We start from the raw sequence: 57,671 nt of genomic DNA on the forward strand, positions 1-57,671 counted from the left end.
GGATTCACCGCAGGCAGCCCACAAGAAGCCCTCGACTGCGCCTGCGACCTCTACCTCGGACACTGACCCCCGAAGAACTTGTAGGCATGACCACTTAGGTTCCACAAAGCTTCGGCGGATCTGCTCGAGCCGTTCGATGGTCACCTCGCCCCGGGACACGGTGCGGTGGTTCGTGGCGTTGCCTAGATTGTCGCGGCCTACCTGGGTGCCGATCGTTGCGTCGCGGCCGATGAAGTTGGTGGCGTAGATCGTCACATGTCGTGCCCCGGTGGGGATGCCGCGCATCGAACCGACCGCGTCGTGCATGCTTTCGGCCGCCGTGCGGGTGTCGTCCAGCGGGTCGTCGTCGGTGGTCTGCTCGGGCGGTTGTGTCTGTTCGTCCTGCTTGTCCTTCTCGTTCCGCTCGGCGGCGTCGGTGTTCTGGCCGCTGGTGGTAGCGGATTCCGGGGTGTCGGAGCCGGATGGCTGGGCGTTGGAATCTCCGGCTTCCTTGCCGTCAGTGCGATCACCCCGGGGTGTTTCGGGATCGGCGCCGCTCATGATCGCCCGGGATGGTTGTCGCGGCCCACCTGAGTGCCGATGATCGCATTACCGCCGATGAAGTTCGTGGCACGGATGATGGCCTCATCCGGGCCTGAGGTGGTTGTTCCCGATCCGTGGGTGGAGCCGTCCACGGATCCTGTTGGGGCGGAATCCGATTGCGGGAGCGGCGGCTGGGAGTATCCCGGTACGCGCACCCAGATCGGCTGGGTGCCTGCCTTCGAATGCATTGTGACACTGCCATATTCATCCGGCGTAACCGTGTCCCGGTAACTGTGCCGGACCAGGCCGCGGAAAACCACGTCCGAGACCACCACGACCGCGTCCGCGCGAGGTGCGCGCTCGAGTGTCTTCTTGACCGCTTCCTCGGCGTTCATCCGGAACGTCGCGGTCAGCGCGTCGCTGGACCAACCCTTGTCGTCCCTGCCGACATAACCTTCGTGAACCGCGATGCGCACCCGCAGCCAGTTCATCGGGCCCGCCGCACTGTTGTGTTCGCGCACGCCGGTCAGCATTGCGCCGACGACCTGATCGAGGACGTCCAGAACCGGAATGCCGAGTATCAGCATGGCTCCGTCACCGCGATCCTCCTGAGCCACAAGGGCTACGGGATGTGGTAGCGCACTCTCGATGATGCGGTAGAGCGTTGCGCGCATGGCCTCGCCCTGCACATTGGTCAAGGATTCGGAGTTCTCGACATCCACGACGAGAAAGGACCGATGAGTGGGCTCGGGCATGACTTCTCCTGATTTGTGTGACGTCCCCGTGGATCTGGCGGTTCCTCAGGTCTATCGGCGGGGGTCGCGCGTGTCTGCGTCCGAATACACATTCGGCAGACCTTCGGCGACCTCGGCGAGTAGGTCGGGCCGCAGCAGTTCCACGCGACGGCGAGCTGTTCGGATCGCGCCGATCTCACGCAGGTGCTTGAAGGCCTTGGCCACCGCTTCGCGGGATGCGTTGGCCGCGTTGGCTAATTCGGTCTGAGTCAGTGGCAGGGCGATGACCACCCGATCCGCCTCGGGGCGCCCGTATCGCCGGGCGTATTCGAGCAGCAGCCGGGCCAGCCGCTCGGTGACGGTGTATGCGCCGTAGTCCAGGCGCTGCACGTCGGCCTCGCGCAGCCGGGTCACCACGGTGCGCAACAGCTCGAACGTCAGTGCGCCGTCGCTGATCAGCAATGCGCGAAAAGCACTGCCCTGCACGGTAGTTGAGATAACCGGTGAGATCGCGGTGATGGTCGCCGAGCGTGCACCCGCATCGATCGAGGAGAGCTCTCCGAGCAACTCGCCGGGGCCGCGGATGCCCAGGACGACCTGTTTTCCGCTCGGTGCGGCCGAGCTCACTTTCACCCTGCCCGACTCGATCACCAGAACGTGATCGGACATATCGCCTTCGTGTAGCAATATCGCACCGATCGGCCAGCGTTGCCGCACACCGGCTTCCAGCAGCTTCATGCTGTCGAACCGAGGTAGAGTGTCAAAATGCAGTGTTGTTCCCCCTCGTGAACCACCGTGCTTCGCGGTGGTGACTTCGCGACAGACTAATCGATCGGTCAGCGCGTGTCCCCCGACTGATTTGAGGTGAGGAGAATTGCGGGTGTGGGCGGTGAAGCTGTTCGCGCGAATCTGCTGCGACGAGGGTTTGTACCCGAATATGTTTCGCTCGCATGGAATGTCGTGACCATCGTCGTCGACTGGCATCCACATCGCGCCATCGGCCGGGCGGGAGACCATCGGGCGAGTTGCGGTGCCCCTTGTGGTCGCGATAGCCGGGGGGACAGAACTGATGGCAACAGCGCACCGCAACCGCTGCTCCGGCGTCGAAGACCGCTGGTACAAGTCGATCACGGTCGAGGATCAGGACGGCAGGAAGTCATCGAAGCGGGTGCCATCTCACGTACAGGTCGAGCTGCTTGCTCGCAGCGTTGCCGAGAATCCCACCGTTATCAGGTTTTTGGCCTATACCGGCCTGCGATGGGGCGAGATGGCCGCGTTGAAGGTGTCCAGCTCCGACATGCTCTGCGAATTCGTCAGGTCGGACGTAGCCACGTGCCAGGCAATCCGGACGGATCAGCTGGTCGGAGTTTTCCGATGATCTCGTGATCTCGCCGAGGGATCTCAGGCACACGGCGGCATCGCTGGCGATCAGCGCCGGCGCCAACCCGAAGGCCGTGCAGACGATGCTCGGTCACAAGTCCGCGGCGATGACCCTGGATACATACGCCGACCTCTTCCCCGATGACCTCGAGGCGGTCGCGGATCGACTCGACGCCGCCGCCCGGTCCGCAATCGAAGCCGCCGCGGACGAACTGCGGACGGGCATTGAAGACCGCTCGATCGATTAGTCTCGGAACGCCAAACGGGCCCTGACCTTTTCCCAGGTCAGGGCCCGTTTGGCTATTGAGTTGACCTTGGGGGAGGCTACTACAACACAAAACACCAGGTAGAAACCCTGGAATCGTTGCTACGGAAGCTTCCCGACCCCGCAACGCCCAACATGCCGTCCGCCGACCGGCCCAAACCCCGACGGGCACGTCAACTCACCGCCGATCAAATTCAGGAACTGATCACGGGATACAAGAGTGGGGCGACGGTGTACCAACTCGGTATCCGGTTCGGCGTCGAGCGACGGACAGTCAGCCAGATCCTTCATCGTCACAACGTGCCGATGCGCCGCCGCGCTCTCTCGCCTGAACAGGTCGACGAGGCCATTCACCTCTACGACCTGGGCTGGTCCCTCGCCCGAATCGGCCGACACCTCGGTGTCGACGGCACCACTGTGTTGAACAGACTTCGTGAGCGTGGTGTCACTACCCGAGATGCACAAGGAAGGCCGCGGGCCGCCGAGTCCAAAGGCCTAAAGATCGCCCGCACAGCGGGATAGAGGATGTTCAGGTCCCTGGTTTGGGCGTCCTACAGGGCAACGTCCAAGAAGCTGTAGCGCGGAGGATCGGCTTGGATCGGTCTTGCGTAGTATCAGTACGCACCATGCACTTTATGCCTCGAAGAGCTGGCGCTGAGGGCTCCTCCAGAGAAGATTAAGCAGGTTGAGCATATGTTTACAGGTCCTTCGCGGAGAGTAGATGCGACAGAGCGTCAGTCTAGCTGACATGTGACATCTGGCATCGAGAGCTTTGCACTGCCAGTCTGGTCCCATCAGTAGGACGCCGTATCGACGTTTCGAGGGACCATGCCTAACTCCAAACGACCCATCCCAAGCCGACCTGAACGTCCGTCCACCGTTCTCGGGCTCGTCGGCACCGTCATCGACGCCGTTATCGACGGTCGACTGGATTGGGCTAGGACTGCCCGGCTGCTGATCATCGTTGCAGCAGTGATCACGGTCGCTGCAGGGGTGCCGGTTGTGATGCAGCTGTGGTTGGCCCGGTGAACCCTGTGGTAGCCGGGCAGCTCGGCATGCAGATGACGGCGGACGAGCTGGCCAGGGCAATCGGCGTCGACCCCGCATCGATCAGTAATTGGCGTCGGCGGAACGTCAGATTCCCCGATGGCCGAGTCACTGGCGGTGCCCGCACTTATTCGGTGGATGAGTTGCTTGACTGCCTTGACACGCGCGAGATTCCGAAGCGTCAACGCCGGGCTTCTGACGGACCGAACGGCACCTATGGCGCCCGTCTGAGGCAGTTCCTGTCGGCAACGGCGTCCGAGGTCGTGTTGCGTGATGTTGCCGAATTGTCACCGGCGGCGATGAGTCAGTTGGACGCGTTGTTTCGCAAGTATTTTCAACCGATTGGTCTACAGAGATCGGATGTACTCGACGCCGCGCTTCTGCTGACCTTTACCTGGATTACCGCACCCGATGAGTGGGAGACGATCAAGTCGGCGGGTGGGCGCCTCGACACGATTGTAACCAAGATCGATCAGGTGTTGCGTCGGTTCGGGTTCGACAACGCTGCGGATGCGGTACTCCGGCCATTGGGCTCGGCCAACAGCGATTCGTTGAAGCGGCTGGTCGGCCAGTGTGGTCGCCTCGGTGTCACAGGATTCGAAGCGATCTTGACCACCTTCGCTGGAGACTTCGGAAGGACGCCCGAAACCTATCGGACACCACACGAGGTCTCCGAGCTCATGGGAGCATGTGCGGTGCCGGCGGCGGGGCCGTTGAAGTCGGTGGCCGATCTGCACAACCGGCATGGAGAGCTCATGCTCGCGGTGCCGACCGCGGGCAATGAGCAGCCGCCAGTGGTGCACGCGACCGGCAACGATCCGGTCGCGGCGCGGCGAACCCGCATGCATCTGATCGTGCGTGGTCGGCTTGGGACAGCAGAGGTGATGCCAGGTGCGCCATGGCACCGTCATCGGACCCAGGTGTTCGACGCTGTCGTGACCAACCCGCCATTCAATGGGTCCTTGGGGGCCGACGCGGCGCAGATCCACTGGGAGTACGGGGTACCGCACAACAGCAATATGGCCTGGGTGCAGGCGGCACTGGCCGCAACCTCTGCGCACGGACGGGCAGTAGTACTGCTGCCAGTCTCTGAGGCCGACAGCCGAGGCCGAGGCAAGGGCAAAGACCCCCGCAGGAAACTGGTCGACAGCGGCGCGTTGCGGGCGATCGTTCGGTTGTCGGGCGATCTCTTCCCGGTTACTTCCGTCGACACCACCGTGTGGGTACTAGAGCATCCGCGTACCAACCGCGTCGACCCTGCGATCACCTTTATCGACGCGACTCAGCTCAAACATAAGGAAAGCGGAGGGGTTCGACCGCGCCTGATCGGCATATCGGCTATTGCCGACATGATTCGGACGCCCGGCAGTCTCGTGCCAGGTGAGATTCGAGAGTTGACCGCTGAAGACGGGAGCATCAAAGCGACCGGCCAGGCAGTAGCGGTCCCGGCGAGTGAGGTTGCGGCGCGCGGATATCTGCTCACACCACACACCTACCTCGGGCCGGTTACCGAGAGGGGCGATGCACATCGACAGCGGATCCAGCGTGATGACGACGCTGTGGCGGATGCTTGGCGGCGGGTGATCGAGTTACCGCCCAGCTCCATGACGACTGCGCGTAGGGAACTCAACTCCACGGGCATGCCACCGGGTTGGAAGGCAGTGCGCCTGGGCGAGCTATGCGACATCAAGGTTGGGCCGTCCAACCTTAAGAAGTCCTCCATTACCGTCGGTGACGACGGTGTCGTTCCGGTAATCAGGCCACGCAATCTCGATACGCGTCGGATCGATACTGAAGGCATGGATCGAACCACACGCGCAGTAGCGGATCAGTTCGCCATCTGGCAAGTGCAGGTAGGTGACCTACTGCTCGTTCGAGTCGGCCAGGTACAGAAGGCGACTATCGTGGGCCCGGAGCATCACGGCTGTTTGATCGACTCCAACCTCATCCGACTGCGAACGAAGCCGGACACCATCGCACCTCGGTTTCTGCTGGAATTTCTGCTGCGCGATACAAGCGTCGACCATATTCGAGCCACCGCGACGGTCAACGTGGCTCCCGCGATAAGCGGGAGCAAGCTCGCCGACTTCGTTATCGCGCTACCGCCGCTCGCGGAACAGGTCGCGATAGTGGAGGTCCTGGCCGAACAAGAGGACCGGGCAAATGCACTCCGTGAGGCGGTGCTGGCGGAGGAGAAGCTGCGGGCTTCCCTGGCCGAGGGGCTGATGACAGGGTCGGTTGGGTTGGTGGATTAAGTGCTGAGATCCGTTGGGCCGGTGTGCGCGCACGTGAGGCCGGGATTGTGCGCACCGAGAGTAGGCTCTAAGTATCCGCCGCTGAGCACGTTGTGATAGTCAATCCGACGATCCACTTGATTTCGGTTCGGCGAGACACTCGGCGCCAGGCATCGGCCTCTGGTTGGCCCAGGCGTCGGTAGGGCTTGAGATCCGCAGTCAGGGGACGGTGGGTTCACCGCGGCGGTGGCGCTAGGTTTACACGGAAACCTTGATGAGCTCTGGCTGCTCGACATCGCAGCTCTGGACGAGCAGTCAACCAACGCCGCACGTTCATGCTCCGGGTGGCTCGTTCCTGCGCCCCGCTCGCACCGAGGATCTCGGTGCCTACATCTGCCACAGTTACCATTATGGCTCTGTCGGTTGAGATGAAGATTATCGCCGTTAACTGTCCTGTTGATATGTTACACCAAATATGGTATCACCCAACCATTTCTTGAATGAGGGGTTGTCGCTGAACTGCTTGAAAAGCTCGGTGTGATCGGAAAGCAGATCGATCATTACCCGTTGTAGCGCAGCGTCATGTTCAATCCGAGCGGTCTTCTTGTCATTGTTCTTCATCGCGTTCCGGTACGCGGCATCCGCCGCAACTTTAGCCGGGATCTCCTCGGCGATGACTTCGCGGATCTTGTCCTCATCTCTCCAATCGACGTTCCCGAATTGGTCGTTGAATGCCTTTATTATGTTGCTTAGCTGATCCAATTCCAGCTCCGCTTTGTGACCGCCACCGTTGGTAGGCACAGGAGCGATTTCAACATCCTGATCGGCAAGTCTGATATTCAAACTATTCTTCACTTCCACGCGGTAGCTGTCCATGTCAATAGCCTCCAGGATCCCCTGGGAGAGATCTTCCTCTCTGGGCGCCGGGAGCTTTGGTATCAGGAAGTTCAGGAAGATTGACAGTTTCTCCCAGTCGATATTCGAGTACGGCAGGATGGCAGCCAAGAATCCATAAGTGCGCACAAAAGCCTTGGCCTTTCCCTTGAAATTCACCTGACCGTCCTCGTCTAGATCAGTATTGTAGCCCGTCACGCAGGCGTCGAGGATCGGATCGAGTTTATCGCGGTCAGCACCATTCAAATATCGCCGGACTAGCTCGTCAACTTGCTCAACCGAGTAGACCTGATAGCTATCCAGGTCGAGTTTCAGGTCATGCAGTTTGTTCGGATCGGTCTCGCCACCGAGGATGGTGGTGCGGTAATATGGTTCGAAAGATTTCCTTATAGTTTCAGAATTATTATAGAAATCAAGCACAAAAGTGTCGTACTTCTGAGGATGGGCACGATTCAGCCGCGAGAGCGTTTGCACCGCTTTGATGCTCGAGAGCGCCTTATCCACGTACATGGTGTGTAGCAGTGGCTCATCATAGCCGGTCTGATATTTATCGGCAACGATAAGAAACCGGTAAGGGTCCTGCTGTATCCGGTCTAGAATTTGGCTACTCGGGAACCCATTCAAAATTGCTTCGTTGACCTTTTTGCCGCCATACTCGCAATCTTCAGCGAAAGCAACGATGGGTACGTAAGGACTTTTTCGCTCTTTGAGATATTCTTTGAATGCGTAGAAATACTGAATCGCTCGCTCGACGCCATTCGTGACGACCATAGCGCGTGCTCTACCGCCGATCTTGTGATGTCCAATCGCCAGTGCATGGAAGTTATCTACCATGATTTCAGCTTTTTCGCGGATGGCGTGATCGTGGGATTCCACATAGCGGTGCAATTTCTTCGGTGCCTTCTTGGCATCGAAGAGCGGATCATCCTCGACCGTCTTGGCTAGGTGGTAGTAGCTCTCTACAGGAGTATAGTTTTGGAGAACATTTAGAATGAAGCCCTCTTGAATGGCTTGCTTCATAGTGTAGCTATGAAATGGATGGTGCTCCATCGTCCCATCGGGCCGCAGGCTCGGTTCGCCGAAAATCTCTAGGGTCTTGTTCTTTGGGGTCGCGGTGAAGGCGAAATAGCTGGCATTAGTCACCATCTTTCGGCCCTCAATGATCCTGTTGATCTTGTCCTCGACCGTCTCTTCATCGTCGCCGTCAGTCGCGGTCTCCTCAAGAGCACGATTCATCGCGGCCGTGGCCTTTCCGCCCTGGCTTGAGTGCGCCTCGTCGATGATTATGGCGAACTTGCTCTTCCGATGTTCATCGCCGATCTCGTCGAGGATAAACGGAAACTTCTGTACTGTCGTGATGATAATCTTTTTCCCGGCCTTGAGGAACCGACGCAGGTCGCCCGCGCGTTCTGCATGCCCGACTGTCGCAGAGACTTGGGCGAACTGCTTGATAGTGTCGCGGATCTGCTTGTCGAGCACCCGCCGGTCGGTGACCACGATGATGGAATCGAATGGCGCCTTCCCGTCATGCTCCAGGCCGACGAGTTGGTGAGCCAGCCAGGCAATCGAGTTGCTCTTGCCGCTGCCTGCCGAATGCTGGATCAGATAGCGTCTGCCGAATCCACTATCCCGCACACTCGCCAGAAGCATCCGTACGACCTTCAACTGATGGTATCGGGGGAAGATCTGCTTTTGCTTCTTCTTGCCGGTCTTCTCGTCTTTTTCGTCCACCACCTGGGCATAGTTCTCCAGGATGTCGGTAAGGCCCTCTTTGGTCAGAGTTTCCTTCCAGAGGTAGTCGGTGGCCAGTCCCACCGGGTTAGGCGGATTTCCAGCACCGTCGTTGTAGCCCTTGTTGAATGGGAGGAACCACGACTGCTTGCCCTTCAAGTGCGTACAGAAACGCACGTCGTGATCATCCACAGCAAAGTGAACGACACAGCGGCCGAACTGGAATAGCAACTCCTTCGGATCGCGGTCGCGCTGATACTGCTGAACGGCATCAAGAACCGTCTGCTTGGTCAGCTTGTTCTTGAGCTCAAAGGTGGCTATGGGCAGACCATTGATAAACACGGCGAGGTCGAGAGCCAGCGCTGCCTCGCTGCGGCTGTATCGAAGCTGGCGGGTCACGCTGAAAATATTGGCTGCGAACTGCTCGGATGCCTTTGCGTTGCCGGGTGTCGGCGTGCCATAAAAGAAGTCCACATGCGCAGGGCCGTGCTTGATCCCTCCCCGCAACACATCGACTACGCCGCGCTTGGCAATCTCGCCCTGAAGGCGGTGCAAGAACTGAGTACGCTTAGGGCCGTCATCATCGATACCGAGGCCTCCAACCGTATCGGGCTGCGTTGCAATCAAAAATTCCAGCAGCTTAATTAGGTCGACAGCATGTTCTCGATCGTAATCACGCGGATCGCCCTCAGCGTATCCTGCATTTTCCACAAGAGAGGCCGCAATGATATATTCCAGACCCTTCTCACTGGTATCAGTCGTCCTCATCTACGCCCACTTCGTCTTCGATCATATCCATTTCAGCAACCTCCTCGTCCAGTGCCAGTAGCATCTCCTCGGTTATTTCTGGAACATCGATATGGCGCACGTCAACCTGACCGGTGACTACGTCGGAGATCATTCTGGCGCGACGTTCCTGAATGAAAGAAATCTGCCTTGCGACGTTATTCCTGAACTTGAACTCCAGTTTCAGTACGCTGGCAATCTTTCGCTGGAGGTCTAGTGGGGGAACAGGTATCTTCTCTTTAGTCAAAGTTCTCGGATTAAGTGGCCGATTCCTGCCCGCGGCTCCACGGGAGTGGAGATTCAAGAGCAAATCGCCGTCTTTAGTCGTGAAGAACGAATATAAATAAGCAGCTTCGGCCGACTCCGGATCGCAGGTAAAAATGGGGTAACGGTGCGAGGCTATGCAGCCACCGTCTTCTTGCTGAGCAATCGCAACGGCGCCCTCCCATGCAAATTGCCCACTAAAGACTAAATCTCCCGGCTCGATCCAAAAGAAGGTCGAATCTCCCAGATCACGCCCCACTGCAGGCTGCTTGTGGAATATCCCCCTACCCCTGTTGAACATGCCGATCGGTGTGTAAGTGACGCCATCTTCACGACCGATTGGACGTTCCACTTGACTGGCAACCCTGGCGAGCCTGATCCATTTAGTGTCTTTACATTCCATCGCTTCATAGGTCAGGACAGACCGCAGTTCTTTCAGGAGCTCGATCTGCTTCTTCTTGTTGCGAATGAACTTGGAAACAAGCGCGTCCTGCATCCTTAGGAAGCCTGATATAGCTTCTTGCTCATTCAATGGAGGACATATAACCGGCATGCTTAGGAACTTGTCCGGATAAAGCCTCAGGCGGGAAGACTGGATGCCAGTTGACCGGCAGATGTACTCTGACCGGTATCCTTCCGTTCGCAAAAGATGATCCAAATAGTAAGAGTCATAGTCCCGTCTTGTTCTCGGCCTGTAGACTCCATATGCAGGGCTGACGATTCCGTGATGGCCCGAGACGCCCAAGGCGGACATCCATGCCCATAGCGTGTTGATGACCAAATCGCCTGGTTGGCAAATTTTCTGGCCGATATTCGACTCGGCCTTGAACATCGTTACGTTCTTTTGGCTGCGTGGTGTGACTCCGGTCAGGTGGGACACGGACAGCATTTCCTCATCCCCATTTAGCGACCGCTCGTCGACTTCTTCAAAATAGTACTTTGCCCGTTTCTCAAACCAATGTCCGGGAATTTTGCCGACCGAGCTCACTCCAGCGCTCTTGTACGTTGGATACGGCGCAAGCTTCATCGCTCCGCCTCTCCCACGAACTGCTCCAGGAGCCCTTCGGTTTCCTGCTCCAGGGCATGGATGTCTGCTGCGATTTCCTCCAGTGTGCGCATAGGCGCGGGCTGGTAGAAGTGCCGATTAAAGGAGATCTCGTAACCTATCAACGTCTTGCCTGAATCGATCCATGCATCTGAGGTGTAGGGAAGCACTTCCCGCCGAAAGAACTCGTCGATGCCGCCGTCTTCCAGTAGAGGGATCTGCTCATTGTCTCTGAGGGTAATGTCCGGCTCGTACTCCACAGTGCACGACTTGCCGTTTATCTCGGCCGCGAACAAGCCGTAGATTGGGTCAGGAGCAACCTTGTCTTGTTTATGAATCTTCCTGAGCACCGGGGAGGCCCCCTCTATGGTGTCGCAGAGTTCGCTTTGCAGCAGCTTCCTGCGCTTGGCGGTCAGCTTGACACCGTGCAGCTCGGCATCGGCGTCGCAGGAAGACATGAATGCGTTGAAGTCGAGGTGCGGGCCAGTCCCCAAGCGCTCGGCCACTCGCAGGACGAGCTTAGTAAGCGGCTCCTCTTTGGCTCTAGCGCATGAGCTTTCGAACCGCTCCAGCCGGGCCGAACTGAGGTCGACAGCAAGCCTCAGTGGGCGGTCTACCGTCACCTTCCAGTAACCGAAAGCCTTGTTGGAGAATACCTTAGAATTATCAGTTTCGGCCGGGTTCACCATCAGATCACAGATGGCGCGGATGTGCTCCTCGGACAGTTCACAGTTCTTCTTGCCAAGGTTACGACGCAATGGGGCGAACCATTTAGTGGCGTCGATGAGCTGGACCTTACCGCAGCGCTCGGCGCTCTTGCGATTGGTCAGCACCCAGATGTAGCTGGCGATGCCAGTGTTATAGAACATGTTTTCTGGCAGGGCAATGATGGCCTCCAGCCAGTCATTTTCAATGATCCAGCGGCGGATATTGCTCTCACCTTGGCCAGCATCGCCAGTGAACAGTGAAGAACCGTTGTGGACCTCAGTAATACGACTGCCAAGGCGAGTGGCATTTTTCAACTTGGAAACCTTGTTTGCCAAGAACATGAGCTGCCCGTCCGAGGAACGGGTAGCCATCGTATATTCCGAGTCGTCAGCGTGCTGGGTTACAAAACGCGGGTCTTTGAGGTCGCCCTTGCCACCCAGACGCTCCAGGTCGGTCTTCCAGCTCTTGCCGTAGGGCGGATTGGAGAGCATGAAATCGAACTCATGCGACGGGAAAGCATCGCTGGATAGCGTGGAGCCATACCTGATGTTCTCAGCCTCTGCTCCTTCACCTTTCAGCAGCAGATCAGCCTTAGCAATCGCGTAAGTTTCCGGCTGCACCTCTTGGCCAAACAGATGGATGGAAACATCTTTTCCGTGGTCTTTTGCCAACTTCGCCAGGCGTTCCTCTGCCACAGTGAGCATGCCGCCGGTGCCGCAGGCGCCGTCATAGACGAGGTAAGTGCCCGATTCGATCTTGTCGGCAATGGGCAGGAAAATCAAATCGGCCATGAGTTTCACGACGTCGCGAGGCGTAAAATGCTCACCGGCCTCTTCGTTGTTATCCTCATTGAAGCGGCGAATAAGCTCTTCAAAAACAGTGCCCATCGAATGGTTGTCCAGTGCCGCGATCAGCTCTGTTCCATCTACGTCCTGAACCGGTTTGGGGCTAAGATTCACACGGGAATCAAGAAACTTCTCAATCAAGTTTCCGAGAATGTCGGCCTCGACCAGTGTCGGGACCTGGTTGCGGAACTTGAACTTGTCGAGAATTTCCTGAACATTGGGAGAGAAACCATCCAGATAATCTTGGAAGTCTGCTTTTAATTGGTGCTGCTTTGCTCGATTTTTCAGATCCCGAAGAGTAAAAGCGGAAACATTGTAGAAAGCTTCTCTGGACGTCTGACAAAGTGCAGCGTGTTGATTGGCGATCCCGGCCTCATCGAGCTGATTTTTCATGCTGAGCACTTTTTCCTTCGTTGGCTCCAGCACTGCATCAAGACGACGGATTACGGTCATAGGCAGGATTACGTCACGGTACTTGCCACGCACATAGACATCGCGCAGCACGTCGTCGGCGATGCCCCAGATAAAATTCACGATCCTGTTGTGGATCAGATGGTTCACAGTGGCCCTTCTCTATAGGTGCGCCCTGTAGCGGGCAATGGCAACGGGGCTTGGCGTGCTCGGCGTTCCGAGAGTCTTCCGATCTCTGAGATGCGCGTTGGGTGACGCATTGGAGAATGCTGCGACTACCCGTCGTGCGCCGCCCACAGACCCCAGATTTTCGCAGAAGACGAGCGATACCTGCACATCCTGCCGCATGAGGCGAGTGAGGTAGAGGGTGTACCCCAGCTACAAGCGTCCAGATCGAGGCCATGCGGGGCGACGGCAGCGCTAGCACCGCGCGTGCGATCTGTCGAGGCAGTCACTCGACTCGCCTGGCAACGTCCCTGCGACACCTCAGTATCCTCTGTGAGCAACAGAGCTGGCTCAAAACGGTAACTCTGACAGCTACAGTCATGGAGGCGACTCTATCCGCGGCAACCGACACGTTTCGGCTGTCACGCGTGAGGGCCTCCCCCGATTCAGCCGCAGCGGTGCAAGGCCGTACCAGAACTGCAGCCCTTCCTGACCGGCCTGCACCAAGACCACGCCGCCGGTCTCACCCCGCCCTACTGCAGCGGCTCAATCGAACGCTTGAACATGAAACCAAGCTGATCATCGGCGGTGATGTATCTGCGGGTGTCGTCGATGAGTCAAGTCGGCCGGGATTATGACTCGCAGGGGATCTCGATTGCTGCGCAGCGCACCGACTGTCGCCGACGGGCTGAGCAACTCGGCCTGACGATTGTTGAGGAGTATGTTGAGCCGGGGCGGTCGGCGCTGGAGATGTCGAAGCGCGGCGCGTTCCAGCGGATGCTCGCCCGCATCCGCGGCACCGGCGATGTTGATCATGTGATCGTGTACAAGCTGTCCAGGTTCGCTCGTAACCGGGTTGATGATGCTATGGCCATGGCCGACCTGCGCCATCGTGGTGTTACGTTGATCTCGGCCACCGAGTCCGTCGACGACTCTCCGGTCGGTCAGCTCATGCACGGCATCCTCGCTTCGTTCAACGAGTGCCAGTCTCGTGAGTCCGGTGCCGACATCGCTTTCAAGATGGGGCAGAAGGCTCGTAACGGTGGCACTCTATCGGCCGCGCACAACTCGGCTACCTCAACCACATCGACCGCACCGACGGCCGGGATATCCGCACTATCGTCGTCGACCCCGAGCGCGCACCTCTGGTCCGGCTCGGTTTCGAACTGTTCGCCGCCGGCAACCTCACCCTGGACCAGCTCTCCGAGCGCCTCTATCTGCGAGGTCTGCGAACCCGCCCCACCGTTCGACATCCGGCCCAACGGGTTTCGATCAGCAAGCTGTCTCGGATGTTGCGTGACCGCTACTACCTCGGCTACGTCACCTACCGAGGTGAAGAGCTGCCTGGCCGACACGAACCGATCGTGAAGGAGGGCCTGTTCGCCTGTGTCCAGGCAGTTCTCGATGCTCGGGCCGCCGGTTCCTGGCGGCGAGTGCATCACCACCACCTCAAAGGTCTTCTGTACTGCAGCTATTGCCATCAGGCAGGTGGGATCGGGCGGATGATCATCCAGCACACCGTTACTCGTCGCGACGACGAGTACACGTACTTCTTCTGCCGCAATCGACAGCAACGCACCTGCCCGGCTCCGTACGTGAATGTCCTGACCGCCGAACAGGCTGTCGAACGCTATTACGCCACCGTCAGTCGACGGCGGATTGTCGGCTGCCAGGGTGATGGGACCACTTCGTAGCTGGTTTGCCAGGGGGCTTGGGACCACCCTGTTTGCCAGCCGATGGGACCACTTGTGCTGGGGTTTGCCAGTGGATGGGACCACCTTCTGGTTGTTTGCCACGTGATGGGACCACCCCCGGCGCGGCGGCGGGGTTTCCGGTTGCTCGGCCGCTGTATTGGCGGACATGAGCTACCGGGAGGTTTCTGTGATCGAGATCAGGGAGATCCTGCGGCTGTGGTTGGAGGGTCGAGGGTTACGGGAGGTGGCCCGATGTCGGGCGCCGACCGAAAAACGTGTCGGCGCTACGTGAGCCGGGCGCAAGCGCACGGGGTGGACCGTGACGGGGGTGTGGGCCAGCTGACCGATGAGCTGGTGTCGGTGGTGATCGCCGGTGCCCGCCGCGAACCGCCCAGCCCGAAGAGCGAAGTGTGGCAGACGCTGGCCGCGCATCGGGAGCAGATCCAGGCGTGGCTGGATCAGGGCCTGACGTTGACGAAAGTGCACGTCCTGCTGACTCGCCGGGGTGTGGTGGTGTCGTATCGGACGCTGAACCGTTACGCGGGAACAGAATTGGGGTTCGGCAGGCGACGGGCGACGGTGCGGGTGGCCGATTGCGAGCCCGGTGCGGAGGTGCAGGTCGATTTCGGCCGGCTCGGCATGCTCACCGATGCCGAGGATCGTCGGCGGGTGACGCACGGGCTGATCTTCACCGCGGTGTATTCGCGGCACATGTTCGTCTATCCGACCTTCCGCCAGACCCTCGCCGACGTGATCGCCGGGTTCGAGGCCGCCTGGGTGTTCTTCGACGGTGTGTTCGCTGTGGTCGTCCCGGACAACATGAAGGCCATCGTCGATTCCGCCCATGCGACCGACCCCAGGTTGAACGACTCGTTCCGTGAATACGCCGAGTCCCGCGGCTTCGTCGTGGACCCGGCTCGCGTCCGCCGTCCCCAGGACAAACCCCGCGTCGAGCGCTGTGTTCCTTATGCGAGAGCGAATTTCTTTGCCGGAGAACACTTCCGGGATATCGACGACTGCCGGGCGCGGGCGCAGCGGTGGTGCGCCGAGGTCGCGGGGATGAGAATACATGGCACTACCCGGTTGCGCCCGGCCGAGGTGTTCGCCCTCGACGAGGCGCCGAAGCTGAAACCGTTGCCCGACACCATGTTCGACATCCCGGCCTGGACTCATCCGAAGGTGGCTCCGGATCGGCATGTTCAGATCGCCAAGGCGCTCTACAGCATTCCCGGTGATCTGGTCGGGCAGCGGCTGACTGCCCGCGTCGACGCGACCACGGTGAAACTCTACTTCCGCGGTGAACTGATCAAAGTCCATGCCCGCGTCGAGCCCGGCCGCCGCCAGACCGATCCGGCAGATCTGCCGAGCGAGTTGAGTGCGTATGCGATGCGGGATTTGAATGCGTTGCAGCGCAAGGCAGAATCCCACGGTCCTCATGTCGGCGCCTACGCGGCGGCGGTACTCGAGCATCGGCTGCCCTGGACGAAGATGCGGCAGGTCTACCGGCTGCTCGGGCTGGTCCGCCGCCACGGCGCCGCTGCGGTCGACGATGCCTGCCGTCGCTCCCTGGAGGTCGAGGTCGTCGATGTCGGTGTCATCGAGCGTATGCTCACCCGCAGTCCTTCCGGCCAGCAACTGTCGTTGCTGCCGCCCGCGCCTACGGCGTCTCGGTTCGTGCGCGCGACAACCGATTTCGCGGTCCGGAGGCCGTCATGAGCCCGGCGCGGCGCCCTGCCGCCGAACCGGCGGTGAAACCGATCGAGGTCTCCCCGGAGTTGAAGGCATTGATGCGGCGGCTCAAGCTGGGCCAGCTGCTCGACACCCTGCCCGAGCGGCTGGCATTGGCGCGGTCGAACCGGTTGCCGCACCACGACTTCCTGGAGATGCTGCTGGCCGACGAGGTCACCCGCCGTGACCGCCAGTCCGCGCAACGCCGCGCCACGGCGGCGCATCTGGACCCGCAGATGCAGCTCCAGGGCTGGGACACCACCGCGGCGGTCACCTTCGACCAGGAGCTCTGGGCCGAGCTGACCTCGCTGCGGTTCCTCGCCGACGCCTACAACATTCTCGTGATGGGTCCCGTGGGGGTTGGAAAGACTTTCCTGGCCAACGCATTAGGACACATCGCGGTCCGCCGTCATCATTCGGTGCACACCGAACGCGCCGACAAACTGTTCAAGCGGCTACGCGGGGCGCGGCTGGACGGCAGCTACGAAGACGAGATGCGGAAACTGCACCGGGTCGAATTGTTGATTCTCGATGACCTGGCGCTCCACCGGCTCGAGGCCACCGAGACCAGTGATTTCTATGAGTTGGTCGTCGAGCGCCACCGCCAGGCATCCACTGTGATCACCAGCAACCGCGAACCACCGGAGATCCTGACCATGATGGCCGACCCGCTGCTGGCGCAGTCGGCGATGGACCGGCTGCAATCAGCCGCCTACGAACTCGTCGTCGAGGGCGAGTCCTACCGACAACGGCAGAAACCACGACCCGGCAAACCACCCCGTCCCACCGACACGGATTGACCGGTGGTCCGGTCGTGGGTCACCATCAGGGCCCGCGACCGGACCCCAATCCGGTCCCAAGCTCCAGGCAAACCGGTGGTCCATAGACCCCGGCAGGCGACAGGCGGATTGCCGATGTTCTGACCGGCCTGGCCATGAGCGATCTCAGCAGCGACGCTGGCGGTGATGTCTGCGACCCGATCCGGGTGTATCAGCGCTGCACCATCGACCAGCGTCGGCTACTCAACCGAGCGCTCTTCTCTCGGCTCTACCTCGCTGATGACCGCATCACCGGCCATGAACTGTGACCGACGTGCCACTGAGGCAACACCAGCCCCAACAGTCACACAACCTTACGGGAGTCGAACACGGAAACCGTCCCTGACCAGCCGCAACGTACTAACCGCCAGTGCGCAGTGAGAGGCTGCTCGATGATGGAAAGCGTAGATCAAGCCGCAAAAATAGAACTTCTGGTGGAGCTAAGGGGAATCGAACCCCTGACCTTCTCGATGCGAACGAGACGCGCTACCAACTGCGCTATAGCCCCGTGTGGATCGTTGCCGAACCACGCTGAGGAACTTTAGCAGGTGGGGGTGGGGGATGCCGAATCGGCTGGTCGGGGGGATTTGGGTGTGGGTCTGGTTCTGGGTGAGGGGTTGCGGATACAGTGGTGTATCGAAAGCTCGGAGTGGTCTGGAGGTCCAGGTGGCCGGATACGATCTCGTGGTTCGCGGGGGAGTCGTCTATGACGGGACGGGGGCGGCGCCGGTTCGGGCGGATGTGGGGATCGTCGGTGGGCGGGTGGCCGCCATCGGGATCGATCTGCCCGATGGTGTGCGCACGATCGATGCCGCGGGGAAGTGGGTGCTGCCGGGGTTGATCGATGTGCACACCCATTACGACGCCGAGGTGTTGTTCGCGCCGGGGCTGGGGGAATCGGCCCGGCATGGGGTGACCTCGGTGGTGATCGGTAACTGTTCGCTGTCGACGGTCTATGCCGAGGCCGAGGATTGCGCGGATATGTTCGCCCGGGTGGAGGCGCTGCCGTGGGATGTGGTGCATGCCGCGGTCAAGGAGCATCGGAACTGGGGCGATCCGAAAGGCTATGCGGCGGCACTGGAATCGAAACCGCTCGGGGTGAATGTCGCCGCGTTCGTGGGGCATTCGGATATTCGCGTAGCCGCCATGGGGCTGGCGCGGGCCTCGGATCGCCGGGCGCAACCGACCCGCGGCGAGCTGCGGCAGATGGTTCAGATGCTCACCGACGCACTGGATGCCGGATTCGTCGGGCTGTCCACGATCCGCAGCTCGTTCTCGAAGCTCGAGGGTAAGCGCTATCCGGGTCGTCAGCTGCCCTCCACCTACGCCTCCTGGTCGGAGTACCGGCCGCTCAACGACGTGCTGCGGCAGCGGGATCGGATCCATCAGAGCACTCCGAATCTGACCAGCCGGCTCGAGATGGCGAACTTCTTCCTGCAGAGCGTCGCCCGCCGGCACGGCAAACCGCTCAAGACCACGCTGATCTCCGCGGCTGACATCAAGGCCGATCGGACCGTGGTGCGGTTGGCGACAACCGTTGCGGCACTGGTTAATCGGGTGCTCGGTGCCGAATTCCGCTGGCAGCATCTGCCGGTGCCGTTCGAGGTGTACGCCGACGGTATCGATCTGGTGGTGTTCGAGGAGTTCGGCTCCGGCGTCGCGGCGCTGAATATCCGAGATCTGTTGCGCCGCCACGAGTTTCTGAACGATCCCGGATTCCGGCGGGCGTTCCGCAAGGATATGGCCAAGAAGTTCGGTTCGCGGGTCTGGCATCGCGATCTGAACGAGGCCCGGATCGTCGCCTGCCCCGATGCGGCGGTCGTGGGCCGGTCGTTCGGTGATATCGCCTCGGAGCGCGGCATTCTCGCGCCCGACGCGCTGCTGGATCTGGTCGTCGAGCACGGCGCTGCGCTGCGCTGGCGGACCACGATCGCCAACGACCGAGACGCCGAACTGAATCGGCTGGCCCGTTCGCCGCAGGTGCAGATCGGCTTCGCCGACTCCGGTGCGCATCTACGCAATATGGCCTTCTACAACATGGGGATTCGCTTCCTCGAGCGCGTGCATCGGGACGGCTTCATGTCCGTCGAGCGGGCCGTCCATCGGCTCACCGGCGAACTCGCGCAGTGGTACGGCCTGGACACCGGCCGCATCGCCCCGGGCGCGCGGGCCGATCTCGCGATCGTCGATCCGGCCGGATTCGACGGCTCCGGCGCGGACTACCACGAGGAGCCCATGCCGGGCGGCGTGGGCGTGCGACGGATGGTCAACCGCAACGATCGGGCCGTGGCGGCGACGGTGGTCAACGGCACGCTGGTCTACGAGAACGGCGCATTCGCCGACGGTTTCGGCACCTCGTTGCACGCCGGCGCCTTCCTGCGTGCCGTCGGCTGAGAACTACAGCCCGACAGCGGATTTCGCCCGTGCGAGCACATCCTCGAGCCTCGCGGGGGTGAGCCGCCCGGTGAACGTGTTGTGCTGGCTGATTTCTCGAAAGGTGCTGGTTCCCGCAGGCTCGGGTGCGCTACAGACCGGCAGCTTCCTTGGCGTCTGTCAGCACGGCTTCGAGCATTGCGGGGGTGAGTCTTTTCGTAAACGTATTTTGCTGGCTGACGTGATAGCAGCCGAACAGTTCGAGTGGTCGCCGGTCCGGGCGTTGCGGTGGGAGTGAAAGGTGTACGCCGTGGCCGAATTTCGGGCGGGGCCTGGGGATCGACCAGCCCGTCTGCGCCAGGATCGGTAGCAGCGTCTGCCAGCCGAAGGCGCCCAGGACCAGGACGGCGCGCACGGTCGGGGCGAGCAGTCCGAGCTCGGTGATCAGCCAGTCGCGGCAGGTGTCGCGCTCGGTGGGGGTGGGTTTGTTGTCCGGCGGGGCGCAGTGCACCGGTGCGGAGATGCGGGTGCCGAGCAGTCGCAGGCCGTCGTCGCGGTCGATCGCGAACGGCTGATTGGTCAGGCCGACGGCGTGCATCGCCGCGAACAGGAAGTCACCGCTGCGATCCCCGGTGAACATGCGCCCGGTTCGATTGCCGCCGTGGGCCGCCGGGGCCAGGCCGACCAGCAGCAGCTTGGCGTCCGCCGGGCCGAGGCCGGGAACCGGTCGGCCCCAATATGTCTCATCGCGAAAGGATGCGCGCTTCTCGCGCGCGACCTGCTCCCGCCAGGCGACCAGGCGCGGGCATGCCCGGCAGTCGACCAGATCGGCGTCCATCTCGGCCAGGGTGCGATATCCACCGGGCGATGTCGGATCCGGATGCGCGGTCATATCCGCGAGTCTGCCCCTCGCACGCCGGAAGAGTCATGGATCGATAGGTGATACGCATCGATTGCCCGGGATTTGCAATCTTGCGTTCGCAGGACTGCCTGACGGTTCGAGTGAAGCCGGTCATAGTACGCCCCCGTGGGGCGGCCATGTCACCGATCTCTCACAGAGTGGGTTGATAGCATGACCTTCCTGGCAGGCCGGTACGGGGTCGATTTCGAGAGAGTTTCTTCCATGCAGTTTGAGATCGTCGAGCGAGACGAGACGTGGGTGGCCGGTTTGCCGGTGCGAAGCCCGAAACGCGCGCTCGGGGAACTGCGCGATCACGACCTGGAGGCCGCGTGGGCCTCGGTCCTGCATCAAGAGCTCGGCGGGGCGCTGGCCTCTGCCTATACGGACTACTCACCGGAGCTCAACACGTTCAATACGCAAATCGTCGGCTACGAGTGCCGCTCCTTCGCCGGGGTCACTCGCGGCCATATCGTCGCGCGGTTGCCCAAGGGCACCTACGCCCGGTTCTCCTCGGTCGGTAACTTCCCGCAGATCATGACGGATCTGTGGACCCAGATCGCCTACGCCGAGGAACACAACCAGATAAAACGCACGCATACCGGCGATTTCGAATGCTATCCGCACGCCTACAAGATCGATCTCTACCTGGCGGTCGATCCCCGATGACCTACTCGATCGTGGTCCGCGACGAGGCGATCTACAGCGGCCTGGTGGTGCCGCGGATGCGTCCCAGTTTCAAGGTCAGCAACAGCGAGCTGATCGAATTCCTGCGCGATCGGCTGCGCGACCGCGACGGCGCCGAACGCCCGCTGTACACGGTGTACGTGCCGGATCCGGCCGGCAACTACAACGTGCTGGTGAGCTACGACTATCCGGCCGTCGACGCGGTTCCATTGGGGGACGTGCTGATTCGGGTTCCCAAGGGTATCTACGCGCGTTTCGAACCCAACGGTGATTATCACGATCCGGTCGAGGACGTCTGGGCTCAGGTCGACGACGCGACCGCGTCGGCCGAGATCACCCGCGCTTACCGCGAAGAGATCGAAATCTGGCGTGGAACCGACCGCGTGGAGCTGTTCATCTCGATCCTCGTCTAGATAGCTATTGGATAACCGTGCAAGTACCAACCGGTCTTCCGGTTATCGCGGCGCGCCGACACCATGGACGTGACCTGGGGATATTTCGAACCTCACGCCCGGGTTTCGGAAGATTTGCCGGACGTCTGGTCAATTCCGGCAGGATGACGGATACTGCCCTAGGCGACCACATCCGGACACGGCCCCAGCCCGGCCGCGCCGGAAGGGGTTCGGTTAGTCGCGCGACACCGCGCAGCAACGGAGTAGGAACTGTATGACTGTCGAAGCGGTCGCGGTCGGCCCGTCAGTATCCCCCGTGGCGGGGACACTGCGCTTCCGAGATGCGCAATCCGGGTGCACCTTTCATGTCAGCAGCCCGGGGGCGCGGCCGGATCTGTGGGACGAATACCTTGCCGGAGCGTTGCGCATGTATCGCCACTACCGAGTCGAGCGGGCGCTCGAATACGACCGGGTCCGTGCGGGAGGGTTGACGTCGCTGTTCGGGATCGCACAGGACGAGTCGGGGCGATTCGTCGCGGGTGTGCAGGCTCGCGGTCCGTATCTGAACGTCGACGAGGTGCACGCGCTCCAGGAATGGCGAGGGTTTTGCGGGCGGTCCCTGATACGCGATATGGCCGCGGAGAGACTGCTCGCGGGCGTGGTCGAAATGAAGGGCGCCTGGGTGGAGCTGGGATCACCCGCGCGGTCGGAATTGAGCAACACCATTTCCCGCTGTGCGGTGCACTTCCCGATGCTTCTGGGTGCTCGCTATGGATTCGCCACCGTGGGTACCTTCGCCGCAGGGCGACATATCACCACCGGTGGCGTGGTGGTAGCGGATGTGCTGCCAGTGCCGTATCCAGACGATCGCTACCGCACAGTACCCATTTGGTGGGACACCCGGACCTGCGCAAGATTCGCCACCCCCCAACAGGATTCGCTGATCCGGTCGGAGTGGCTGATGTTGACCATCGAAGCCGAACCGTGGCCCGCGGGCCTGGATTTCGCAGTGGAGGCGCAGCTCCGATATGTCAGGTGAGACCGAGTCGGACGTCGCTTACCGACCTGTGATCCTCGCCGAGGTCGATGCCGGCGGACGACAGCGCCTGTGCGAACTGCGTGCGGATCCAGGAATCGAATGCATTGATCTTCGGCCTGCGATACGCCGGGAATTCGACGAGCTGCCCGAAAGGCCGTTCCCGCCGGAAGCCCCGGAACAGGATCGGTGGGTCTACTTCCCCTGGCGTGGAACGCTGGTGGCCCTGCCTGGAGAGCGCACCTTTCGCGCCGTCCGACTGGATCGCAACCGCAACAAGCTCACTCGTGCCGAACAGGACCGCCTCGGCGAGCTGACCGTCGGCGTCGTGGGGCAGGGGGTGGGGCATGCCGTTGCCTACACCCTCGCCCTGGAAGGGATCTGCGGCCGGCTTCGGCTCGCCGACGGCGATCGCATCGCATTGTCCAATCTCAATCGAATTCCGGCGACGATCTTCGATATCGGCGTGAACAAGGCCGTGGTCACCGCTCGCCGGATCGCCGAGATCGACCCGTTTCTGCCCGTGGAGATCGTCGACGGCGTCGGCGAGGACACCCTGGACGCGTTCCTCGACGGGTTGTCGATCGTGATCGAGGAGTGCGATTCGTTCGATATGAAACTGGCGATCAGAGAGGCCGCCCGTCGGCACGGTCTACCGCTGATCATGGAGACCAGCGATCGCGGTCTGCTCGATATCGAGCGATACGATCTGGAGCCCTCCCGGCTGCCGTTCCACGGCCTACTGGGAGATGTGGACACGGCCCGGCTGGCCGGCCTCACGGCACGGGAGAAGACACCGCACGTCCTGCGCATTCTCGAGCCGGGCGCCCTGTCGGCGCGGATGCTGGCCAGCATGGTGGAGTTGGGCGAATCCGTCGCGAGCTGGCCCCAGCTCGGAAGTGAGGTGCTGCTGGGCGGCGCCAGCGTGGCGGCCGCCGTGCGCCGGTTCGGGCTCGGTCAGAAGTTGCTCTCGGGGCGCGTCCGGGTGGACCTCGAACAGGCCCTGGACCTGCTCGCCGAACCGACGCCGCAGCAGCCCTCGGCCTGGGACGAGGTGGCGGACGAGCGGCCCGAGCCGGGCGGGGCGGTGTCGGCCGTGCTCGCCTGTGCGGGGCGGGCTCCCTCGGGTGGCAATGCCCAGCCCTGGGTGTTGCGCTCGAATCGGGAAGGGATCAGCATCGATCTGATGCCGGAACGGTCGTCAGCGATGGACATCGGTTACCGGGCGAGCGCGGTCGCCGTGGGTGCCGCGCTGTATAACGCCCGTACCGCCGCCGCCGCGCTAGGGCTGCTCGGTGAGTGTCGGCTCAGCGAGCGGGGACCCGCGCCCCTGTCGGCGATCATGTATCTCGGCGATGGCAGCGATCCGGATCTTGCTGCCGACCACCCTATGGCACTGCGCCGAGAAACCAACCGGCACAAGGGAACCGGCGATCCGATCCCCGAGTCGGTTATCGCCGACCTGAGGGCGGCGGCACGAGCGGAGGGTGCCGCGCTGTGCATGGTGACCCAGCCCGACGGCCTCGGCGAGGTCGCGGATGTGCTCGCGGCGTCCGATCGGGTGCGATATCTGACGCCGGCACTGCATCGGGAGATGATCGCCGAACTGCGCGGCCCCGACGACGATCTCCGCACCGGTCTCGACCTGCGCAGTCTGGAGCTGTCGGCGGACGAGTCGGCGGCGCTGGAGGTGGCCCGGCGGACGGATGTGATGGCGGAGTTGCGCGCGGGTGACGCCGGTCGGCCCCTCGGCTCGTATATCCGGGAGCGGGTCCGATCCAGTTCGGCGGTGGTCGCGGTGACCTTCTCCGCACGGTGTGTGGAGCTGTCCGATTATGCGCGGGCGGGTGCGGCGGCAGAGCGCGTCTGGCTCGCCGCGCAGCGGCACGGCCTCGCGGTCCAACCGATCTCTCCGGTCTTCTTATATGCGCGACGCCCCAGCGAACTCATCGCGATTTCACCCGCGTTCACAGATACACTGACCTCACTTCAACGCCGGTTCCTGAACCTGCTGGGAGTGTCTGAACAGGAGGCCGTGGCATTGGTACTTCGGATGAGCTATGCGCCGGATGTCACCGTCGGTAGCAGAAGACTTCCCGTACCGGATATGGACACCTGCGGATAGCGCGATCGGAGACACGGTGCCACGGCGAACGCTCGACTCACTGGTGACGCAGGTCGCCTCGGAGTTGATGGGAGTCGACGCCACGACGATGGTGGCGGCGACGGAGCGTGTGCTGGCCAAACTGGTCGAGTATTTCGATGTCGACTTCAGCTATCTGCGACACACCGACCGGGAGCGTCGGGCAACCGTGCTCGTGGCGGAGTGGCCGCCCCGGGAGGGAGTGCCCGATCCGGACCCGCTCAGGATCGTCTACTTCAGCGATGCCGATTCGGTGTTCCGCTCTCTCGAACATGCCACCGAGCCGCTCATCGCCCGGCCGTCCTCGGAATACTCCGACTATCAGGAAACGGTCCGGAAGGCCTCGGGGATCTCCGGTGTGACGGGTGCCGCGGTACCGCTGGTGTCTCGGGGTGAACCCACCGGGCTGCTCGGCTTCATCAAGGTCGGTGACCGTGAATGGAGCACCCGAGAGTTGAACGTGCTCAAGGCGATCGCCGCCTTGTTCGCACAGCTGCAGGCTCGTGTCGTCGCCGAGGAACGACTGCGCTACATCGCCCTGCACGACGATCTCACCGGATTGGCCAACCGCCGCGCCCTGCTCGAACATATGGAGGAGCGGCTCCGCCCGGGCAGTCCGGGGCCGGTGGCCACCTTCTTCCTCGACCTGGATCGGTTGAAGGCGCTCAACGACTTTCTGGGGCATACGGCCGGGGACAACTTCATTCGCACCTTGTCGGCGCGGCTGCGGGAGAACTTGGAGCCGACCGACATGATCGCGCGCCTCGGCGGCGACGAATTCGTGATCGTGCCGGCCAAACCCATGGACGCCGTGGCGGCCGAGCTGGAGGCGACCCGGCTGCAGCAGTTGATCATCCGGCGCGTCTCGGTGGGTGGCGAGTCGGTCAGTCGCGGGGCGAGTGTCGGTGTGGCCCTTGGTATTCCAGGTGAGACAACGGTCGCCGACGTGCTGCGCCGCGCCGATCACGCACTGTTGTCGGCGAAGTCCGGCGGTGGCAACGGCGTGGCGGTGTTCACCGACGCCATGCGCGCCCAGTTCGAACTGCAGGACGACGTGGAGCTGAACCTGCGTGGCGCGGTCTCCGACGGTTCCCTGCTGCTGCACTATCAGCCCGAGGTCGACCTGCGTACCGGGCGCATCGTCGCGTTGGAGGCGCTGGTGCGCTGGCAGCATCCCACCCGCGGTCTGCTGCCGCCCGGTGCGTTCGTCGGCGTGGCCGAGGCGACCAACCTGGCCGGTGAACTCGGCCGGTGGGTCATTCGTACGGCCTGCGCGCAGTTCGCGGCATGGCGGGCACGAGGCCTCGCCGCCAATGTGGTGATTCGGATCAACGTCTCCCCGGTGCAACTGGTCAGCCTGGACTTCGTCGAATCGATCGAGCAGGTTCTGCGCGAATACGGCATCGATGGCAGTTCGGTGTGCTTGGAGATCACCGAACACGTTGTGGTGCAGGATCTTACGCGCACTCAGGTGACCTTGCGCGGACTCAAGCGGATGGGCGTGCAGATCGCCATCGACGATTTCGGCACCGGTTACAGCTCGCTGTCACATCTGAAGGCTCTGCCGGTGGACGCGGTGAAGATCGATCGCGGATTCGTCCAGCGCCTCGGCGTGAGCACCGATGATCTGGCGATCGTGAAATCGATTGTGGGACTTGCCGGTTCGTTCGGATTGGGCGTGGTCGGCGAGGGTGTCGAGACCGCGGTCGCGGCGCGCACCCTGGTCGGGCTCGGCTGCTACCGCGCACAGGGCTTTCTCATTTCCCGGCCGGTACCTCCGGAAGAGGTCGAGGTGCATCTGGCGGCCGGGCGAATCCCGCTGGATCTGGAGCTGCCCAAGGTATCCCGCGGCACCTTCGGTGGCTGACCGGCTGAGGGCCGCCGCTCCCGATTAGCCCATACTTCCGCGCCTGTTCACGCTGTGTTGACCCGAGTGGTCTGGTGGGCGGGAACGATCGGCGGGTGCGCATCGTTCAGCTGGCGAACTTCTATGGTCCGCGGTCTGGGGGACTTCGCACCGCCCTGCATCATCTGGGGGCGGGGTATGTGGCGGCGGGGCATGAGGTGGTGTTGGTCGTGCCCGGGGCACGGCGCGGGGAGGAAGTGCTGGGGAGCGGGGTGGTGCGGATTACCGTGCCCGCGGTGGGGATTCCGTGGACCGACGGATATCGGGCGGCGGATCCGCGGCGGGTGGCCGATGTGCTGGCCGGATTGCGGCCGGATGCGCTGGAGGTGTCGGATCGGCTGACGTTGCGCGGGTTCGGCCGGTGGGCGCGGCGGCGGGATATCGCGGGAGTGATGATCTCGCATGAGCGGCTGGATCGGCTGCTCGGGCAGGTGCTGCCCGGGCCGATGGCGCGGCGCGCGGCCGATGCGGCGAATCGGCGGACCGCGGCGGAGTACGACATCGTGGTCTGCACAACCGAATTCGCGCAACAGGAGTTCCAGCGCATCGAGGCGCCGAATGTGGCGCTGGTGCCGCTGGGTGTGGATCTGGAGATGTTCAGCCCGCGCCGGCACGACGGACGGCTGCGTGCCGAACTCGGCGGGGGAAATCCGCTGCTGGTGCACTGCGGCCGGTTATCGGTGGAGAAGCGGGTGGATCGCAGTATCGCGGCGGTGCACGCGCTGCGACGCGGGGGATGTGACGCGCGGCTGATCGTGGTCGGCGACGGGCCGCGCCGGGAGTCGTTGCAGCGGTTGGCACGCGGGCTGGCCCCGCTGGGCGACGGGCGGGCGGCGGTGCACTTCACCGGATTCGTGGAGGATCGCACACGGCTGGCGACGCTGTTGGCCAGTGCCGACGTCTCACTGGCGCCCGGGCCACACGAGACGTTCGGGCTGGCCGCGCTCGAGGCGCTGGCGACGGGCACGCCCGTGGTGGCCAGCCGATCCTCGGCGCTGGCCGATATCGTGACCGCCGACTGTGGTGCGGTCGCCGCCGATCATCCGACCGCGTTCGCGCAGGCCGTCACCGATGTGCTGGCGCTGCCGCTCACCCAGCGCCGGCTGGCCGCGCGCAGCCGGGCCGAACAGTTTCCGTGGCGGGTCGCGGTGGCCAGGATGCTGAGGGTTTTCACGGGTCGCTGACGGCAGGTTTCGAGCCCGGAGCGTCGCGAGCCCGTATGCTCCTCGGCAGCACAGGAATACGTCCGGTCAACAGCATTCGAGGAACGGCGTGCGTGATCGCTTGAAGTCCGTCAGCGGTAAGAAGACCCTGATCACCGGTGCGGCCAGCGGAATCGGGCGTGCGACCGCGATCGCCGCGGCGCGCGCCGGGGCCGAGCTGGTGCTCACCGATATCGCCGCCGAGGGGCTGGCCGATACGGTCGAGGCCATCGGGCGCGACGGTGGCAAGGTGCTGGCATCGCGGGCCCTGGATATCAGCGATTACGAGGCGGTCCGGGAGTTCGCCGAGGAGATTCACGCGCAGCACGGCAGCCTCGATGTGGTGATGAATGTCGCGGGGGTGTCGGCCTGGGGCACCGTGGAGAATCTGGAACATCGGCACTGGCGGCGGATGATCGATGTCAATCTGATGGGCCCGATCCACATCATCGAGACGTTCGTTCCGCCGATGGTGCGCGCCGGGCGCGGCGGGGCGCTGGTGAACGTGTCCTCGGCGGCCGGACTGCTGGCCTTCCCGTGGCATGCCGCCTACAGCGCCAGCAAGTTCGGCTTGCGCGGGGTGTCGGAGGTGCTGCGATTCGACCTCGAGCGGCACGGGATCACTGTGCATCTGGTGGTGCCGGGCGCGGTGGACACCCATCTGGTCGAGACCGTCGAGATCGCCGGGGTGGATCGGGACGATCCGCGAATTCAGCGCTACACCAAGCGTTTTCAGAAACATGCCGCATCGCCGGAGAAGGTGGCCCAGCAGATCCTGCGCGGTATCGAGCGCAATCGCTTCCTGATCCATACCTCCCTCGAGGTCCGCTTCGGTTACTGGTGGGCCCGCAAGTTCGCCTGGCCGTACGAATTCGTCATGCGCCGCGCGAACGATGTGTTCAATTCGTTCCTACGCTGATTCCGCGGGTTCGACGCAGCCGTCGAGGTCGTCCTTGGCGCAGTTGAGGTTCACATCCAGCACGCGCGCGCCCGGCCCCTGGTCGCCGAGTTTGTCGTGCCAGTTGGCGATGCGGCAGCTGGCCAGGGACAGACAGCCGCAGCCGATGCAGCCGGTGAGACTGTCGCGCAGCCGGACCAGCTGTTCGATGCGCTGATCGAGATCGGTCTGCCACAGGGTGGACAGCCGTTCCCAGTCCTTGCGATTGGGGGTGCGGCCCTCGGGCAGGGTGTCCAGGGCCTTGCGAATCTCGCTGAGCGGGATCCCGACTCGCTGCGAGATGCGGATGAAGGCGACGCGACGCAGAGTCTCGCGGGAGTAACGGCGCTGATTACCGCTGGTGCGGCGGCTGGTGATCAGACCCTCGCGTTCGTAGAAATGCAGCGCGGACACCGCGACTCCGCTACGTTCGGACAACTGCCCGGGTGTGAGCTCCTTGGCTTGCCAGGTGGTGTGCTGCATATCCTCAACAATACTTTAGGTTAGATGAGGTTTATGCCCGTTCGGAAGAACTGGGGGGCGGGGTGGGGCCAGCGAATTCCGTGCCAATGCGGCCCGTGACGATTACGGTCGAAGCCATGGAAGCAGAGGCTGTGCCGTCGGCGCGACCGTTTTCCGTGACAAGCGAGGTCGGTGCGCTGAACACGGTGCTGTTACACCGACCCGGTGACGAATTGCGTCGGCTGACCCCGCGCAACAACGATCAATTGCTGTTCGACGGAATCCCCTGGGTCGAACGCGCCCAGCAGGAACACGATGTCTTCGCCGACGTGCTGCGCGGGCGCGGGGTGGAGGTGCTGCTGCTGCGCGAACTGCTGGTGGAGACGCTGGCGGCGAGCCGGCCCGGCCGCAGCATGGGCATCACCGCCGCGGTCGACGCGCGCCGCATCGGCCATGGGCTGGCCGAGGATCTCAAGGCATATCTGCGCGGGGTGCCGCCGGGGGATCTGGCCCGCGTTCTGATGGCCGGGATGACCTTCGACGAGCTGCCGTTCGGGCCCGATGCCACCTCGCTGGTGCGGCGCATGCATCACGGCACCGACTTCGTCATCGATCCGCTGCCGAATCTGCTGTTCACCCGCGACTCGTCGTTCTGGGTGGGCTCGAAGGTGGCGATCACCTCGTTGGCCCTGCCCGCGCGGGCCCGCGAGACCTCGCTCACCGATCTCATCTACGCTTTCCATCCGCGTTTCCTGGGTGTGCGGCGGGCCTATGAATCGCATACCGCGCCGATGGAGGGGGGTGACGTGCTGCTGCTGGCCCCGGGTGTCGTCGCGATCGGGGTGGGCGAGCGGACCTCCCCGGCCGGGGCGGAGGCCCTGGCGCGCAGCCTGTTCGAGGACAGCCTGGCCCGGACCGTGCTGGTCGTGCCGATCGCGCAGAACCGGGCGACCATGCATCTGGATACCGTGTGCACGATGGTCGACCGCGATGCGGTGGTGATGTATCCCGCGGTGCGGGATTCGCTGTGCGCGTTCACCATTCGCAAGGAGGACGACGGTACGGTGAGCATGTACGGTCCGGATCCGTTCCTGCCGGCCGCGGCCGAGGCGATGGGCATCGACAAGCTGCGCATCATCGATACCGGACTCGACGGCGTCACCGCCGAACGAGAGCAGTGGGACGACGGCAACAACACCCTCGCGCTGGCGCCGGGCGTGGTCGTCGCCTACGAACGCAACGAGAATACGAACGCGCGGCTGACGGACGCGGGTATCGAGGTGCTCACCATCCCGGGCTCCGAACTGGGCTCGGGCCGTGGCGGACCCCGCTGCCTGTCCTGTCCGCTCGCGCGCGACGAGATGTGAGACGGCCATGCTCGAGATTCCGGTCGACCATCATTCGACGGTCCCGCCGTACGAACAGTTGCGCCAAGGCATCATCTCCCGGGTCCGGTCCGGTGAGCTGACGGCCGGAACGAAGATCCCGACGGTTCGGGCGCTCGCGGCCCAATTGAGTCTGGCGCCCAATACGGTGGCGCGCGCCTATCGCGAACTGGAACAGGACGGGGTACTCGAGACCCGCGGGCGACTGGGCTCGTTCATCGCCTCCTCGGGCGATCCGACCCGGGATGCGGCCGGGCGCGCGGCCACCGAATACGTCGCCGTCATCCGGCGGCTGGGACTCGACGACGAGGCGGCGCTGCGCTACGTACAGGCGGCGCTCAACGAATAGCGGTCACTTCCAGCTGGGCAGCCACAGATGGTTGTGCCAATCGTCCGGCGTGATCGGCAGGGCCGTGAGAATCGGCCACAGCCAGATGAAGTTGGCGACCACGAGCGCGAGATACAGGCATACCAGTAGCAGATTGAGGTTGCGCCGCTCGGTGGTGATCAGCCAGCGCCGCCCGCCGGGTCCGCGGGTGAACGGTGCGGGCCCGAGGATATCGCCGAGTACCAGCGCGATGCCCATCGCCAGGAACGGGGTCAGCACCAGCGCGTAGAAGTAGTACATCTGCCGATCCAGTACCGCGAACCACGGCAGGATGCCCGCGCCGTAGCCGACCAGTACCGCGGCATAGCGCCAATCGCGCCGGGTCGCGGTGCGCCAGATCGCCCAGGCCAGCATGGGCAGCGCCAGCCACCAGATGGCGGGCGTGCCGATCAGCATCACCGCCTTCACGCAGACCGATTGCCCGCAGCCGGTCACCCCGGTGTCGGCGTAGTAGTAGAGCATCGGCCGCAGCGACATCGGCCAGGACCACGGCTTGGACTCCCATGGGTGGTGATTACCGGCCGAATTGGTCAGGCTCTCATGGAAATTCAGCGATTCACCGTGGTTGTGCCACAGCGAGCGCAGCGCGTCGGGCACCCAGGACCAGAAACCGTCGGATCCGATCGGATCCTTCCCGGCGTAGGGATTGCCGACCGAATAGCGGTCGTAGCCGTCCTCGCTGGCGAACCAGAACGAATAGCTGCCCAGATAGACCAGCACCGGTATGAGCACCAGCGCGTAGAGAGCGGGGCCGATATCGCGGATCGCGGTGCCCGCCCAGGGCCGCGGCACCCGATAGGCCCGCCGGGCCGCGAGATCGAATCCGACCGAGAGCAATCCGAACGCGGCGATGAAGTACATCCCCGACCATTTCGTGCCGCAGGCCAGTCCGAGCAGCACGCCGGCGCCGAAACGCCACCAGCGCACCCCCAGCCGAGGTCCGTAGACGCTCAACGCGATTCGGCCCTGGGCGTCGGCGCGGGCCAGCCGCTCGCGCACCCGGTCGCGATCGACGATCAGGCAGCCGAAGGCGGCCGTGACGAACAGCGCCTGGAAGATGTCGAGCATGCCGATGCGCGACCCCACGAAAGTGGTTCCGTCGCAGATCAACAGCAGGCCCGCGAAGGCGCCGATCAGCGTCGAGCGGGCCAGGCGGCGGGTGATGCGGATGGCCAGCAGCACGATGATCGATCCGGCCACCGCGGCACTGAACCGCCAGCCCCAGGGGCTGTAGCCGAAGATCATCTCGCCCAGCGCGATCATCTGCTTGCCGACCGGCGGATGCACGATCACCCCGTAGGCCGGATTGTCCTCGACCCCGCCGCCGGTGAGCATCTGCCAGGCCTGCGCGGGGTAGTACTTCTCATCGAAGACCGGCGTGCCCGCATCGGTGGGATAACCCAGTTCCAGGAACCGGGTGATCACCGCGATCGTGGTGAGGAACAGCGTCACCACCCAGCCACGCGCCCAATCGGTTGGTCCGAAGTCGGGGGAGGGGCGTAGTGGCGCCGGACTGGACAATGCCGGGCCCGCGCCGATCGGCGGTGCAACGTCGGTCAGCTGGGTCACGCGCTCGAGTCTATTGGGTCGTGTGGTGGGGTAGGGGGACTGGAAGTGAGACGGGAGTGGTGATGACTGAGCAGCCCGCCGGGCGGTTGGTGCTCGCGGCGACGCCTATGGGGGACGTCGGGGACGCCTCGGCGCGGCTGCGGGAGGCGTTGGGGTCGGCGCAGATCGTGGCCGCGGAGGATACGCGGCGGACGAAGGCGCTGGCCAAGGCGTTGGAGGTGGAGATCACGGGGCGGGTGGTGAGCTTCTACGATCATGTGGAGGCCGCGCGGATCCCGTTGCTGCTGGAGGAGATCGAGGCCGGGAGCACTGTGCTGCTGGTGACCGATGCGGGGATGCCGTCGGTCAGCGATCCGGGGTATCGCATGGTGGCCGCGTGTGTGGAGCGCGGGCTGGCGGTGACCTGTCTGCCCGGACCGTCGGCCGTCACCACCGCGCTGGCCCTGTCCGGATTGCCGATGGAGCGATTCTGTTTCGATGGTTTCGCGCCGCGCAAGGGCGGCCAGCGCAAGCAATGGTTGCGCACGTTGGTGCGCGAACCGCGGGCCGTCGTGTTCTTCGAGGCGCCGCATCGACTGGCCGACTGTCTGGCCGACGCCGTCGAGGTGCTCGGCCCCGGCCGCCGCGCGGCGGTCTGCCGCGAACTGACCAAGACCTATGAGGAGGTCGTGCGCGGAACGCTCACCGAACTGGCGGCCTGGGCGGTCGAGGGCGCGCGCGGTGAGATCACCGTGGTCGTCGAGGGCGCCCCGCCGCTGTCGGCCGATCCCGCCGAACTCGTCGACGAGGTCGAGGCGCTGGTCGCCGAGGGTATCCGCCTCAAGGAGGCCTGCGCGGAGGTCGCCGCCGCCACCGGCGCCTCGCGCCGCGAACTCTACGACGCCGTGCTGGCCGCCCGCGTCGAGTGATCCCCGGCTTTTCGGGGCGTGTTTGAAACGCGGATGTTTCGTATCATCGAAGGGTGATGGTGCCGATTCTGTGGGCGGCACCATCGCGATCGCAGGCTCAGTCCTTGGGCTCCACGTACTTCGGGAACACCGGCTCGGGCGCGGGCAGTGCGAGTCCGGCCTCGATCGGGGTGGCCAGATCGGCGAAGCCGCGATGGGTCTGCCCGAGCTGATCGAGGATGCGATCCGCCGATCCGGGAATGATCGGCTGCACCAGGATCGAGACGATGCGCAGTACCTCGAGGGTTACGTACAGCACCGTGGCCTCGCGGGCGATATCCTCCGGCGTGCCCGATTTGGCCAGCGCCCAGGGCTGCTGCGCGGAGAAGTACCGGTTCGTCTCGCCCAGCGTCAGCCAGATCGCGTCCAGCGCGAGATGCATCTGCTGCTGGTCGAATTCGGCGCGGCAGCGCTCGAGCAGACCGTTCGCGCGGTCGAGCAGTTCGCGATCCTCGGCGGTGAACTCGCCCGGAGTCGGTACGGCCGAACCGAAGTCGCGCGCGACCATCTTCAGGCTGCGCTGCACCAGATTGCCGTACTCGTTGGCCAGATCGGTGTTGATCCGGCCGACGATCGCGTCGTGGCTGTAGGAGCCGTCCTGCCCGTAGGAGATCTCGCGCAGCAGGAAGAACCGCACGGCATCGAGCCCGTAGTTCTCGACGAGGTCCAGCGGGTCGACCACATTGCCGACCGACTTCGACATCTTCTCGCCCTTGTTGTACAGAAACCCGTGCACGAACACGCGTTTGGGCAGTTCCACCCCGGCCGACATCAGGAACGCGGGCCAGTACACGGTGTGGAAGCGGGTGATGTCCTTGCCGATGATGTGCAGATCGGCGGGCCAGAACTTGCGGAACGACTCCGAATCGGTGTTCGGGAAGCCCACGCCGGTGATGTAGTTGGTGAGCGCGTCGACCCAGACGTACATCACATGCGCCGGATCGCCCGGCACCGGAACGCCCCAGTCGAAGGTGGTGCGGGAGATGGACAGATCCTTCAGCCCGGCCTTCACATAGCTGACGATCTCGTTGCGCCGCGTCGCGGGCCCGATGAAATCGGGCCGCTGCTCATACAATTCGAGCAGCCTGTCCTGATACTTCGACAGGCGGAAGAAGTAGTTCGACTCCTCGGTCCACTCCACCGGCGTGCGTGTCTCGGTGGCCAGCCGGGTGCCGTCCTCGAGGACGGTCGTCTCCTCCTCGGTGTAGAACGCCTCGTCGCGCACCGAGTACCAGCCGGAGTAGGTGTCGAGGTAGATATCCCCGGCCGCCTTCATACGCTCCCAGATCGCGACCGAGGAGATCTGATGATCCTCGTCGGTGGTGCGGATGAACCGGTCGAAGGAGATGTCGAGGGTCTTGTCCATGGCCTCGAACACATCGGAGTTGCGCGCGGCGTACTCCTCGACGGTGACGCCCGCGGTCCGCGCGGCCTGCTGCACCTTCTGGCCGTGCTCGTCGGTGCCGGTCATGAAGAACACATCGAAGCCGTCCAGGCGCTTGAACCGGGCCAGGGCGTCGGACGAGATGTACTCGTAGGCATGCCCGATATGCGGCGCGCCATTGGGATAGGCGATGGCCGTGGTGATGTAGAAGGCGGGGCGTCCGGGTGCTGTCATGGTGTCACTACTGTAGTCCGCGTGACCCTGACCGCTCATGCCGATATCCCGCGCGACCATGGTCGGTAACCGACCCGCGCCCGAGGCTCCCGAACCGCTGTTCCCGCTGGTCGACGCCCATACCCATCTGGACGCCTGCGGCGCCGACGATGCGGAATCGGTTGCGGCCGTGGTGGATCGGGCCGCCGCGGTGGGCGTCGGCCGGGTGGTGACCGTCGCCGACGATCTCGATGCCGCGCGCTTCGCCGTCCGGGCCGCGCAGTGGGATCCGCGGGTGTACGCCGCGGTCGCGCTGCATCCGACCCGGGCCAACGCCCTCGACGATGCCGCCAAGGCCGAACTGGAGAAGCTGGCCGCTGATCCGCGTGTGGTCGCGGTCGGCGAGACCGGGCTGGACTACTACTGGCCCGGCAAGCTCGACGGCTGCGCCGAGATCGAGGATCAGGTCGAGGGCTTCCGCTGGCATATCGATCTGGCCAAGCGACTGGACAAGCCGCTGATGATCCACAACCGCGAGGCCGATCACGATGTGCTGGCGGTGCTGCTGGACGAGGGCGCGCCGGATACCGTGATCTTCCACTGCTTCTCCTCCGACGCGGCGATGGCGATGGCCTGCGTGGAGGCGGGCTACATCCTCAGCTTCTCCGGCACGGTCAGCTTCCGCAACGCCCGCGAATTGCGCGAGGCGGCGAAACTCGTTCCGGACGCGGGGATTCTGGTGGAGACCGACGCGCCCTTCCTGACCCCGCATCCGTTCCGCGGCGCCCCCAACGAGCCCTACTGCCTGCCCTATACCGTGCGCGCCCTCGCGGAGCTGCGCGAACGGGATCCGGCCGAACTCGCGGCGATCACCACCGCCAATGCCGAACGCGTATACGGCATCTGAGCCCGCTCAGTGGGCTGGATCACAGGGCGACCGTTCGGTGGGCGCGCTGTGGTTCTGCCCACTAACATGACCGCGTCGTAATCTATCCGCGGCCGTGTTATCCGGCCGTTATATGGAAATCGCCTGGTCTATACCATCTATTGCCAGGCCCTGACCCCGTCGTTATCGTGTTGTGACCATGCCGGAGCTTCGGATGTCCGCTCTCCAGCGGATCAACTCGTCGCGATCGCCGCTGCTGTACGCGGCGATCGGCGCGATGCTGATCACGCTGATCCTGGGTGCGTCCCTGGCGATCCTGCACCGCAAGACCGTGACGCTGGTCGTCGACGGCCAACAGTCCACGCTCAGCACGATGTCGGTGAATGTGCGCGGGGTGGTGAAGGCCGCCGGATTCGTGGTGCACGCCAAGGACGCGCTCGCACCCTCCGGCGATGCCGCGGTCCCCGACGGCGGGACCATCACGCTGAACCGGGCCAGGCCCGTGGCGGTCACCTTCGACGGCAAGGTGCACCAGCTGTGGACGACCGGCTACACCGTCGCCGACGCGCTGACCCAATTGCAGATCCCCACCGACGTTTTCGTCTCACCGCCGCGGCCGACACCGCTGCCGCTCGAGGGCGCCGCATTGGCGATCACCAGTCCGAATACGGTGCTGCTGGGTAATAACGGCGGTGCGCCGGAGATCGTGCGCATCGCCGCGCCGACGGTCGGTGAGTTGTTGCAGGTCGAGCACATGCCGCTGGTCGATCAGGACACCGTCGAACCGCCGGTGGATACCAAGCTCAGCGTCGGGATGAAGATCACCGTGACGCGCAAGCGGGTGGAGAATCGCCTCGAGCGCGTGCCGCTGGATCCGCCGGAGAACGTCATCGAGGATCCGACGATGAATATGAGCCGCACTGTGGTCGAGGATCCCGGTAAGGCGGGCGTACAGGATGTGACGTTCGCCGTCTCCATCGTCAATGGCCATGAGGCGGACAAGAATCCGATCGCCAGCACCGTGATCGTGCCGGCGGAGACGAAGACCGTCCGCAAGGGCGCCAAGCCCGGCACCGAGGTGCCGCCCGTGCGCGACGGGGTGATCTGGGACGCCCTGGCCGGATGCGAATCCCATGGCAACTGGGCGATCAACACCGGCAACGGGTATTACGGCGGAATCCAATTCGATCAGGGGACCTGGGAACGCCAGGGCGGCCTGCGCTACGCGCCGCGGGCCGATCTGGCCACCCGCGACGAACAGATCGCCATCGCCGAGGTGACGCGGGCCCGGCAGGGCTGGGGTGCCTGGCCCTCGTGCACGAGTCGGCTGGGGATCGGCTGATCACATCAGCGCGCCGCCGTCGACGCGGATCTCCGATCCGGTGATGTAGCGGCCCTCGTCGGAGGCGACCATCGCGACCACGCCCGCGACATCGTCCGGCGTGCCGAGCGCGCCCCGGTCGAGCCAGCCGGTGAGCCGGGCGAACAGCTTCCAATCGGTGTCCTCGGGCACGGCCAGATTCGAGGTGAGGCCGGTGTCGATGCCGCCGGGGACGATATTCACCGCGCGCAGGCCCTGTTTCGCGTATTCGAGCGCGATCGCGTGCGTCATCGCGTTCACCCCGCCCTTCGAGGCCGAATAGGCGGCCATATAGGGATGCGCGCCGAAGGCCGAGGTGGAGGAGAAGTTCACGATCACCGGATGGGTCCCCCGCAGCAGATGCGGGATCGTGGCCTGGATCATCAGGAAGGTTCCGGTCAGATTGATCGCGATGACCTGATTCCAGGATTCCAGGGACATCTCGTGGGTGTGCGCGGCGCGGTGGATTCCGGCGGCGTTGACCAGGACATCGAGCCCGCCGAGGAATTCGGTGGCCGCGGCGGTGCCCGCCCGCACCGAGTCGGCATCGGAGATATCGACCACCACGGTGTGCAATCGGGCGCGGGTATCGCCGTCGACGGCCTCGACGGTCCCCTTCAGACCCTCCTCGGAGATGTCGACCCCTGCCAGCACGGCGCCCTCGGCCAGGAGCCGGCGGGCGATACCCCGCCCGATTCCCGAACCGGCTCCGGTGACGAGCACTCGTCGTCCGTCGTATCTACGCAGCATTGCGCTCGTCCTAACTCTCTGCGGACCATTTCGCGACACACCGAAACTAGAACGGGTATCAGTTCGCGTCAATGTGTACGATTCGTGCCGATCGGTCTGGTCTCGTCCCGGTTTGCTTGACGCAACGGAAAGTGGTGCTGGATGCGATTGCTCGGTTCCCGTAGGCGCATGGCGGTGGCCGTCGCGACGGCCGGGACGGCTCTCATCGTGAGCGGGACGCAGGCGGATGCGGCGGTGTCCGCGCCCGGGACGCCGATCACCGTCGTCGCCCGGCCCGACGGATGGCGGGGGATGCCGGGCGTCGGTTCCGTGCTCGAGTACTGGACGAGCGCCTCGGACGGATCGACCCAGCCCGCCACGGGCGCGGTCTTCGTCCCGCCCGGTCCGACGCCTCCCGGCGGCTGGCCGATCGTCGCCTTCGATCACGGCTCGCTCGGCCTCGGACCCGATTGCGGCGGGCAGGCCGAACCGGAGAAGGGGCCGTGGCCCGACCGCCGGGTGCACGAGGACACCTTCCTGCGCGGCTTTCTCACCAAGGGGTTCGCGCTGGTCGCGCCGGACTATCTGGGGCTGGGGCGCTTCGATACCGGCACCCATCCGTATCTGGAGTTGAAGACCGAGGCGAGCTCGACGATCGATATGGTCACCGCTGCCCGGACCGCGCATCCCGAACTCGGGCGCAAATGGGTGGTGTTCGGTGGTTCGCAGGGCGGTCAGGCGGCGCTGGGCACCGGATATCTGCAGCGGAAACTGGCTCCGGAGTTGGACTTTCGCGGCACGATCGCCCTCGACCCCGAATCCGAGGTGGAGAATCTGCTGCCGATGGCCGGGCCGTGGGGGCCGGATCTGCCCAGCACGATCGGCGATGCGCTGACGGCGGTCGTGGTGAGCATTCTCGCCGGGCTGCGGACGGGGCGACCCGATGCGAAGGTGGACGGCTACCTCTCGCCGCGCGGCCGGCAGATCCTCGACAGTGTCGCCAAATCGTGCCTGGACGCGATCGCCGACCGCGTGACCGGGGTCGGTGTCAGCGATCTGCTGTCGAAACCGTTGTCGGACAATCACTTCCGTGCGATGCTGGCCGACTATCTGGGTGTGCCGGTCAGCGGTTACGACCGGCCGATCCTGCTGCTGCTCAACGCCCTGGACCTCTCGGTGCCCTCGCCGCTGCACGCCGCCCTGGTGGCTCGCTTCGCCGCCAATCACGTCGACTACCGGGCAGTGACCGGTACGGGGCGGCATATGCAATTGAACAAGGAGATGACGGCCGCGGTGGACGAATTCCTCGCGCGCGTGCGCGAGGCGTAGCTCTCACCCTGCTCTCACAAACCGCCGGTACGCTCGCCCCGGTTTTGCTGGTGCGAGAAGAAGTGCGGTGGTCATGCGGGTCTCGGGTAGCTGGCGGGTGATCGTCGCCGCGGCGGTGTCGGCGGGTGCGATGGTGTGTGTTGCGGCTCCGGCCCAGGCCGCGGGGGTCGCGGGGACCGCGATCTCGGTGATCGCGCAGCCCGACGGCTGGCGGGGGATGTCCGGCGGCGCGGTCGTCGACTACTGGATGACCGGATCGGACGGCTCGGTGCGGCCCGCCAGCGGCGCGCTGTTCGTGCCGAGCGGCGCGGCCCCGGCGGGCGGCTGGCCGATCATGGCCTACGACCACGGCACCTCCGGGCTGGGACCCGGATGCGGCGGGCAGTCCGATCCCGCGAGCGCGCCCTATCCGCAGAACAAGGCCAAGACGGATCGGACCCTGAAGTACTTCCTGGACAAGGGATTCGCGGTCGTCGCACCGGACTATCTCGGACTGGGCCGCTTCGACACCGGCACCCATCCGTATCTGGAACGCAAGACCGAGGCCACCGCGACCATCGATCTGGTGCGCGCCGCCCGTGCGACCCATCCCGAACTGTCGCGCACCTGGGCGGTCTTCGGCGCCTCGCAGGGCGGCCAGGCCGCGCTCGGCACCGGTCACCTGCAGCGGAGCTATGCGCCGGATCTCGATTTCCGCGGCACGATCGCGCTGGATCCCGAATCCGATGTGGAGACGCTGCTTCCCGCGGCGGGCCCGTGGGTGCCCGACGTTCCCGGGATGAGCGGTAACGGCACCACCTCGTTCATCGTCAGCATCCTCGCGGGTCTGCGCGAAGCTCGGCCCGGTCTCGATGTCGACAGCTATCTGAGCCCGCGCGGCAAGGAGATCGTCGACGGCGTCGGCGGGCTGTGCCTGGACGCCATCTCCGATCGCGTGCAGGGCGTGAGCATCGGTGAGCTGCTGTCGCGCCCGCTGGACGATCCCGCGTTCCGGACCGCCCTCGCCGACTACATGGCAGTCCCCACCAGCGGCTACGACGCCCCGATCCTGTTGCTGCTCAACGCCGCCGATATGACCGTGCCCGCCCCGCTGCACGCGACCCTGGCCGCCCAGCTGGCCGCGCACGGCGTCGATTTCGGATCGGTCGTCGGCACCGGGAAGCACTGCGAGATGGACGATCGCATGTGGTCGGCCGTCGATGCCTTCACCGCCCGGATCCTGGCGAGGCCCGCGCAACACTGAGCCGCGGCGAGCGCGACCCGTGCCGCTTGGTAGTTTGTCGGGCGTGTCCGAACCTGTTATCGCTGCCCGGGGGCAGGCCGAATTGCTCGGCCCGGCCGAGGTCCGGGTATTGGCGGAGCGGTTCGGCGTGCGACCCACCAAACAGCTCGGGCAGAACTTCGTGCACGACGGGAACACCGTCCGGCGGATCGTCGCCGCGGCGGGCGTCGGGCGCGACGATGTGGCGGTCGAGGTCGGTCCGGGACTCGGCTCGTTGACGCTGGCGCTGCTGGATGTGGTGGATCGGGTGATCGCCGTCGAGATCGATCCGGTGCTGGCCGCGCGGTTGCCGGGAACCGTCGCCGAGCGCGCGCCCGGACTGGCCGAGCGGTTGAGCGTGGTCGAGGCCGACGCGCTGCGGGTACGGGCCGCGGATCTGCCGGGCCGCCCGACCGCGCTGGTGGCGAATCTGCCCTATAACGTCGCGGTTCCGGTGCTGCTGCATCTGCTGGCCGAATTGCCGAGTCTGCGAACCGCTCTGGTGATGGTTCAGGCGGAGGTCGCCGATCGGCTCTCGGCCGAACCCGGATCGCGCGTCTACGGTGTGCCGAGCGTGAAGGCCGGATTCTTCGGTACCGTCCGCCGGGCCGGGGCCGTCGGCCGCCAGGTCTTCTGGCCGGTTCCCCAGGTCGAATCCGGTCTGGTCCGCATCGAGCGCTACATCACCCCGCCGTGGCCGCAGGACGACGACCATCGCCGCCGCGTCTTCGCCGTCGTCGATGCCGCATTCGCCCAGCGCCGCAAGACCTTACGCGCGGCCCTGTCGGGCTGGGCGGGCTCGGCGGCCGAGGCGGAGAATCGCCTGGTCGCCGCGGGCATCGATCCCACTGCCCGCGGCGAAACCCTGGACACCGCCGCCTTCGTCAGGCTCGCCCAGCAGGGCTAGATCCCGGCGCGAAATGCCCGCAGCCGCAGGCTGTTACTCACCACGAACACACTCGACAGCGCCATCGCGGCCCCGGCCAGCATCGGATTGAGCAGGCCCGCGGCGGCCAGGGGCAGGGCCGCGACGTTGTAGCCGAAGGCCCAGAACAGATTGCCCTTGATCGTGCGCAGGGTGGCCCGGGACAGGCGGATGGCCGTGCCGACCGTGCGCAGATCGCCGCGGACCAGGGTGATATCGCTCGCCTCGATCGCGACATCGGTGCCGGTGCCCATGGCCAGGCCCAGATCGGCCTGGGCGAGGGCGGCCGCATCGTTGACGCCGTCGCCGACCATGGCGACGACCCGGCCTCGATCCTGCAGCCGTTTCACCACATCCAGCTTGTCGCTGGGCAGTACCTCGGCGATCACCTCGTCGATGCCGACCTCCTCGGCGACCGTACGCGCGGCCGCGGCATTGTCGCCGGTCAGCAGCACCGGGGTCAGGCCCAGTGCCCGCAGGTCCGAAATCGCCTCGGCGCTGGTGGATTTGATCGCATCGGCGATTACCAGCACGCCCCGCGCGATACCGTCCCAGGCGACCACGATCGCGGTCCGTCCGGCGGCCTCGGCCTCGGATTTGGCCCGCCCCAACGACTCCGGCACCGCGACGGCCCAATCCGCGAGCAGTTCGGTGCGCCCGATCACCACCGCGCGCTCGCCGACCATGCCCTGTACGCCCTTGCCGCCGTGGGAGACGAACTGCCGCACCGGCTCCGGCGTGAGTCCGCGCTTCGTGGCCCCGGCGACGACGGCCCGCGCCACGGGATGTTCGGAGCCGTGCTCCACCGCGGCCGCGACCGCGAGCAGTTCGTCCTCATCCTGACCGGTCACCGGAATCACCTGTGCCAGAGTCATCGTCCCGGTGGTGACGGTGCCGGTCTTGTCCAGCACCACGGTATCGATGCGCCGGGTCGACTCCAGCACCTGCGGACCCTTGATCAGGATGCCCAGCTGCGCCCCGCGCCCCGTTCCGACCAGAAGTGCGGTGGGCGTGGCCAATCCGAGTGCACACGGGCACGCGATGATCAACACCGCCACCGCCGCGCCGAACGCGGTCGCGATCGATGCTCCCGAGCCCAGCCAGAAACCCAGCGTCACAACGGAAATCGCGATGACGATCGGTACGAACACCCCGGCCACTCGATCGGCCAGCCGCTGCACCGGCGCCTTACCGTCCTGCGCCTGTTCCACCAGCGTCGCCATCTGCGCCAGCTGGGTATCCGAGCCGATTCGGGTGGCCCGAACCGTCAGCACCCCACCGACATTGACGGTCGCGCCCACGACCTGATCACCCGGACCGACCTCGATCGGCGCCGACTCACCGGTCAGCATGCTCATATCGATCGCGGAATTGCCGTCGGTCACCACGCCGTCGGTGGCGACCTTCTCCCCGGGGCGGACCAGGAAGGTCTCATCGACCCGCAATCGGTCGACGGGAAGCCGGATCTCGACGCCGTCGCGCAGCACCGCGACCTCCTTGGCGCCCAATTCCAGCAGCGCCCGCAGCGCCGATCCGGCCCGCTCCTTGGCCCGGGTCTCGAAGTATCGGCCCGCCAGGATGAAGACGATCACCCCGGCCGCCACCTCGAGATAGATATTCCCCGCCGAAGAGCCGCGCTCGACGGCGAGGCTGAAACCGTGCTTCATACCGGGCATTCCGGCATCGCCGAAGAACAGCGCGTACACCGACCAGGCATAGGCGGCGAGGGTGCCCAGCGAGATCAGGGTGTCCATGGTGGCGGTCGCATGCCGCGCGTTGACCCACGCGGCGCGATGGAACGCGGCCCCGCCCCAGAACACCACGGGCGTGGCCAGCGTGAGCGAAAGCCATTGCCAGTTACGGAATTGCAGGGCGGGCGCCATCGCCAGGGCGATCACCGGCACGGCCAGCGCGAGGCTGATCAGTAACCGCTGCCGCAGCTGTCGCGCCGGTGACGGCGTCGAATCCGCCGCTGCCCCAGCCGAAGCGGCGGTGTCGCGCAGCTGGGCGGTGTATCCGGCGTCGACGACCTTCTCGATCAGATCATCGGCGCTCACCGAGGTCGGGAAGTGGACCCGCGCCTTCTCCGTGGCGTAGTTGACCGTCGCGGTGACACCGTCGATCCGGTTGAGCTTCTTCTCGATTCGGGCCGCGCACGAGGCGCAGGTCATACCGCCGATCTCGAGTTCGACCGAGCGTTCACTCGTGGGCGCGCTCATCGTGACCCCCTGTCGTGACCGTCTGAGAATCGCCGTGCCCGGGGGGCCGGGTCGCTCATGAATTCGCCACCTCGTACCCCGCCTCGTCGACGGCGGCGACGACCTCGGCATCGGAGATCGGCGCGGCGGATTCGACCAGGACCCGGCCGGTGGCGAGGTCGACATCGACGCTGGAGACGCCGTCGATCCTGCCGATCTCCTTCTGCACCGCCGACACGCAGTGGCCGCAGGTCATGCCGGTGACGGTGTAGGTGCTGGTGGCCATGATCGACTCCTCGGTTTCGGTTTTATACGGTGCGGGGGTATCCCCGACATCTCTGAACATACCCATGGGGGGTACTAGAAGCAAGTGCCTTGTCACATGAGGGCGGTGTCCGCATTACGCTTGGGGCTCGTGCTTTCAGTTGTGCCCAGTCCCGTGGTCGTGCGGGCGCCGTCGAAGGTCAACCTGCACCTGGGAGTGGGTGAGGCTCGCCCCGACGGCTATCACGAGCTGACCACGGTATTCCAGGCGCTCTCGTTGAGCGACGACGTGGAGATCGCCCCGGCGAGCTCACTCGCGGTGCGAGTGAGCGGCGAGGGCGCGGCCGACGTGCCGACCGATCGTACGAATCTGGTCTGGCAGGCGGCGGTGCGACTCGCGCATGTGGGCGGCCGAGCGCCGTTGGTGGAGATCGCGATCCGCAAGGGGATTCCGGTGGCGGGCGGTATGGCCGGCGGCAGCGCCGATGCGGCCGCCGCGCTGGTCGGGCTCAACGAGCTGTGGGATCTGGGTCTGGCGCGCGATGAGCTGGCGGCGATCGGGGCCGAACTCGGCAGCGATGTGCCGTTCGCGCTCTACGGCGGCACCGCGCTGGGGCGGGGGCGCGGGGAGAAGCTGCTGCCGGTGTTGTCCCGCAACAGTTTTCATTGGGTGTTGGCCCTCGGCAAGGGCGGTTTGTCGACCCCGGCGGTGTATCGCGAACTCGATCGACTGCGCGACCAGGGCGATCCGCCGCGCCTGGGCGAGCCTCAGGAACTGTTGCAGGCGTTGGCCTCCGGCGATCCGCGTCAGCTCGCCCCGCTGCTCGGCAACGATCTGCAGGCCGCGGCCCTGTCGCTGAAACCGGAGCTGCGCCGCACGCTGCGCGCGGGCGTGGAGGCGGGCGCCCTCGCCGGAATCGTCTCCGGTTCGGGGCCCACCTGTGCGTTCCTCTGTGCCGACGAGGCCGCGACCGTGGCCGTCTCGGCCGAGTTGTCCGGGGCCGGGGTATGTCGCAGCGTCCGCACGGCCAGCGCGCCGGTGCCGGGAGCGCGGGTCCTCGGTGAGCCCACCCCGCGCCCCTGACCTCCGACCGATCAGCCGACGATATCGGCGATGCGGTCCACCTGATCGGAGTCGGTGCCAACTTCGCCATCCCAGTAGGCTGGCTCGAGGTAAGTACCGACAACACCGAGGACCCATGGCAAACCTGATCAACCTGGAACAAGTCCACAAGAGTTTCGGCATCACGCCGTTGCTGGACGACGTCTCGCTCGGCGTGCAGGAGGGCGAGCGGATCGGGGTCGTGGGTCTCAACGGCGGCGGTAAGACGACGCTGCTGGAGGTGTTGACCGGACTCGAGCCGCCCGACAGCGGCCGGGTGAGCCGCGTGGGTGGGCTGCGTATAGCCGTGGTCACCCAGCGCGGCGTGCTGCCGGAGGGCGCCGCGGTCGGCGAGGTGGTGCTCGCCGGTCTGGCCGAGGACGCCCGGACCGACGGGGTGGCCGAACATGAATGGGCCGCCAATCCGCGCATCCGGAATGTGCTCGAGGGCATCGGCATCGCCGACCTCGGCATGGACGCCCCGGTCGCGAACCTCTCCGGCGGCGAGCGTCGCCGAGTCGCATTGGCGGCGGCCCTGGTTCGCGAGCTCGATCTGCTCGTGCTCGACGAGCCCACCAACCACCTCGACGTCGAGGGCGTGCAATGGCTGGCCGAACATCTGCTGGCGCGGCGTAGCGCCCTGGTCGTGGTCACCCACGATCGCTGGTTCCTCGACACTGTCGCCACCCGCACCTGGGAGGTGGTGGGCGGCAAGGTGGAAAGCTACGAGGGCGGCTACAACGACTGGATCTTCGCCCGCGCCGAGCGCTCTCGCCAATCCGACGCCTCCGAGGCGCGCCGCCGCAATCTGGCCCGCAAGGAGCTGGCGTGGCTGCGCCGCGGCCCACAGGCCCGCACCTCCAAACCGCGCTACCGCGTCGAGGCGGCCGAATCGCTGATCGCCGATGTGCCGCCGCCGCGCGACACCGTCGAACTGGCCGCCTTCGCGCGAAAGCGGTTGGGGCGCGTGGTGATCGAGCTCGAGGACGCCACCCTGTCCACCCCGGACGGGCGCGAACTGGTGCGCGATCTGACCTGGCGGCTGGCCCCGGGCGAGCGGGTCGGCCTGGTCGGCGTCAACGGCTCCGGCAAGACCACGCTGCTGCGCGCGCTGGCGGGCGATACGGAACTGCCCTCCGGCAAGCGCATTCAGGGCCAGACCATCCGAATCGGCTGGCTACGTCAGGAACTCGACGATCTGCCCACGAAGATGCGTGTGCTGGAGGCGGTTTCGGATATCGCTGAGCGAATCACGTTGGGCGACAGGGAGGTCTCGGCGAGCCAGCTGGCCGAGCGGCTCGGCTTCACCCCGGCCAAGCAGCGCACCCCGGTCGGTGATCTGTCCGGCGGTGAGCGTCGCCGCCTGCAGCTGACCCGCATCCTGATGAGCGAGCCCAATGTGCTGCTGCTCGACGAGCCCACCAACGACCTCGATATCGACACCCTGCAGCAGCTCGAGGATCTGCTCGACGGCTGGGCGGGCACGCTCGTGGTGATCAGCCACGACCGCTATCTGATCGAGCGCATCTGCGATTCCACCTGGGCCCTGTTCGGCGACGGCAAACTCACCAACCTGCCCGGCGGCATCGAGGAGTATCTGCGCCGCCGCGCCGCACTGGCCGGGACCACGCGCCGCGCGGGCGCCGCACCCGCGAATTCCGCCGCGTCCGGGACGGATTCGGCCGCCTATCGGGCCACCCGCAAGGAGCTGTCCAAACTGGAACGGGCCATCCAGAAGCTCGACGAACGCGAGGCCCGCCTGCACAAGGCCCTCGCCGAGGCCGTCACCGATCCGGATAAGCTCGTGAGCCTCGGCACGGAACTGAAACAGGTCCAGGCCGAGAAGGAGTCCACCGAGGAGCGCTGGATGGAACTCGCCGAGCAGGTCGGTTAGCTACAGCGCCTGATCCAGCGGCGGTACCGGCAGGCAGGTGCGGACGAAGTCCGCACCGAAGCCTGTCAGCGCGATGCCGCGATAGAACACCTTGGTGCCGAATCCGCTGCGCTTGAGCAGTTTCCGCACCTCGGGCTGGGATTCCAGGAGCTGATAGCGGGTCGGATTGTCCAGCGGTTCGCGGGTCCATTCGGCCAGGCCGAGGCGGCGCAGATTGGTCAGATAGGAGTCCGCGCGATCCGGGAAGCGCAGGGCCGCGTCCTCGCCGATCATGTTGAGGCCCATGGCCGTTCGCGGTGCGCCCGGATTCAGCGCGCGTCCGGTGCGCACATCGAGGGCGGGCTGCGGACCGTCGAGATACAGGTGGCGCAGGATCCGCGCCTCGTCGGGGGCCAGTTCGGCGAGGATGCGCGCGAAGGCCGGATGATCGTCGTCGCCGGCGTGCACATCGGCCGAGCGGCGCAGCAGTTCGGCACCGCGATCGCGCAGGCCCGGTATGTTCGCCGTCGCGTTCGGCGCCTCGGATCCGGGCGGGATGCCCAGGGCCCGGCGCACCGAATCCCGCACCTGTTCACCGGCTTCGGATAACACCTCGCGCGTCGGGCGCCCGGCCATACTGCCGCGCACGACGGTGCTCGTGACACCCAGCGCGGTGCCCAGCCCCCACGCGGTCGCCTCGGTGACCGCCGACAGGGCGACCCAGACGACGCCGGTCGCGGTGCGCACGGGCCCGGTGGAATGGACGGCGGGGGTTGTGCTCCGCCTTGGCACGAGTTCGGTGGAATACCCGCGACTTTCGTCGTTGTCCGAGTCGTTCACCACGGCCATGGTGCTACTCCTGTTCCGAAGATCAGGATATGAGCGTAACCCGCGAACAGGCCCAATACGCCGCCATGCACGAACAAAAGCCACTCGTCCTGTTTGATGGCTGAGCGCAGCATGTCCACGAAGTCCGGCGGCTTCAGCGCCGCCATCTGTTTGGCGATGTAGACGCCGACCTGTTTGCTCTGCTGGGCGTTGAACGCCGGATCGGAGAAGGCGGCCGGTGCGAGATCCTTGGTCTTATCGGTGAGTCTGGTCTGCAGCGTCTCGTAATCCCGGCTGCCGATCATGAACTTCAGGGCGCCGCGCGCGGGCCCGAGCGCGCGATCGGTCGCCGGGCGCACGGTGTCCTCGAGGATCTGCATGGTGCGATCCGAGCGCGGTCCGTTGAGCAGTTCGTCGCCGATATTGGCGTAGGTCATGATCTGGCTGGCCACCAGATCCGCATAGCCCTCGGTGATTTCGGGCTGGCGTTTGATCAACAGGCCCTGCCGCCACGGGCACCACCATTTCGGATAGGCCGGTTCGAAGATCAGATTGATGCCGATCCAGTTGACCACCCAGCCGATGATCACCCCGCCGACGGGCAACACCACCAGCGGATGCGGATACAGATGCATCAGGAATACCAGCACCACACCCATCGGCGCGCCGAAGTAGAAACCGAAGTTCTGCATGAACCGCAGTTCTTTTGCGCCGAGCACCTGGAACACCATGTTCAACAACTGCGGCCGCGATTGGAAGTAGCGGATCACCATCGACTTGACGTCGAGGAGCTGTTCGATGTTGTTGCCCAACTCGTCGGTGAGCTCGCGCAGGATCTCGGGCAATTGCTGGCGCACCCGCTCGTGCACCATCTCGCGAATCTGGGTGGGCAGGTTGAACCACAGCTGTGGATGCTCACGGATCGCGATTTCCTCGACGATGTCGCGGATCTGATCCTGCGCGATGTCGATGAAATGCTCTGCCAGCGCGTCGGGATCGAGCTCACGGTAGAAGTCGCCGACGCTGCCCAATTTGGCCAGGCCCTTGTCCACGGCGATCGAGGCCATCTTGTCCGCGCGTGAGGGCACGATGCCCTGCCACCCCATCCGGCCGTCCCACTGCAACAGTGGCAGCACCTGAATTCGCTTCGGCAGATAGGGGAACAACCATCGCAGCCCCGGAACATGCAGGCCGTGGAAGTGGAGCGGCTTGAACAACATCAACACGCCGGTCCAGTTGGTGATGTATCCGATGACTCCGGTGAACAGGGGGATGGTGATCAGTTCGAGCCACCAGCTCGGGGCGACATTGAACAAACTCTCCAGCACGACACCCTCCTGCCGACCCCAATACCGGTGACCGCCGCCACACCGGCACCTCAACGTACCCCGTCGGCACGCTGGACCTTACTGTGGATTCAGGAAACCGGTCCAATTCTCGTGAAGGTTCCCCTTCACTGGACCCTTGGGTGGGAGACTTCGGTCACACGCGGGTCTGGAATGTCGCGCTCACGTCGCGGGTACCGGAAGAATGACCCTCACCACATCATCGGCGACGGCGGCAATAACGCGTGGGCCGCGCACCCACCTTGGATACGGAGAAGGACGTGGCAGACGACAGGACCGGACAGGATGTGGTCCGCCCCGGTTCCCGTGCGGTGGAACGCAGCTCAGATGTGGAGCAACGGCAGATCAGCAACGAGGCCCGCCTGATTCGCGGCGTATTCCGCGCGGCCGGACTCGCGGCCGGGACCGCGGTGCGGGGCAGTCAGTGGGCCGTCGGCACCACCTACGAGGTGGGCAAGCAGATCACCCAGGCGGCATTGGACGGCGAATCGTCCGCCGAAATCGCCGAGCGCGCCGGGGCCGCATTGCAGTCGGTGGCGCGCAACATCCTCGGCGTGACCGAGGGTTCGGTCCGCGAGATCGTCAGCTACGTCCCGACCTCCAACGGGCACAATCATCATCAGCAGACCGCGCTCGCCACCGGTTATGTCCGGTCGGGGACGCTCGACGATCTGCGTCGGCGCGGCGATGCGCTGCTGGCCCGGTCCGCGGATGTGTACTTCACCGAGGATGTGCATCCGGCCTACGACCGCATCCTGGACCAGATCGCCCCCGACGAGGCCCGCATCCTGCGGTTCATGGCGCTCAACGGGCCGCAGCCGTCGGTGGATGTGCGCACCAATCGCCCGCTGGGCATCGGTTCGGAGCTGGTCACCGGCGATCTGACCTCGGTACCCGAACAGGCCGGGGTGCGCTATCCCGATCGCGCCCGGTTGTATCTGATCAACCTCAACCGGCTCGGGCTGCTGATCACCTCCGACGATCCGGTGGTGCTGAGCCGCTATATGGTCCTCGAGGTGCAGCCGCTGGTCGAGACGGCATTGAAGCAGGCCGGTCGCGCGCCCAAGATCGTGCGAAAGAGCCTGCGCTTGACCGGGTTCGGCGAGGACTTCTGCAAGACCTGCTTCACCATCAACGGGAGCTAGGCCCGGACTCGGCTCTGCTACAGATTTCCCGATCCGTGCGAATCTTCGGCATCGGATGGGATTGTTGAAGTATGGATTCCGATGCCGTCTCCTCGATAAGCCGGCTGAAGTTCCGGTACCTGCGGGCACTCGACACCAAGTCCTGGGACGACTTCGCCGACACCATGATTCCCGAGGCGACCGCGACCTACAGCGAGTATCTGCAGTTCGAATCGCGCGACGCGTTCCTGGCGTTCATGCGCAACACCCTCGGCCCGCATGTCATCACCGAACACCGCTGTGACCACCCGGAGATCGATATCGACGGCGATGTCGCGACCGGCACCTGGTACCTGGCCGATACCGTGCTCATCCCCGGTCACAACATGCTGCTGCGCGGGGCGGCCTTCTACACCGATCGCTATGTCCGCTGCGATGACGGCCAGTGGCGCATCGCGCACACCGGCTACGAGCGGACCTACGAGGTCGTGCTGTCGCTGTCGGATCTGCCCAGCCTCCGATTGACCTCCAGCCGTTGGGGATTGATCTCCCGCGAACCCGGAATGCAATCCGACGGCGACGGCTCGGACGCGGCCGAGACCATGGGTTAGTCGGCGGCGGCGACCAGCGGCTCGAGGGTCATCGTCGACATTTCCTTCTGGATGTACTGCAGCCGCCACTTATCGCTGAACAGGGCGAGCAGCGCACCGTCGGTGCGGGTGAAGACCTCGACCCCGCGCTGCCGATCCAATTCCGGCGCGGATTCGGCGTCGGTGCGCCGGGCCAGCTGATACGGCAGGAAGTCCAGCTGTGTCTCGACGCCGAACTCGCTCTGCATGCGGGCGGTGACCACCTCGAACTGCATCGGTCCGACCGCGGCCAGCACCGGCGAGGCGTCGCCGCGAGTGTCGTTGCGCAGCACCTGCACCACGCCCTCGGAGTCGAGCTGATCGATGGCCTTGCGGAATTGCTTGTACTTGCCCGCGCTGCGGGCGCGCAGCGTCGCGAAGTGTTCGGGCGCGAAGGAGGGAATCGGCGGGAACTCGACCTTGCGGTCGATGAACAGCGTGTGCCCGGGCGCGAGCGCGGTCGCGTTGACCAGGCCGACCACATCGCCCGGATAGGCGGTGTCGACGGTGGTCCGCTCCCGGCCGAACACGGTCAGCGCGTACTTGGTCGCGAACGGCCGCCCGGTCTGCGCATGCGTGACCACCATGCCGCGCTCGAATTCGCCGGACACGATGCGCATGAACGCCAATCGGTCGCGATGCGCGGCATCCATACCGGCCTGCACCTTGAACACCACCGCGCTGAACGGATCGGCCGGATCGCGCGGCTCGCCCTTGACGTCGGCGCGCGGTCCGGGCGGGGGAGCAAGGGAGACAAGGGTTTCCAGTATCTGCCGCACGCCGAAGTTGAGCATGGCCGAGCCGTAGATGACCGGTGAGGTCTGCCCCGCCAGGAACAGTTCCTGATCGTGGTCCTGACCGGTGGCCGACAGCAGTTCGCTCTCCTCGACCGCGGTGGTCCACACCTCGTCCTCGCGGGCCTGGGCCTGCTCGGGGGTGTAGGACTCCTCCGGCGCGATGGTCGCGCCGCCCGCGGTGCGGGTGAAGTGGATGTATTCGACCGGGGCGCCGTCGGTTCCGCGGCGCAGCAGGCCGCGGAAGTCGCCGGCGATGCCGACCGGCAGGAACAGTGGGGTCGGGGTGAGGCCGATGCGCTCGGCGATCTCGTCGAGCAGTTCCAGCGGCGCGCGGCCCGGCCGGTCCCACTTGTTGATCACGGTGATGACCGGGATGCCGCGATGGCGGCACACTTGGAACAGCTTGAGCGTCTGCGGTTCCAGACCCTTGGCGGCGTCGATGAGCATGACCGCGGCGTCGACGGCCGTCAGCACGCGATAGGTGTCCTCGGAGAAGTCCGAGTGGCCCGGGGTGTCGACCAGATTGATCACGCAGTCGCCGTATTCGAACTGCAGCGCGGTCGAACTCACCGAGATGCCGCGCGCCTTCTCCATCTCCATCCAGTCGGAGACGGTCGATTTGCGCCCGGCCTTGCCGTGGATCGCGCCCGCCTCGGAGATGACCTTGGCATGCAGCGCCAGCGCCTCGGTCAGCGTCGACTTACCGGCGTCGGGGTGTGAGATGACCGCGAACGTGCGGCGCCGCGCTACTTCCTCGGCCAACCGCCCGGACATGGTCGCCCTGGCGGTAGTGGAAGGCCCGGAGGCGGCAGCTTGCGTAACCACGGAGGGACCCGCGGACGCCGCATCGACATTGCCTGTCGGGGAATTCACGGAACGGCTCCTCTGCGCGGGGTCGGCAACCGTTCCAGGGTACTGGACGGTGCGGGTCAGCCGCCCGGCGAGTCGAGGTGCCGGGCCAGGGTCGCCCGGACCAGTTCGGCCACATCGGCCCGGGGCGCGATCAGTTCGATACTGCGATTGGCGACCAGTGTGGCGATACCGTGCAGATTCGCCCACAGCTCCAGCGCGTGGTCACCCGGGTGCGCGGGGACGCAGGCCGCGACCAGTTCGGTCCAGTCGCGGAAGAACGGCAGCGTCTGTCGCCGCAGATTCTCCCCCGAACCCTCCAGCAGATCGTGGCGGAACATGAGGGTGAACATCTCCGGCCGCTCACCGGCGAAACGCACATAGTCCAGGGCCATCCGCTCGATCCGGGCGCGCGGTTCGGCCGCGGCGTGCGCCTCGAATTCGGCTCGCAGATCGGTGAATCCGCGCGCGGCCACGGCCGCCAGCAGCGAACTATGGGTCGGGAAGTGTCGCCGCGGCGCGCCGTGGGACACCCCGGCCTCCCGCGCGATGGCCCGCAGTCCGAGCTGTCCGGCGCCGACCTGCTCCAGCAGCTCGACGCCGGTGCTCACCAGCCGTTCCCGCAGCGACTCCTCGACTCCCATGCGGGCCATTGTCGCGCCTATGCCGCGGCGGGCACCGCCTGCGGTTCGGTCTCGCGCGTGGTCAACGAGGCGGGCGGACGATCGAACGCCTCCTGATCGAGAATCCCCTCGCGCCTGGCCACCAGCACCGGAACCACCATCTGCCCGGCCACATTGGTCGCGGTCCGGATCATGTCCAGGATCGGATCGATCGCCAGCAGCAGGCCCGCGCCCGCCAGCGGCAGGCCCAGGGTGGACAGGGTCAGGGTGAGCATGACGATCGCGCCGGTGAGTCCCGCCGTGGCGGCCGAGCCGACCACCGAGACGAAGGCGATCAGCAGATAGTCGCGGATGCCCAGTTCGGTGCCGGTGATCTGCGCGACGAAGATGGCCGCGAGTGCCGGATACACCGCCGCGCAGCCGTCCATCTTGGTGGTCGCCCCGAACGGAACCGCGAACGAGGCGTATTCGCCCGGCACTCCCAGCCTTTCGGTGGTCATGCGCTGGGTCAGCGGCATCGTGCCGATCGAGGAGCGGGAGACGAACGCCAACTCGATCGCGGGCCAGGCCTTGGCGTAGAAGCGGATCGGGCTCACCCCGCCGACGACGCGCAGCAGCACCGGATAGACCACCAGCAGCACGATGAGGCAGCCCGCGTAGACCGCGACGGTGAAGGTCGCCAGCGGGCGCAGCAGATCCCAGCCGTAGGTGGCCACGGCCTTGCCGATCAGTCCGGCCGTACCGATCGGGGCAAGCCGGATCACCCACCACAGCGCCTTCTGCACCAGCTGCAGCACCGATTCGGCCAGTGTCAGAACGGGTTTGGCGGCCTCGCCGAGCTTGATGGCGGCGACGCCGAAGACCAGGCCGAGGAATACCAGCTGCAGCACATTGCCGCCGGTGAACGCGCCCACCACATTGGTCGGAATGATGCCGGTGAGGAAGTCGGTCCACCCGCCCTTGGTATCGGGCGCCGTCGCGCCGGTCAGCGAAAGGTTCACGCCGTGGCCGGGATTGGTGATCAGGCCGAGCGCGATGCCGACAGCGACCGCGATCAGCGACGTGCCCAGGAACCACAGCAGCGTCCGCCCGGCCAGTCGGGCGGCATTGGTGACATGCCGCAGCCCCGCGACGCTCACCAGCACCGCGGTGAACACCAGCGGCGGCACCGCGAGCTTGAGCAGCTGCACGAAGAGGCCGCCGACCTGCTTCAGCGTGCTCGTGAGCCAGACGACATCCCAGGTTCGGGCGATGAAACCGGCGACGATGCCGACCACGAGGCCGAGCAGGATCTGCACACCGAAGGACCAGCGCGCCGGATTCAGAACGCGGGCACGCGAAATGGGGGAAGACATGACGAACAGCTCCAGACGAGAAAAGGATTCGGGTAGGCCGAAGCGGCCCCGGGGCGCGCTTCAGCGACAGAGCTGCGCGGCCAGCCGTCCCAAATCCACATGCAGCCTGGCCACCAGATGCACGACAGTCACAGAGAGGTTCACAACATGTCGAGAGTAGGCGATATGTCCGATCCGGAACAGTCGCGGGTGGAACAACCCCTACCCGCCCGGGGCCATGTCAGAGAGAGCCTCCGAAGGGTAGACAGCGTCTACGCGGCCGTAGTAGACATTGTCTACAACCAAACTCGGAGGGGTCCCCATGTGGTACTGGCTGCTGAAGCACATCCTGATCGGCCCGCTGCTGCGCCTGCTCGGCCGGCCGAAGGTGGAAGGGCTGCAGCATGTTCCGGCCGACGGTCCGGTGATCATCGCCGCCAACCATCTGGCCGCCATCGATTCGCTGTACCTCGCGCTGGTCCTGCCCCGACGCATCACCTTCCTCGCGAAGGAGGAGTACTTCACCGAACCGGGCTGGCGCGGACGGCTCAACCGATGGGTGATGACCGCGACCGGTCAGGTGCGAGTCGATCGCTCCGGCGGTTCGGCGGCGGCCGATGCCATGGCCGCGGCGGCGGGCATCCTCGACGGCGGCGGCATCTGGGGCATCCATCCCGAGGGCACCCGCTCGCCCGACGGCCGCATCTATCGCGGCCGCACCGGCGTGATCCGGGTGGCCATGCGGACCGGCGCACCGGTTGTCCCGGTCGTACTCTCGGGCACCGACCGGGTCAATCCGCGCGGCCGCCGCTTCCTGCGTTTCGCGAAGGTCCGCATCGCCTTCGGCCGCCCGCGCTACTTCCCGCCCGCCGATCGCGCGGCTGTTCGGGTGGCCACCGACACACTCATGCTCGAACTGGCGGCCCGGGCCGGTCGGCGCTACGTTGACCATTACGCCGCCACGTTCCCCGCGTCCCGCTGACAGGCCACTCCGGCTGGCCGGGGTGGGGATTCGAGGGTGCCGCTTCGCGCGTGTTATTCTCTTCGGGTTGTCTCGGCGAGGGTGAGGCACTTCATTGTGCGCACCGTGATCGACGCGGACCCGGTTTCCGGCCGTCCTTGTTCGGTCTTCGCCCGACGAGCAGACCCCTCTGCCAGGGCAGCCCCTGGCCACTGTTGCAGACCGCCGAAGCCGTAGGAGTTATCTGTCATGTCCGACGTCAGCGTCCTCGAAGCCAACGTCCGCACCGAGTTCGGCAAGGGCGCCGCCCGCCGCACCCGCCGCGACGGCAATGTGCCCGCCGTGCTGTACGGCCATGGCGAGGCCCCCACGCATCTGTCGATCAACGCCCACGCGTTCGCCGCGATCCTGCGTGTGCACGGCACCAACGCCATTCTGAACCTGGACATCGACGGCAAGAAGCAGCTGGCGCTGACCAAGTCCGTTGTCGTGCACCCGATCCGCCGCTACATCGAGCACGCCGACCTGCTGATCGTGCGTCGTGGCGAGAAGATCACCGCCGACGTGTCGATTACCCTGACCGGTGAGGCCGCCGCCAGCACCCTGGTCACCTCGGGCACCACGACCATCAACATCGAGGTCGACGCCATGAACATCCCCGACCAGCTCGAGGTCTCCATCGAGGGCCTCGAGGCCGGCACCCAGATCCTCGCGAGCCAGATCCCGCTGCCCGCGGGCGCCACCCTGGCCAGCAGCCCGGACGAGCTGATCGTCAACATCATCGAGGCCCCGGCCGCCGAGCCGGAGGCCGGCGAGGGCGCGGCCGCCGCCAGCGCCGAATAATCCAGCGCCGCAACAGTTCTCGATGACCGCATCGGACGCCGGGCCGGCGCTCGTGGTCGGACTGGGTAATCCAGGACCCGAATACGAGCGCACCCGGCACAATGTCGGTTTCATGGTCGCCGACGTGCTCGCCGAGCGCGTCCGCGGCCGCTTCACCGTGCACAAGAAGTCGGGCGCCGATCTGCTGGAGGCCCGGCTCGACGGGCGCAAGGTCCTGCTGGCCAAACCGCGCTCGTATATGAACGTTTCGGGCCGCCCGGTCGCCGCGCTGGCCCGCTTCTTCTCCGTGCCGCCCACCGAGGTGATCGTCGTGCACGACGAGCTCGACCTGCCCTTCGGCGCGATCCGCCTCAAGCGCGGCGGCGGCGAGGGCGGCCACAACGGATTGCGGTCGATCTCGAATGCCTTGACCACCAAGGACTATCTACGCGTCCGCTTCGGCATCGGCCGCCCGCCCGGCCGCCAGGACCCCGCCGACTTCGTTCTCAAACCCTTCGCCGCTCCCGAACGCAAGGACCTCCCGGTCTTCGTCGAGGAGGCCGCTGACGCGGTCGAGCTGCTGCTGCGCGTCGGCCTGGAACCGGCCCAGAACCAGCTGCACTGACGCGCCGCGGAATTCGCCGTCCGGCCGATCGCATCCCGGGTGCGGAGCGAGTAGGAGCGTGGGCCGGTCCCACTCGCTCCGCACTCCGACATACGTGACCGAAACCGCTACGGTTCAGTCGAGGCGTATCACGAGGAGGAGGTTGTCATGACGGACTCGTCGGACATCGCGGGCCGGGTGGCCATCGTCACCGGTGGCTCGCGCGGGCTGGGCCGGGCCATCGCGTTGCGATTGGCGGGGGCGGGCGCGGCGGTCGCGGTGAACTATCGCAGTCAGGGCGGCGCGGCCGAGGATGTCGTCGCGCAGATCCGCAGCGGCGGCGGGAAGGCCGTCGCGATCGGCGCGGATGTCTCCGAGGGCGATCAGGTGCGCGGACTGGTCGATCGGGTGCGCGCCGAACTGGGGCCGATCGGGGTGCTGATCAACAATGCGGGAATCGGGCCGGTGGTCGATCTGGACGAGCTGACCGAGGAGGTCTTCGACGAGACGATCACGGTGAATCTGAAGTCCGCCTTCCTGGTCACCCAGGCGGTGCTCGCGGATATGCGGGCCGCGCGCTGGGGACGGATCGTCAACATGTCCTCCGCGGCGGCGCGCGGGCCCGGCTTGGTCG

49 protein-coding genes, 1 tRNA gene and 2 pseudogenes (1 of these 52 running past the window's edge) are annotated in these 57,671 nt (G+C 65.1%); 33 read left to right on the top strand and 19 right to left on the bottom strand.

What is annotated here, in order from left to right; genetic code table 11:
* The 3 genes from ACIA76_RS36690 to ACIA76_RS36700 form a co-directional block, all read right to left on the bottom strand.
* Positions 1-540, bottom strand: a 540-nt coding sequence (locus ACIA76_RS36690; RefSeq protein ID WP_397158893.1) for a hypothetical protein, incomplete at its 3' end; no start/stop codon positions are given.
* Complete coding sequence (locus tag ACIA76_RS36695; protein ID WP_397158895.1) at positions 537-1,277, bottom strand: hypothetical protein; 741 nt, start codon at positions 1,275-1,277, stop codon at positions 537-539. The genes ACIA76_RS36690 and ACIA76_RS36695, both read right to left, overlap by 4 nt.
* Before the next feature lie 51 nt (positions 1,278-1,328).
* The gene (locus ACIA76_RS36700) at positions 1,329-2,240 is read right to left on the bottom strand and encodes a Crp/Fnr family transcriptional regulator (RefSeq protein ID WP_397158897.1); all 912 of its coding nucleotides are present in this window, start codon (positions 2,238-2,240) and stop codon (positions 1,329-1,331) included.
* An 85-nt stretch (positions 2,241-2,325) separates the two neighbouring features.
* Between ACIA76_RS36700 and ACIA76_RS36705 the strand changes: the two genes are divergently transcribed.
* From ACIA76_RS36705 to ACIA76_RS36715, 3 genes are all read left to right on the top strand, one after another.
* On the top strand, positions 2,326-2,634 hold the full coding sequence (locus ACIA76_RS36705; RefSeq protein WP_397158899.1) for a hypothetical protein: 309 nt from the start codon (positions 2,326-2,328) through the stop codon (positions 2,632-2,634).
* A 4-nt stretch (positions 2,635-2,638) separates the two neighbouring features.
* Complete coding sequence (locus ACIA76_RS36710) at positions 2,639-2,884, top strand: tyrosine-type recombinase/integrase (RefSeq protein WP_397158901.1); 246 nt, start codon at positions 2,639-2,641, stop codon at positions 2,882-2,884.
* Positions 2,885-3,926: 1,042 nt separating this feature from the next.
* A complete protein-coding gene (locus ACIA76_RS36715; RefSeq protein WP_397158902.1) occupies positions 3,927-6,203 on the top strand; it encodes an N-6 DNA methylase in 2,277 nt (758 codons plus the stop codon).
* Between the two features lie 423 nt (positions 6,204-6,626).
* Here the strand turns inward: ACIA76_RS36715 and ACIA76_RS36720 are convergent, their stop codons facing one another.
* The 3 genes from ACIA76_RS36720 to ACIA76_RS36730 are packed head-to-tail and all read right to left on the bottom strand — an operon-like array spanning position 6,627 to position 13,016.
* The gene (locus ACIA76_RS36720) at positions 6,627-9,575 is read right to left on the bottom strand and encodes a type I restriction endonuclease subunit R (protein WP_397158903.1); all 2,949 of its coding nucleotides are present in this window, start codon (positions 9,573-9,575) and stop codon (positions 6,627-6,629) included.
* A complete protein-coding gene (locus ACIA76_RS36725; RefSeq protein ID WP_397158905.1) occupies positions 9,562-10,884 on the bottom strand; it encodes a hypothetical protein in 1,323 nt (440 codons plus the stop codon). Before ACIA76_RS36725 ends, ACIA76_RS36720 begins: the two co-directional genes overlap by 14 nt.
* Positions 10,881-13,016, bottom strand: a complete 2,136-nt coding sequence (locus ACIA76_RS36730) for an N-6 DNA methylase (protein WP_397158906.1) — start codon at positions 13,014-13,016, stop codon at positions 10,881-10,883. The genes ACIA76_RS36725 and ACIA76_RS36730 overlap by 4 nt, the downstream gene beginning before the upstream one ends.
* Positions 13,017-13,622: 606 nt before the next feature.
* Here ACIA76_RS36730 and ACIA76_RS36735 point away from each other — a divergent pair.
* The 6 genes and pseudogenes from ACIA76_RS36735 to ACIA76_RS36760 form a co-directional block, all read left to right on the top strand.
* Positions 13,623-14,066 (top strand): annotated as a pseudogene (locus ACIA76_RS36735) (recombinase family protein); the annotation flags it as partial.
* Positions 14,067-14,221: 155 nt separating this feature from the next.
* Positions 14,222-14,380: pseudogene (locus tag ACIA76_RS36740) on the top strand (hypothetical protein); the annotation flags it as partial.
* Between the two features lie 15 nt (positions 14,381-14,395).
* Complete coding sequence (locus tag ACIA76_RS36745; protein WP_397158908.1) at positions 14,396-14,725, top strand: zinc ribbon domain-containing protein; 330 nt, start codon at positions 14,396-14,398, stop codon at positions 14,723-14,725.
* A 288-nt stretch (positions 14,726-15,013) separates the two neighbouring features.
* Positions 15,014-16,441, top strand: a complete 1,428-nt coding sequence (gene istA, locus ACIA76_RS36750) for an IS21 family transposase (protein WP_397158910.1) — start codon at positions 15,014-15,016, stop codon at positions 16,439-16,441.
* Positions 16,438-17,253, top strand: coding sequence for an ATP-binding protein (locus ACIA76_RS36755; protein WP_397158912.1), 816 nt, complete (start codon positions 16,438-16,440; stop codon positions 17,251-17,253). Before istA ends, ACIA76_RS36755 begins: the two co-directional genes overlap by 4 nt.
* A 134-nt stretch (positions 17,254-17,387) precedes the next feature.
* Positions 17,388-17,540, top strand: a complete 153-nt coding sequence (locus ACIA76_RS36760; RefSeq protein WP_397158914.1) for a hypothetical protein — start codon at positions 17,388-17,390, stop codon at positions 17,538-17,540.
* Between the two features lie 163 nt (positions 17,541-17,703).
* Here ACIA76_RS36760 and ACIA76_RS36765 read toward each other — a convergent pair.
* A tRNA-Ala gene (locus ACIA76_RS36765) sits at positions 17,704-17,779 on the bottom strand.
* 158 nt (positions 17,780-17,937) lie between these two features.
* On the opposite strand from ACIA76_RS36765, the gene ACIA76_RS36770 reads away from it, so the two are divergent.
* Positions 17,938-19,665, top strand: a complete 1,728-nt coding sequence (locus tag ACIA76_RS36770) for an amidohydrolase family protein (protein ID WP_397158916.1) — start codon at positions 17,938-17,940, stop codon at positions 19,663-19,665.
* A 130-nt stretch (positions 19,666-19,795) separates the two neighbouring features.
* Here ACIA76_RS36770 and ACIA76_RS36775 read toward each other — a convergent pair whose 3' ends face one another.
* Positions 19,796-20,536: a uracil-DNA glycosylase gene (locus ACIA76_RS36775; RefSeq protein ID WP_397158917.1), complete on the bottom strand. Its 741-nt coding sequence runs from the start codon at positions 20,534-20,536 to the stop codon at positions 19,796-19,798.
* Positions 20,537-20,767: 231 nt separating this feature from the next.
* Between ACIA76_RS36775 and ACIA76_RS36780 the strand changes: the two genes are divergently transcribed.
* From ACIA76_RS36780 to ACIA76_RS36810, 7 genes are all read left to right on the top strand, one after another.
* Entirely contained in the window at positions 20,768-21,211 is a 444-nt protein-coding gene (locus tag ACIA76_RS36780) for a GyrI-like domain-containing protein (RefSeq protein ID WP_397159085.1), read from the top strand.
* Positions 21,208-21,642 (top strand): effector binding domain-containing protein, encoded by a 435-nt coding sequence (locus ACIA76_RS36785; RefSeq protein ID WP_397158918.1) that lies wholly within the window; start codon positions 21,208-21,210, stop codon positions 21,640-21,642. Before ACIA76_RS36780 ends, ACIA76_RS36785 begins: the two co-directional genes overlap by 4 nt.
* Before the next feature lie 253 nt (positions 21,643-21,895).
* Positions 21,896-22,660 (top strand): hypothetical protein, encoded by a 765-nt coding sequence (locus ACIA76_RS36790; protein WP_397158919.1) that lies wholly within the window; start codon positions 21,896-21,898, stop codon positions 22,658-22,660.
* Positions 22,650-24,782 carry an Rv1355c family protein gene (locus ACIA76_RS36795; RefSeq protein WP_397158921.1) on the top strand — a complete coding sequence of 711 codons (2,133 nt, stop codon included), beginning with the start codon at positions 22,650-22,652 and terminating at the stop codon, positions 24,780-24,782. Before ACIA76_RS36790 ends, ACIA76_RS36795 begins: the two co-directional genes overlap by 11 nt.
* 67 nt (positions 24,783-24,849) lie before the next feature.
* The gene (locus ACIA76_RS36800; protein WP_397159087.1) at positions 24,850-26,667 is read left to right on the top strand and encodes a putative bifunctional diguanylate cyclase/phosphodiesterase; all 1,818 of its coding nucleotides are present in this window, start codon (positions 24,850-24,852) and stop codon (positions 26,665-26,667) included.
* Between the two features lie 95 nt (positions 26,668-26,762).
* Positions 26,763-27,890 carry a glycosyltransferase gene (locus ACIA76_RS36805; RefSeq protein WP_397158923.1) on the top strand — a complete coding sequence of 376 codons (1,128 nt, stop codon included), beginning with the start codon at positions 26,763-26,765 and terminating at the stop codon, positions 27,888-27,890.
* Between the two features lie 88 nt (positions 27,891-27,978).
* Complete coding sequence (locus ACIA76_RS36810) at positions 27,979-28,827, top strand: SDR family oxidoreductase (protein WP_397158925.1); 849 nt, start codon at positions 27,979-27,981, stop codon at positions 28,825-28,827.
* Here ACIA76_RS36810 and soxR read toward each other — a convergent pair.
* Complete coding sequence (gene soxR / locus ACIA76_RS36815) at positions 28,819-29,328, bottom strand: redox-sensitive transcriptional activator SoxR (RefSeq protein WP_397158927.1); 510 nt, start codon at positions 29,326-29,328, stop codon at positions 28,819-28,821. The two genes, ACIA76_RS36810 and soxR, sit on opposite strands and share 9 nt — an antisense overlap.
* Positions 29,329-29,444: 116 nt before the next feature.
* On the opposite strand from soxR, the gene arcA reads away from it, so the two are divergent.
* The gene (arcA, locus tag ACIA76_RS36820) at positions 29,445-30,674 is read left to right on the top strand and encodes an arginine deiminase (protein ID WP_397158928.1); all 1,230 of its coding nucleotides are present in this window, start codon (positions 29,445-29,447) and stop codon (positions 30,672-30,674) included.
* A 7-nt stretch (positions 30,675-30,681) separates the two neighbouring features.
* Positions 30,682-31,041: a GntR family transcriptional regulator gene (locus ACIA76_RS36825; protein ID WP_397158930.1), complete on the top strand. Its 360-nt coding sequence runs from the start codon at positions 30,682-30,684 to the stop codon at positions 31,039-31,041.
* 3 nt (positions 31,042-31,044) lie between these two features.
* On the opposite strand, the gene ACIA76_RS36830 is transcribed toward ACIA76_RS36825, so the two are convergent.
* Positions 31,045-32,649, bottom strand: a complete 1,605-nt coding sequence (locus ACIA76_RS36830) for a dolichyl-phosphate-mannose--protein mannosyltransferase (protein ID WP_397158932.1) — start codon at positions 32,647-32,649, stop codon at positions 31,045-31,047.
* 62 nt (positions 32,650-32,711) lie between these two features.
* Between ACIA76_RS36830 and rsmI the strand changes: the two genes are divergently transcribed.
* Positions 32,712-33,557, top strand: a complete 846-nt coding sequence (rsmI, locus tag ACIA76_RS36835; protein WP_397158933.1) for a 16S rRNA (cytidine(1402)-2'-O)-methyltransferase — start codon at positions 32,712-32,714, stop codon at positions 33,555-33,557.
* Positions 33,558-33,654: 97 nt separating this feature from the next.
* On the opposite strand, the gene metG is transcribed toward rsmI, so the two are convergent.
* Positions 33,655-35,214, bottom strand: a complete 1,560-nt coding sequence (gene metG, locus ACIA76_RS36840; RefSeq protein ID WP_397158935.1) for a methionine--tRNA ligase — start codon at positions 35,212-35,214, stop codon at positions 33,655-33,657.
* Positions 35,215-35,272: 58 nt separating this feature from the next.
* Here metG and ACIA76_RS36845 point away from each other — a divergent pair, with 58 nt between their 5' ends.
* Both ACIA76_RS36845 and ACIA76_RS36850 read left to right on the top strand, forming a co-directional pair.
* Positions 35,273-36,100, top strand: a complete 828-nt coding sequence (locus ACIA76_RS36845; protein ID WP_397159089.1) for a TatD family hydrolase — start codon at positions 35,273-35,275, stop codon at positions 36,098-36,100.
* 193 nt (positions 36,101-36,293) lie between these two features.
* Positions 36,294-37,421, top strand: a complete 1,128-nt coding sequence (locus tag ACIA76_RS36850; protein ID WP_397158937.1) for a transglycosylase family protein — start codon at positions 36,294-36,296, stop codon at positions 37,419-37,421.
* Here ACIA76_RS36850 and ACIA76_RS36855 read toward each other — a convergent pair whose 3' ends face one another.
* Positions 37,422-38,186, bottom strand: a complete 765-nt coding sequence (locus ACIA76_RS36855; protein ID WP_397159091.1) for an SDR family NAD(P)-dependent oxidoreductase — start codon at positions 38,184-38,186, stop codon at positions 37,422-37,424.
* Between the two features lie 171 nt (positions 38,187-38,357).
* Here ACIA76_RS36855 and ACIA76_RS36860 point away from each other — a divergent pair, with 171 nt between their 5' ends.
* The 3 genes from ACIA76_RS36860 to rsmA all read left to right on the top strand — a co-directional run bounded on the left by ACIA76_RS36860 (position 38,358) and on the right by rsmA (position 41,665).
* The gene (locus ACIA76_RS36860) at positions 38,358-39,497 is read left to right on the top strand and encodes a lipase family protein (protein WP_397158939.1); all 1,140 of its coding nucleotides are present in this window, start codon (positions 38,358-38,360) and stop codon (positions 39,495-39,497) included.
* A 73-nt stretch (positions 39,498-39,570) separates the two neighbouring features.
* Positions 39,571-40,740, top strand: a complete 1,170-nt coding sequence (locus ACIA76_RS36865; protein WP_397158941.1) for a lipase family protein — start codon at positions 39,571-39,573, stop codon at positions 40,738-40,740.
* Positions 40,741-40,783: 43 nt separating this feature from the next.
* A complete protein-coding gene (gene rsmA / locus ACIA76_RS36870) occupies positions 40,784-41,665 on the top strand; it encodes a 16S rRNA (adenine(1518)-N(6)/adenine(1519)-N(6))-dimethyltransferase RsmA (protein ID WP_397158943.1) in 882 nt (293 codons plus the stop codon).
* Here the strand turns inward: rsmA and ACIA76_RS36875 are convergent.
* A complete protein-coding gene (locus tag ACIA76_RS36875; RefSeq protein ID WP_397158945.1) occupies positions 41,662-43,902 on the bottom strand; it encodes a heavy metal translocating P-type ATPase in 2,241 nt (746 codons plus the stop codon). The two genes, rsmA and ACIA76_RS36875, sit on opposite strands and share 4 nt — an antisense overlap.
* A 55-nt stretch (positions 43,903-43,957) precedes the next feature.
* Entirely contained in the window at positions 43,958-44,167 is a 210-nt protein-coding gene (locus ACIA76_RS36880; protein ID WP_397158947.1) for a heavy-metal-associated domain-containing protein, read from the bottom strand.
* Positions 44,168-44,296: 129 nt separating this feature from the next.
* Between ACIA76_RS36880 and ACIA76_RS36885 the strand changes: the two genes are divergently transcribed.
* Positions 44,297-45,229, top strand: coding sequence for a 4-(cytidine 5'-diphospho)-2-C-methyl-D-erythritol kinase (locus tag ACIA76_RS36885; protein WP_397158948.1), 933 nt, complete (start codon positions 44,297-44,299; stop codon positions 45,227-45,229).
* 115 nt (positions 45,230-45,344) lie between these two features.
* Positions 45,345-47,141, top strand: coding sequence for an ABC-F family ATP-binding cassette domain-containing protein (locus ACIA76_RS36890; RefSeq protein WP_397158949.1), 1,797 nt, complete (start codon positions 45,345-45,347; stop codon positions 47,139-47,141).
* Here ACIA76_RS36890 and ACIA76_RS36895 read toward each other — a convergent pair whose 3' ends face one another.
* Both ACIA76_RS36895 and ACIA76_RS36900 read right to left on the bottom strand, forming a co-directional pair.
* Positions 47,142-47,969: an Abi-alpha family protein gene (locus ACIA76_RS36895; protein ID WP_397158951.1), complete on the bottom strand. Its 828-nt coding sequence runs from the start codon at positions 47,967-47,969 to the stop codon at positions 47,142-47,144.
* Entirely contained in the window at positions 47,957-49,276 is a 1,320-nt protein-coding gene (locus ACIA76_RS36900) for a hypothetical protein (RefSeq protein WP_397158953.1), read from the bottom strand. Before ACIA76_RS36900 ends, ACIA76_RS36895 begins: the two co-directional genes overlap by 13 nt.
* Before the next feature lie 278 nt (positions 49,277-49,554).
* Here ACIA76_RS36900 and ACIA76_RS36905 point away from each other — a divergent pair, with 278 nt between their 5' ends.
* Both ACIA76_RS36905 and ACIA76_RS36910 read left to right on the top strand, forming a co-directional pair.
* Positions 49,555-50,439 (top strand): Abi-alpha family protein, encoded by an 885-nt coding sequence (locus tag ACIA76_RS36905; protein ID WP_397158954.1) that lies wholly within the window; start codon positions 49,555-49,557, stop codon positions 50,437-50,439.
* A gap of 71 nt (positions 50,440-50,510) precedes the next feature.
* On the top strand, positions 50,511-51,029 hold the full coding sequence (locus ACIA76_RS36910) for a nuclear transport factor 2 family protein (RefSeq protein ID WP_397158956.1): 519 nt from the start codon (positions 50,511-50,513) through the stop codon (positions 51,027-51,029).
* Here ACIA76_RS36910 and ACIA76_RS36915 read toward each other — a convergent pair.
* The 3 genes from ACIA76_RS36915 to ACIA76_RS36925 form a co-directional block, all read right to left on the bottom strand.
* Complete coding sequence (locus ACIA76_RS36915; RefSeq protein WP_397159093.1) at positions 51,026-52,618, bottom strand: peptide chain release factor 3; 1,593 nt, start codon at positions 52,616-52,618, stop codon at positions 51,026-51,028. The genes ACIA76_RS36910 and ACIA76_RS36915 overlap by 4 nt on opposite strands.
* Positions 52,619-52,773: 155 nt before the next feature.
* The gene (locus ACIA76_RS36920; RefSeq protein ID WP_397158958.1) at positions 52,774-53,337 is read right to left on the bottom strand and encodes a TetR/AcrR family transcriptional regulator; all 564 of its coding nucleotides are present in this window, start codon (positions 53,335-53,337) and stop codon (positions 52,774-52,776) included.
* 17 nt (positions 53,338-53,354) lie between these two features.
* On the bottom strand, positions 53,355-54,671 hold the full coding sequence (locus tag ACIA76_RS36925; RefSeq protein WP_397158960.1) for a dicarboxylate/amino acid:cation symporter: 1,317 nt from the start codon (positions 54,669-54,671) through the stop codon (positions 53,355-53,357).
* Positions 54,672-54,972: 301 nt separating this feature from the next.
* Here ACIA76_RS36925 and ACIA76_RS36930 point away from each other — a divergent pair, with 301 nt between their 5' ends.
* From ACIA76_RS36930 to ACIA76_RS36945, 4 genes are all read left to right on the top strand, one after another.
* Positions 54,973-55,632 carry a lysophospholipid acyltransferase family protein gene (locus ACIA76_RS36930; RefSeq protein ID WP_397158962.1) on the top strand — a complete coding sequence of 220 codons (660 nt, stop codon included), beginning with the start codon at positions 54,973-54,975 and terminating at the stop codon, positions 55,630-55,632.
* 228 nt (positions 55,633-55,860) lie between these two features.
* On the top strand, positions 55,861-56,454 hold the full coding sequence (locus ACIA76_RS36935; protein ID WP_397158964.1) for a 50S ribosomal protein L25/general stress protein Ctc: 594 nt from the start codon (positions 55,861-55,863) through the stop codon (positions 56,452-56,454).
* Between the two features lie 22 nt (positions 56,455-56,476).
* Complete coding sequence (gene pth / locus ACIA76_RS36940; protein WP_397158965.1) at positions 56,477-57,058, top strand: aminoacyl-tRNA hydrolase; 582 nt, start codon at positions 56,477-56,479, stop codon at positions 57,056-57,058.
* Between the two features lie 147 nt (positions 57,059-57,205).
* Positions 57,206-57,671: the 5' portion of an SDR family NAD(P)-dependent oxidoreductase gene (locus tag ACIA76_RS36945; protein WP_397158967.1), read on the top strand. The gene runs 278 nt beyond the window's last position; 466 of the gene's 744 nt are visible here — the first part of the coding sequence; the start codon lies at positions 57,206-57,208; its stop codon lies off the right edge, out of view.

Origin of the sequence: Nocardia sp. NPDC051570 (assembly GCF_044454005.1) — a bacterium.
Lineage (GTDB): Bacteria > Actinomycetota > Actinomycetes > Mycobacteriales > Mycobacteriaceae > Nocardia.

What these genes read in the sequence shown, in the direction of transcription:
- ACIA76_RS36695 (WP_397158895.1), bottom strand. Translation starts at nt 1,277, where the DNA reads ATGCCCGAGCCCACTCATCGGTCCTTTCTCGTCGTGGATGTCGAGAAC.
- ACIA76_RS36700 (WP_397158897.1), bottom strand. Translation starts at nt 2,240, where the DNA reads ATGCCAGTCGACGACGATGGTCACGACATTCCATGCGAGCGAAACATA.
- ACIA76_RS36705 (WP_397158899.1), top strand. Translation starts at nt 2,326, where the DNA reads ATGGCAACAGCGCACCGCAACCGCTGCTCCGGCGTCGAAGACCGCTGG.
- ACIA76_RS36720 (WP_397158903.1), bottom strand. Translation starts at nt 9,575, where the DNA reads ATGAGGACGACTGATACCAGTGAGAAGGGTCTGGAATATATCATTGCG.
- ACIA76_RS36725 (WP_397158905.1), bottom strand. Translation starts at nt 10,884, where the DNA reads ATGAAGCTTGCGCCGTATCCAACGTACAAGAGCGCTGGAGTGAGCTCG.
- ACIA76_RS36755 (WP_397158912.1), top strand. Translation starts at nt 16,438, where the DNA reads ATGAGCCCGGCGCGGCGCCCTGCCGCCGAACCGGCGGTGAAACCGATC.
- ACIA76_RS36760 (WP_397158914.1), top strand. Translation starts at nt 17,388, where the DNA reads ATGAGCGATCTCAGCAGCGACGCTGGCGGTGATGTCTGCGACCCGATC.
- ACIA76_RS36775 (WP_397158917.1), bottom strand. Translation starts at nt 20,536, where the DNA reads ATGACCGCGCATCCGGATCCGACATCGCCCGGTGGATATCGCACCCTG.
- ACIA76_RS36780 (WP_397159085.1), top strand. Translation starts at nt 20,768, where the DNA reads ATGCAGTTTGAGATCGTCGAGCGAGACGAGACGTGGGTGGCCGGTTTG.
- ACIA76_RS36785 (WP_397158918.1), top strand. Translation starts at nt 21,208, where the DNA reads ATGACCTACTCGATCGTGGTCCGCGACGAGGCGATCTACAGCGGCCTG.
- ACIA76_RS36790 (WP_397158919.1), top strand. Translation starts at nt 21,896, where the DNA reads ATGACTGTCGAAGCGGTCGCGGTCGGCCCGTCAGTATCCCCCGTGGCG.
- ACIA76_RS36795 (WP_397158921.1), top strand. Translation starts at nt 22,650, where the DNA reads ATGTCAGGTGAGACCGAGTCGGACGTCGCTTACCGACCTGTGATCCTC.
- ACIA76_RS36800 (WP_397159087.1), top strand. Translation starts at nt 24,850, where the DNA reads ATGGGAGTCGACGCCACGACGATGGTGGCGGCGACGGAGCGTGTGCTG.
- soxR (WP_397158927.1), bottom strand. Translation starts at nt 29,328, where the DNA reads ATGCAGCACACCACCTGGCAAGCCAAGGAGCTCACACCCGGGCAGTTG.
- arcA (WP_397158928.1), top strand. Translation starts at nt 29,445, where the DNA reads ATGGAAGCAGAGGCTGTGCCGTCGGCGCGACCGTTTTCCGTGACAAGC.
- ACIA76_RS36825 (WP_397158930.1), top strand. Translation starts at nt 30,682, where the DNA reads ATGCTCGAGATTCCGGTCGACCATCATTCGACGGTCCCGCCGTACGAA.
- rsmI (WP_397158933.1), top strand. Translation starts at nt 32,712, where the DNA reads ATGACTGAGCAGCCCGCCGGGCGGTTGGTGCTCGCGGCGACGCCTATG.
- metG (WP_397158935.1), bottom strand. Translation starts at nt 35,214, where the DNA reads ATGACAGCACCCGGACGCCCCGCCTTCTACATCACCACGGCCATCGCC.
- ACIA76_RS36845 (WP_397159089.1), top strand. Translation starts at nt 35,273, where the DNA reads ATGGTCGGTAACCGACCCGCGCCCGAGGCTCCCGAACCGCTGTTCCCG.
- ACIA76_RS36850 (WP_397158937.1), top strand. Translation starts at nt 36,294, where the DNA reads ATGTCCGCTCTCCAGCGGATCAACTCGTCGCGATCGCCGCTGCTGTAC.
- ACIA76_RS36860 (WP_397158939.1), top strand. Translation starts at nt 38,358, where the DNA reads ATGGCGGTGGCCGTCGCGACGGCCGGGACGGCTCTCATCGTGAGCGGG.
- ACIA76_RS36865 (WP_397158941.1), top strand. Translation starts at nt 39,571, where the DNA reads ATGCGGGTCTCGGGTAGCTGGCGGGTGATCGTCGCCGCGGCGGTGTCG.
- ACIA76_RS36875 (WP_397158945.1), bottom strand. Translation starts at nt 43,902, where the DNA reads ATGAGCGCGCCCACGAGTGAACGCTCGGTCGAACTCGAGATCGGCGGT.
- ACIA76_RS36880 (WP_397158947.1), bottom strand. Translation starts at nt 44,167, where the DNA reads ATGGCCACCAGCACCTACACCGTCACCGGCATGACCTGCGGCCACTGC.
- ACIA76_RS36890 (WP_397158949.1), top strand. Translation starts at nt 45,345, where the DNA reads ATGGCAAACCTGATCAACCTGGAACAAGTCCACAAGAGTTTCGGCATC.
- ACIA76_RS36895 (WP_397158951.1), bottom strand. Translation starts at nt 47,969, where the DNA reads ATGGCCGTGGTGAACGACTCGGACAACGACGAAAGTCGCGGGTATTCC.
- ACIA76_RS36910 (WP_397158956.1), top strand. Translation starts at nt 50,511, where the DNA reads ATGGATTCCGATGCCGTCTCCTCGATAAGCCGGCTGAAGTTCCGGTAC.
- ACIA76_RS36915 (WP_397159093.1), bottom strand. Translation starts at nt 52,618, where the DNA reads ATGTCCGGGCGGTTGGCCGAGGAAGTAGCGCGGCGCCGCACGTTCGCG.
- ACIA76_RS36920 (WP_397158958.1), bottom strand. Translation starts at nt 53,337, where the DNA reads ATGGGAGTCGAGGAGTCGCTGCGGGAACGGCTGGTGAGCACCGGCGTC.
- ACIA76_RS36925 (WP_397158960.1), bottom strand. Translation starts at nt 54,671, where the DNA reads ATGTCTTCCCCCATTTCGCGTGCCCGCGTTCTGAATCCGGCGCGCTGG.
- ACIA76_RS36930 (WP_397158962.1), top strand. Translation starts at nt 54,973, where the DNA reads ATGTGGTACTGGCTGCTGAAGCACATCCTGATCGGCCCGCTGCTGCGC.
- ACIA76_RS36935 (WP_397158964.1), top strand. Translation starts at nt 55,861, where the DNA reads ATGTCCGACGTCAGCGTCCTCGAAGCCAACGTCCGCACCGAGTTCGGC.
- pth (WP_397158965.1), top strand. Translation starts at nt 56,477, where the DNA reads ATGACCGCATCGGACGCCGGGCCGGCGCTCGTGGTCGGACTGGGTAAT.